Raw genomic sequence first — 56,838 nt, forward strand, 5'->3', positions numbered from 1 at the left:
TCATCAGACCCGTCGAAGACGCGGGCCTCGAAGAAGCGTTTGCCGTCCTTAGCGTTCTGGATCACATCGAGCATATGCTCGGTGGGAAAACGGCTTTCGGCCAGCTGCAGCTCGCGGCTCGCCGGCTGCTTGAGATCGACCTTGACGCCGTCAGGCCGATCCTCGGCCGCGCCGTTGACTTCCTTGTCGAGCTGGTCGTCAGTGAAGGACTTGGTGTCGAAGGTGAATTTGCCGTCCTTCAGGTTCTCGAAGGTCTTCGTCTGCTGATCGCTGACGCGCACGCTGTCGCCGGTATCGATCTGTGTCACGAAGCGGAAATTGGTGGTGAAACCCTGGCAATAGCTGCCGTCGAATTCATAGACCATGCGGCCGTACATGCCGGCGATACCCGAGCGGTCCGAGGCGTCCTTCAGCTCCAGATCGTATACGGCGCGATGAGCGACGAGGCCGGTCGCAATCGCCGCGCTCGCCGCAGGCGCGCCCGCCCATGCATTGGCGGAAACGCTGGCGAGAAGCAGAGCGGCAAGCGACGATCGGAACATTCATTCACTCCTGTTGGACTCGGCCGCGATGTTATATGAACTCTTTCGGCCAAATCGAGGCTCGAACCTGTCATATTAAAGATTCTAGTCTTGATGCATAATTTTTGAAACATTGACAACAAAAGCGGAGACGAAAATGTCCAATGAAATTGCTGCACGCCTGAGCGAGATGGGGATAACCCTGCCCGAAGCCGCGGCTCCCGCCGCAAACTACGTTCCCTACGTCATCAGCGGCAATCTTCTCTACATCTCCGGACAGCTGCCGCTCGAAGGCGGCAAAATTGCCGTATCGGGCCATCTCGGCAAGACCGTGGATGTTGCAGCGGGCCAGCGCGGCGCCGAACTCTGCGCCATCAACATTCTCGCCCAGGCCAAAGCTGCGCTCGGCGGCGATCTCGGCCGTATCCGGCGCGTCATCAAGCTGAACGGCTTCGTCGCCTCGGCGCCCGACTTCGTCGAGCAGCATCTCGTCATCAACGGCGCTTCGAACCTGATTGCCGGCGTGCTCGGCGAGGCCGGCAAACATGCGCGCGCCGCCGTCGGCATGGCAGCTCTGCCGCTGAACGCCGCCGTCGAGATCGACGCTATCATGGAAATCGCGGAATGACCAATGCAGACTGGATCAAGGACGTGCCGGTCGCCCATCGCGGCTATCACGACCTCAACAAGCATGTCTGGGAAAACACGCTTTCGGCCTTCTCGCGCGCCGTCGAAGCGGGCTTTGCGATCGAATGCGACCTGCATTACGCCTCCGACGGCGTGCCGATCATCTTTCACGACGAGGATCTCAAGCGCCTGTGCAATCTCAACGGCGACATCCGCGAGCGCACCTCCAGGGAGCTCGGGCTGATCGCCGTCGGGGGCACGAACGATAAGGTGCCGACGCTGCGTCAGCTCCTCGACCTCGTCAAGGGCAAGGTCCCGCTGGTGCTGGAGCTCAAGGGCCGCGAGGCCGACGACGAGGGTTTTGCCGAATCCGTACTCGAAGTGCTCGAAGGCTATGAAGGCAAAGTGGCGCTGATGAGCTTCGACCATTGGCTGCTGCGCGATCTGAAGGCGCTTGATGCACCCTACCCGCTCGGATTGACGGCCGACGGCAATACGCCGGAGCAGTTCAGGACGCATGCGCAGGCGATGGAGATCGGTTTGGATTTCATCTCCTATTATTATGGCGATCTGCCGAATGCCTTCATCACGGGCGAACGCGAAAAGGGCATTCCCGTAATCACCTGGACGGTGCGTGACGAAGAGGCGCGCCGGCGGACCTTCGCCAATGCAGACCAGATGACCTTCGAAGGCTTCGATCCGCGCGTGGCCGTTTGACGCTCGCTTTTTGGCCAAGATCATGCGCAGACTGAGGTAGAGCCGAACCGTCCCCTCCCCACAGGCTTCGCATTCGCCCCATGACCGATGAACTATCCATTCGCGTAGAACGCTCCTTCACCGCGATTTCCCCGGAGAGCTGGTCCAGGCTTTCCGGGGCGTCGAAGGCAGGCAGCACGCTTGCCTACAATCCCTTCGTCTCGCACGCTTTTTTATCGTCGCTGGAAGAATCCGGCTCGGCCGCCGCCGAAACCGGCTGGCTCGGCCACCACCTGCTGCTCGAGACCGACCGCGGCGAACTGATCGGCGCCCTGCCCGGCTATCTCAAGAACCACAGCCAGGGCGAATATGTCTTCGATCATGGCTGGGCCGACGCCTTCGAGCGGGCCGGCGGGCGTTATTATCCCAAGCTGCAGTGCTCGATCCCGTTCACGCCGGCGACAGGGCCGCGTCTTCTCGCCGCCGAAGGGCTGCAGCGATTGCCGATCCAGAGCGCGATCGCCGAAAGCCTGAAAGAGGTCGTGCGCCGGCTCGGTATTTCCTCGGCCCATATCACTTTCGTGCCTGACGAAGAGATCGGCGTCTTCGAGATGGACGGCTATCTGCACCGCACCGACCAGCAGTTCCATTTCATCAACGACGGATATGCCAATCACGAGGAGTTTCTCGATACGCTCGCCTCGCGCAAACGCAAGGCGTTGCGCAAGGAGCGCCGCGCAGCACTCGAAAACGGCATCAGCATCGACTGGCTGACCGGCCGAGACCTCACGGAACGCATCTGGGACCAGTTCTTCAAGTTCTATATGGATACCGGCGGCCGCAAATGGGGCCGGCCCTACCTCACCCGCAAGTTCTATTCGCTGATCGGCGAGCGCATGGCCGACGACATCCTGCTCGTCATGGCCAAGCGCGAGGGCCGCTATATCGCCGGCGCGATCAACTTCATCGGCGGCGACACGCTCTACGGCCGCCACTGGGGCTGCATCGAGGATCATCCCTTCCTGCATTTCGAGGTCTGCTATCATCAGGCGATCGACTTTGCCCTTTCGAAAGGGCTGAAACGGGTCGAGGCCGGAGCGCAGGGCGAACACAAGCTCGCCCGCGGCTACCTGCCGGTAACGACGCATTCCGCCCATTACGTCGCCCATGCCGGCCTTCGCCGTGCAATCGGCGACTATCTCGCCCACGAGCGGGCCGATGTCGAACATATGAGCGAGTTGCTGACCGAGCACAGCCCTTTCCGCAAAGGCGAGCGCCAGCAGGAGGATTGACGCCGGCCCGCCGACCAAGCTACTCGATCAACCAGCAAACGAGGAGATTTCGCGATGACCAGCCCGGCCGCCTATGACGACAACAACATCTTCGCCAAGATCCTGCGCGGCGAAATTCCCTCGCACCGCATCTACGAGGACCAGCATACGGTCGCCTTCATGGATGTGATGCCGCAGGCGCCGGGCCACGTGCTCGTCCTTCCGAAGGCGCCTTCCCGCAATATCCTCGATGCCGATCCCGCCACCCTCGCCCATGCCATCACCGCCGTCCAGAAGGTCGCCCAGGCGGTCCAGGAAGTTTTCGACGCCGATGGCGTGTTCATCGCCCAGTTCAACGAACCGGCGGCCGGTCAGACGGTGTTCCATCTGCATTTCCATGTCATCCCCCGTCACGAGGGCGTGGCGTTGAAGCCGCATTCCGGCAAAATGGAAGACGGCGCGGTGCTTGCCGCCAATGCACAAAAGATCAGGGCAGCGCTGGCTTAAGGAACTGTGCAGCGGCTCCAGGATAATGACATCCATAAGAACAAAGAGCTAAACGCCGAAAACGAAAAAGGCCGCGGATGACGCGGCCTTTTTCAATTCGGTGAAACGATCTCACTTCTTGCGCGGAACCTTCGGAACCGCGGAGCCCTTCTTCGGGGCATCGCGTACTTCCGGCTCCGGCTGCGGCACGGTCTTGGCCTTCGTCTTCTTGACCGGCTTCGTCTTCAGCTCGCCATCATCGTCATGGCCAGCTTCTGGATGAACCAGTTCGGCTTCCGGCTTCGGCTTGATCGGCGCCGTATCCGGAATGGCCTCGAGCAGAATGCCAGGCTTGCCGTCTTCCTTCGGACCGACGGTGACGTTGACGACGCCGCCCTTCTTCAGCTTGCCGAAGAGGATTTCGTTGGCAAGCGGCTTCTTGATCGTGTCCTGGATCACGCGGGCGAGCGGGCGGGCGCCCATCTTCTCGTCGTAACCTTTTTCGGAAAGCCAGGCGATCGCATCCTCATGCAGGTCGAAGGTGACGTTCCTTTCGGAAAGCTGGGCTTCCAGCTGCATGATGAACTTCTGCACGACCTTGTGGATGACGGCCGTCGGCAGCGCCGCGAAGGGAATAATCGCATCGAGGCGGTTGCGGAACTCCGGCGTGAAGAGCCGGGTCAGCGCCTCCTCATCCTCGCCGGTACGCTTGGACGAACCGAAGCCGATTGCGGCCTTGGCCATTTCGGACGCGCCCGCATTGGTCGTCATGATCAGGATGACGTTGCGGAAGTCGATCTTCTTGCCGTTATGGTCGGTCAGCGTGCCGTGGTCCATGACCTGCAGCAGGATATTGTAGATATCCGGATGCGCCTTCTCGATTTCGTCGAGCAGGACCACGCAATGCGGATGCTGATCGACGCCATCGGTCAAAAGACCGCCCTGGTCGAAGCCGACATAACCGGGAGGTGCGCCGAGCAGACGGGAAACCGTATGCCGCTCCATATATTCCGACATGTCGAAGCGCAGGAGCTCGACGCCGAGCGACGATGCCAGCTGCTTTGCCACCTCGGTCTTGCCGACGCCGGTCGGACCAGAGAAGACATAGGCGCCGATCGGCTTGTTCGGCTCGCGAAGGCCGGCGCGCGCCAGCTTGATCGAGGTCGAAAGGGCTTCGATCGCGATATCCTGGCCATAGACCACCGAGCGCAGCTCCTGCTCGAGATTGGCGAGCACCGCTTCGTCGTCCTTGGAGACGGTCTTCGGCGGAATGCGCGCCATCGTGGCGATCGTCGCCTCGATCTCCTTTTCGGTGATCAGCTTGCGGCGCTTCGAGGGCGGCAGCAGCATCTGGGCCGCACCCGTTTCGTCGATCACGTCGATCGCCTTGTCGGGCAGCTTGCGGTCGGAGATGTAGCGGGCCGACAGTTCGACGGCCGACTTGATGGCGTCGTTCGAGTAGCGCAGGTGGTGATATTCTTCGAAATAGGGCTTCAGGCCCTTCATGATTTCGATCGCATCATTGATCGAGGGTTCGCTGACGTCGATTTTCTGGAAGCGACGGACGAGCGCCCGGTCCTTTTCGAAGAACTGGCGGTATTCCTTATAGGTGGTCGAACCGATGCAGCGGATCGCGCCCGACGACAGGGCCGGCTTCAGCAGATTCGATGCATCCATCGCGCCGCCCGAGGTGGCGCCGGCGCCGATCACCGTATGGATCTCGTCGATGAAGAGCACGGCGCCCGGATATTCTTCCAGTTCCTTGACGACCTGCTTCAGGCGCTCTTCGAAATCGCCGCGATAGCGCGTGCCGGCGAGCAGCGTGCCCATATCGAGCGAAAAGATCGTCGCATCGGCGAGCGCCTCGGGAACCTTGCCTTCGACGATGCGCTTGGCAAGGCCTTCGGCGATCGCCGTCTTGCCGACGCCGGGATCGCCGACATAGAGCGGATTGTTCTTCGAACGGCGGCACAGGATCTGGATGGTGCGGCTCACCTCGGCGTGACGGCCGATCAGGGGATCGATCTTGCCGCCCTTGGCCTTCTCGTTGAGATTGACGCAATAGGCCTTGAGCGCATCCTGCTGCTTCTTGGGGCCGCCCTCTTCCTCGCCGCCGCGCGCGGTCGGCTTGCTTTCCGATTCGTCCTCGGCGCCGCGGGGAGGACGAGCCTCCGAAGCGCCCGGCCGCTTGCCGATGCCGTGGGAGATATAGTTGACGGCGTCGTAGCGCGTCATCTCCTGCTCCTGCAGGAAATAGGCGGCATGGCTCTCACGCTCGGCGAAGATGGCGACGAGCACGTTGGCGCCGGTCACCTCCTCGCGGCCGGAAGACTGCACGTGGATGACGGCGCGCTGGATGACACGCTGGAAACCGGAGGTCGGCTTGGAATCCTCGTCATATCCGGTGATCAGGTTGGAAAGTTCGTTATCGACATATTCGACGAGCGTCTTGCGCAGCGCGTCGAGATCGACGTTGCAGGCACCCATGACCGCGGCCGCATCGGCATCGTCGATCAGGGCAAGCAACAGATGCTCGAGCGTGGCATATTCATGATGCCGCTCGTTGGCAAAGGTCAGTGCCTGATGGAGCGCCTTCTCTAAGCTAGGCGAAAATGTTGGCACGTTCAGATCCTCACTTCTTTTCCATGACGCATTGCAGCGGATGCTGGTGCTGCCGGGCGAAGTCCATCACCTGGCTGACCTTCGTTTCCGCTACCTCGTATGTGAATATTCCGCATTCGCCGACGCCGTGGTTGTGGACATGGAGCATGATGCGGGTGGCACTTTCACGATCCTTCTGAAAAAAACGCTCCAGAATGTGAATGACGAATTCCATGGGAGTGTAGTCGTCATTCAGAAGCAGTACGCGATAGAGGTTGGGCTTCTTGGTCTTCGGCTTGGTGCGCGTGATGACCGAGGTTCCGCGATTTCCGTTATCCCCGTTCCTTTCGCTGTCGTTCTGCATCCGGATCGGCTTTGCGATCATTTTCATTCATTCCTCGATCAACCCGGCAGAGCATGGGAGGGTGCTTTTCCCGCCGAATATCTGAAACACTAACTTAGTTCATAATAGGCCGATTTTAAGCCCCCTGTCAGACACTGCAATCAAGAAATGCCGGCATGCACGGGAAAGACTAAAAAAGTCCCCGGACGATCCGCACACGGACGCAGCAATGAAAGTGGAAACAAAAAAGACCGGCTACAGATGCGTAGCCGGTCTTGGTTTTTCAATATGTAGCGCAGGTTGCGCTTTCGACGTTACTTCAGGCGGCAGCGGGTGTCGCCGGCTGCGGCGATTTCGGCGACTTGGCAACGGCGGCGGCAGCAGCGGCGATCGGCGCCTCATAGGGCTTGTAGGCCGACTTGGCGAGATCGGCATACATTTCGCCGAGCTTGGTCGTCTCGGAGACGAAGCTCTCATAGGCTGATTTGACGTAGCTGGTCTGCAGTTCGAAAGCGGCCTCGAAGCTCTTGGCGCCGGCCAGCGTTTCGAAATGCGTCACTGCGTCCTGAAAGGACTTCTTGGAATATTCGGCGGCTTCTGTGGCAATCGCCTGAAAGCCCCTGGCCGTTTCGGAATAGGTTCTCAGCGCCGTGTCGACGGCTTCCTTGCTCTTCTTGTTGGCATCGTCAAAGTTGAACATGACCGTCCTCCGTTGGGCTGTTGGATGGCGGCAGGGTAGCTGCAATGCACAAATAGTCAAGTAGTCTTGTGCGGCGCAAAACTCCCAATGGTTGTGTTGCAATTATAAAACAAAGCCTGCGCGCCGGGGCACGTACGTCTTTAATTGATTTTGCTAATATATATCACAAAGCTGCAACCTGAGGCTTCAAATAAATTTTAGCTCGACGGCAAAAAAACAAAAAAACCGGGCGGATCGCGCCGCCCGGTCCTCTTGAAGCGTTCGAGTATGATCAAAGATCGACGTCGAGGATCGCCATCGAAAAATTGTAGGAGCGGTCGCCGTCCTCGTCATCGACATAGACGACGCCCAGAAATTCTTCGCCGAGATAAACTTCCGCAGAGTCGTTCTTGCGCGGACGCGCCTTGACGACGATCTGCGGGTTGAGCGTACGTTTGAAATAGGCGTCGAGCTTCTTGATTTCTTCTGGCTTCACTCTGTCATCTCCGTAAGCGGTCTTGATTGACCGCTTCTTGCACAGGAAAAGCAGCGGTGTAAAGGCAAGGTTGCCACTTGGCATGGCCTGTCCCCGCCCCGTTCCTGCCGCCCGTCCTATCCTTTACCTAGCGCTCAGATATCGGCGCCGATTACCTGGTCCATGTTGCGCGACGGCTCGGAACAGCCGGCTTCGCCGACGACCTTGGCCGGGACGCCAGCGACCGTCTTCTTCGGCGGCACCGCCTTGAGGACCACGGAACCTGCGGCAACGCGCGAGCAGTAGCCGATCTCGATATTGCCGAGGATCTTCGCGCCGGCGCCGATCATGACGCCGCTGCCGATCTTCGGGTGGCGGTCGGCGCCTTCCTTGCCGGTGCCGCCAAGCGTTACGCCATGCAGGATCGACACGTTGTCGCCGATGACGGCGGTCTCGCCGACGACGAGGCCGGTCGCGTGGTCGAGGAAGATGCCCTTGCCGATACGGGCGGCCGGATTGATGTCGGTCTGGAAGACGCTGGAGGAGCGGCTCTGCAGATAAAGCGCGAAATCACGCCGGCCGCGGTTCAGCAGCCAATGAGCGAGACGATGCGTCTGCAACGCATGGAAACCCTTGAAATAGAGCACAGCCTCCATGAAGCGCAGGCAGGCCGGATCGCGGTCGTAGACGGCCTGGATATCGACGCGCAGGATGGAACTCCACTCCGGCCAGTCGAGCAGCATTTCCTCGAAGGTCTGACGCAGGAGGTTCGCCTGCATGTCGGGATGATCGAGGCGCTCGCAGATGCGATGGATGACGCATTCCTCGAGCGAATGGTAATTGATCACCGTCGAATAGAGGAAGGCGGCGAGAACCGGATCTTTTTCGGCCGCGATCCGTGCTTCTTCGCGCAGGCTGTCCCAGATGGGATCCATCACCTTCACGGGATGACCTGTCTCAAAGGCACGAATGTCTGTCTTTGCGACCATCGCCGCTCTCCTCGTTACCAACAGGAATGCCGTTTTCGGAATGCCAATATATAGAGGAAAACGGCAATAACATAAATGGGTGCCGCTGCCATGGTTTTTTAGCATGGCTTTTCGGCATCACGATTATGTGTCACCGGTCGGAGATATTTCCGTAGAAGGCCAGCACCGCCTGTTTGAAGACCTTGTCGCCGACCGCGAGCATATGGTCGCGACCCGGAATATCGAGGGCTTCGGCATTGGGCATCAGCGCCGCCAATTCCTGCGGCGAGCCGGCAATATCGTCCTTCGTGCCGACGCCGATCAGCGTCGGCATATCGAGCTTGCCCATATCCGCGCGTGCAACCAGATCGCGCGAGCCGCGAATGCAGACGGCAAGGGCGAGGCGGTCGCTCTTCGTCTGCTCGGCGAAGGCGCGGAACATCCGGCCGCGGTCATGCGTCACCTCGTCGAGCGAGGGAGCCAGCAGCGCATCGGCGATCGGGTCCCAGTCGCCGACACCGTCGGTCATGCCGATGCCGAGGCCGCCCAGCACCAGCGAACGGACCCGATGCGGATTGGCGAGCGCTGCAAACACCGAAATGCGCGCGCCCATCGAATAGCCCATGATATTGGCTTCCGGGATGCCGAGATGGTCGAGCAGCGCGATCGCATCGCCGGCCATGACCCATGGACGATAGGCTTCGGCATCGTGCGGCTTGTCGCTTGCACCGTGGCCGCGATTGTCGATGGCGATCACCCGGTAGCCGGCATCGCCCAGCGTTTTCAGCCAGCCGGGATGCACCCAGTTGACGTTTGCCGTCGAAGCAAAGCCGTGGATCAACAAGACGGGCTCGCCGGATGGATCGCCTTCGTCGAAAAAGGCGAGTTTCAATCCGTCGTGGGTGAAGCTTGAAAAAACTGGCGTATTCAGGTTCATCGGCCTTCCTTTTTGGCGCGACCATAATCGAGCCGCCCGCCAGCGTGAAGCCGGAAACTGGCTAAAAACTGTGCCGGGCGCGGCGCTTTGGCTCTACACATTTGCGGCGAAGACTTATAAGGTCCGCGCACATTTCAAAGCATTCGGAGAGCGACATGGCCGGCCACAACATCCCCCACTTCCAGAACGACGGCGGTCACCGGGTTATCGAAGTCGGCGTCAAGGAGTTCATGTGCACCGGCGCTTCGGCTCCCTTCGACCACCCGCATATCTTCATCGACATGGGCGACGACAACGAGAAGGTCTGTTCCTACTGCTCGACGCTCTATCGCTTCAATTCCTCGCTCAAGCCGAGCCAGACCAACCCGGCCGGCTGCGTCTTCCACGTGAAGGCGGCGTAGTCAGTCCAGGCCAGGATCGGACGGACAATGCCGGTCGAACACGCCGCCATCATCGGCGCCGGGATATCAGGGCTGACCGCTGCCCTTTCGCTTTCACGCCGCGGCATCAGCTCGGAGATTTTCGAGCAGGCAGGCGAACTCACCGAGGTGGGCGCCGGATTGCAGGTGTCACCGAACGCCTCCCGCGTCCTTGACGAACTCGGCGTCCTCGAAGAACTGTCGAAGGTCTGGCTCGAGCCGGATGCGATCCGGCTGATCTCGGGCGGTTCGCTGCGCCAGCTCGCGGCCGTGCCGGCAGGTAAATTCGCGCGGGAGCGCTGGGGCGCTCCCTATGGCGTCCTGCATCGCACCACCTTGCAGAAAACCCTTCTGGCTGCGGTCGAGGCAGATCCGCTCTGCCGGCTTCATTTTGGCGTACGGATGGAGGCGAGCCTCCCGCCCTGCGAGCGCGCGGCCGATCTCGTCATCGGCGCGGACGGCGTCTGGTCGAAGCTCCGGCAATCCATTCCCGCCAGCCCCTCGACGCGCTTTTCCGGCAATATCGCCTACCGCTTCACCATTCCCGAAGCGGAAGCGCCCGGCTTTCTCGATCGGACGTGCGTTTCCGCTTTCCTCGGCGGTTCGGCGCATCTCGTCTGCTATCCGCTGAAGGAAGCCGGCAGCTTCAACATGGTGGCGATTACCGCCGGCAACCTCGCGCCGCAGACCTGGCAAAGCGAGCCGGCGGCCGAGCAGCGCGCGCAGTTGCGGGCGCGCTTTTCCGGCTGGAACACCGCCATTCTGTCGCTTCTCGAAAGACAGGCGAAGCTGACGTTCTGGCCGCTGTTCGAAACCACGGCAGGCGCGTGGCAGGACGGAAGAAGGACGGTTTTGATCGGCGATGCCGCGCATGCGATGATGCCCTTTGCCGCACAGGGCGCGGCCATGGCGATCGAAGACGCCTACGAGCTTGCCGCTTTTCTTCCCGGCCGTCCGGTAGCGGAAGCGCTTTCGCTTTTCGAAAAACATCGCGCGCCACGCATAGCAAGGCTTCGCCAGCGCGGCGCCTTCAACCAATTCGCCTATCATGCCAAGGGGCCGATCCGGATCGGCCGGGATTTCGTGCTCGGCCTCAAGCCGCCGCAAAGCCTGGCGGCCGATCTCGACTGGATCTACGGCTACCGCGCCGTGCATCTGCCATAGGCGATGACGGCGCGCCGGCCATCCGCTCAGACGGCGCTTGCGGCGGCAAAGCCCCGTTCGATGTCGGCCTTGAGATCGGCCACGTCCTCGATACCGATCTGCAGGCGGATGACCGGGCCGTCGGTCGGGGCTTTGGCGACGGTGCGATCTTTAAGATTCGCTTGCAGGGCAAGGCTTTCAAAGCCGCCCCAGGAATAGCCGAGACCGAAAATCCTGAGCGCGTCGAGGAAGGCATGCGCCTTTGCCTTGAACTTTTCCGGGCTGTCTACGGCAAGCACGAAGGAAAAGATGCCGCTCGCACCCTTGAAATCGCGCTTCCAGATATTGTGGGAGGGAAAACTCGGCAGGGCTGGATGCAGCACGCGGGCGACATCCTCCCTGCCCTCCAGCCATTCCGCGATATCAAGCGCGCTTTCATAATGCCGCTCGAGGCGCAGGCCCATGGTGCGCAGTCCCCGCAGGATCTGGTAAGCATCGTCGGGCGCGCCGCAGATGCCGAGCGCGCCGTTCGTTTCCTTCAGCCGCGGCCAGTGCTCGGCATTGGCCGACACGGTTCCGAGCAGGATATCGGAATGACCCGACGGATACTTCGTCGAAGCGTGAATGGAAATGTCGACGCCGTGATCGAGCGGCCTGAAATAGAGCGGCGTCGCCCAGGTATTGTCCATCATGACGACGGCGCCGTGGCGGTGCGCAACGGCCGAGATCGCCGGAATATCCTGCATTTCGAAGGTATTGGAGCCGGGAGCCTCGGTATGGACGATCTTCGTGTTCGGCCGGAACAGCGCCTCGATTCCGGCACCGATTGACGGATCGTAATATTCCACCTCGACGCCGAGGCGCTTCAACATCGTATCGCAGAAATGGCGCGTGGGGCCGTAAACCGAATCGACGACGAGCGCATGATCGCCGGCGGCGGCGAAACCCAGGAACGGAATGGTCACGGCGGCAAGACCCGAGGGTACGAGGATCGTGCCGGCGGAACCCTCGAGCGCATCGATCGCCTCACAGAGCGCGTCCGTCGTCGGCGTGCCGCGCGTCCCGTAGGTGTATTTCTGCGCATGCGTCTCCATCGTGCGGGCATTCGGAAAAAGCACCGTCGAAGCATGCACGACCGGCGGATTGATGAAGCCGTGATAGTCGAAAGGATCGTTGCCGATATGGGTCAGGCGGGTGTTGATGCCGGCGTTCTCAAGCAGACTGTCTTTGTCGTTCATGTCGGAAATGGCCTTTGGCGAAGAAGCGCGAGAGCGAACCTTTGGACGCCTCGCCGTTTCCGGTCAACCCCTTGAAGATCGTTGCAGGCGGCGCTGCGGAATGAGCGAATTTTCGATTTTCGCGTTATTTTTCCGCAAGCGGACGCCTATTTCATAGTCAGCAGCCCAGGAATGCATCGCAATCTGCCAAAATCCTGAAATTTGCCGCAATTATTGATGGCGACACTTGACCATGGTGACATTTGCGACTGTGATAGAGTCACTCGCGCCGGGAGGGTGTCGAGACAATGGGGGCGGCAGGTTTTTCCGCCGGAACTCCCCACAAGAAAATATAAGACAACGGAAAAGGTTGGGAAAAAAATGAAGAACAAGCTTCTGTCGGCCGCGATCGGCGCAGCAGTTTTCGCTCTTGGCACCTCGGCTGCTTCAGCCACTACCCTTGGAGACGTAAAGGCAAAAGGTTTCGTTCAGTGCGGCGTCAATACCGGTCTCGCCGGCTTTTCCGCACCTGACGCATCCGGCAATTGGGCCGGCTTCGACGTCGACTTCTGCAAGGCCGTCGCCTCAGCCGTCTTCGGCGACCCCACCAAGGTGAAGTTCACCCCCCTCAGCGCTGCAAACCGCTTCCCGGCTCTTCAATCCGGGGAAGTCGACCTGCTCGCCCGCAATACGACATGGTCGATCAACCGCGACACCGCTCTCGGCCTGAACTTCCGTTTCGTCAATTACTATGACGGCCAGGGCTTCATGGTTCGCAAGAGCCTGAACGTGAAGTCGGCGCTCGAACTGTCCGGCGCATCCGTGTGCGTACAGTCGGGCACGACCACCGAGCTCAACCTCGCCGACTACTTCAAGGCCAACAACCTTCAGTACAATCCGGTCGTCTTCGAAAAGCTGGATGAGGTCAACGCCGCCTATGATGCCGGCCGCTGCGACGTCTACACGACCGACCAGTCCGGTCTCTATTCGCTGCGCCTGACGCTGAAGAACCCGGATGAACATGCGATCCTGCCGGAAATCATCTCCAAGGAGCCGCTCGCCCCGGCCGTTCGCCAGGGTGATGACCAGTGGTTCGATATCGTCAGCTGGGTTGGCTACGCCATGATCAATGCCGAGGAATTCGGCATCACGCAGGCGAATGTCGACGACATGAAGAACTCGCCGAACCCCGACATCAAGCGCTTCCTCGGTGTTGAAGCCGATACCAAGATCGGCACCGATCTCGGCCTGACCAACGACTGGGCCTACAACATCGTCAAGAACGTCGGCAATTACGGCGAATCCTTCGAACGCAATATCGGCCAGGGCAGCCCGCTGAAGATCGCACGCGGTCTCAACGCTCTCTGGAACAAGGGCGGCCTGCAGTACGCGCCGCCGGTTCGCTGATCGGCATTACGCATGAAAGCCGGAAGGGCGGGAAACCGCCTTTCCTCCTCCTATAAAAAAGCTCCGAAAAGGAGCGCATAACGTGGGGAATTGGCCAGGTATGACGCATCAGGTTGCGGGTTCAACACCTATAGCCAGGAGCGGCTGGAGCTTTCAGTCCGCCCTTTACGACCCGAGAGTTCGGGGCATTTTCTTTCAAGTCCTTACCATCGTATCGCTAGTCGCCTTCGTCTGGTTTGTTGCGCACAACACGGCAGTCAATCTGGCGCGCGCCAACATCGCATCGGGCTTCGGCTTTCTGAATGGCCGCGCCGGTTTCGAAGTCGGCCAATCGCTGATCGCCTATTCAGCCGATTCGACCTATGGCCGCGCCTTGGTCGTCGGTCTTCTGAATACGATTCTGATCGCCGTTACCGGCATCATTACAGCCACCATCATCGGCTTCCTCATCGGCATCGGCCGGCTGTCGCGGAATTGGCTGATCGCCAAGCTCTGCACGGTTTATGTGGAAGTCTTCCGCAATATTCCGCCGCTGCTGGTTATTTTCTTCTGGTATTCGGGCGTTCTGGCGGTTCTGCCGAATGCGCGCGAGTCGCTGCATCTGCCGTTCGGGTCGTATCTCAACAATCGCGGCCTTTCCTTTCCCAAGCCAATCTTCGGTGAGGGCTTCTGGATCGTCGGCATCGCTTTCGTCATCGCGATCGTCGCCGTTATCGCGACGGCCAGATGGGCGCACCGCCGGCAGGCGGCGACGGGGCAGCCGTTCCACACGATCTGGGTTTCGATCGGCCTGCTTATCGGCCTGCCACTCATTGCTTTCATGGTCGCGGGGACGCCGCTTTCCTTCGATTATCCGATCGCGGGCAAATTCAATCTCACCGGCGGCTCCGTCGTCGGGCCTGAGTTCATCTCGCTGTTCCTGGCGCTTTCCTTCTACACCGCCGCCTTCATCGCCGAAATCGTGCGTGCAGGCATCCGCGGTGTGCCGAAGGGACAGACGGAAGCTGCCGCAGCACTGGGCCTGCATCCCTCGTCGATCACCCGTTTGGTCGTCATTCCGCAGGCCTTCCGCATCATCATTCCGCCGCTCAGCAGCCAGTATCTCAATCTCACCAAGAACTCATCGCTGGCGATCGCCATCGGCTTTGCCGATCTCGTCGCCGTCGGCAGCACGACGCTGAACCAGACCGGGCAGGCTGTCGAGGTGATCCTGATCTGGATGGTCATTTACCTCGCCCTCAGTATCGTGACCTCGCTGTTCATGAACTGGTTCAATGCCAAGATGGCGCTGGTGGAGAGATAAGATGAGCAACAGTTTCGTCAGAACCGCCATGCTGGCGCCGGAGCCGGCCCCTTCAGGGGAAAAAGGCGCCGGAGCCTGGATCCGCCGCAACCTGCTTGCGACACCGAAGGACATAGTCCTTACCATCCTGGCTGCCGTCTTTATCGGCTGGGCCCTCCTCCACGCGATCGACTGGCTCTTCATACAGGCGGTCTGGACCGGTCCGGACCGCACCTTCTGCGCCACAACAGTCCAGGGCGGCATTCAGCCGGACGGCTGGAGCGGCGCGTGCTGGGCCTTCGTCAATGCCAAATTCGACCAGTTCGTTTTTGGACGTTATCCGCTCGACGAGCGCTGGCGGCCGACACTGGTCGGCATTCTCTTCGTCCTCCTGCTGGTGCCGATGCTCATCCCCTCGGCGCCGCGCAAGAGCCTGAACGCCATCCTCCTCTTCATCGCGCTGCCGATCGTCGCCTTCATTCTGCTTTACGGCGGATTTGGCCTGGAAATCGTCGAGACGCCACTCTGGGGCGGGCTGCTGGTGACGCTGGTGCTCTCCTTCGTCGGCATCGCCGTCTCCTTCCCGGTCGGCATTGTCCTGGCGCTAGGAAGACGCTCGCAGATGCCCGTCATCCGCACGGTCTGCATCATCTTCATCGAAGTCGTCCGCGGTGTGCCGCTGATTACCGTCCTCTTCATGGCGAGCGTCATGCTGCCGCTCTTCCTGCCCGCCGGCTGGACGGTGGATAAGCTCCTGCGCGCGATCGTAGGTGTATCGATCTTTGCCTCCGCCTATATGGCCGAGGTCATCCGCGGCGGCCTGCAGGCAATTCCTAAGGGCCAGTTCGAGGGCGCCGATTCACTCGGCCTCGGCTACTGGCAGAAGATGCGTTTGGTCATCATGCCGCAGGCGATCAAGCTGGTGATCCCAGGCATCGTCAACACCTTCATCGGCATGTTCAAGGATACGTCACTGGTGTCGATCATCAGCATGTTCGACCTTCTCGGCATCGTTCGTCTCAACTTCGTCGATCCGAGCTGGGCGACCGCAGTAACGCCGCTGACGGGGCTGATCTTCGCCGGCTTCGCCTTCTGGCTTTTCTGCTTCGGCATGTCGCGCTATTCAGCATTCATGGAACGTCACCTCGACACCGGCCACAAACGATAAGAATGAGGGAAAATAATCATGGCTGAAGCTCCAGCTAAAAAGCTCACCGTTTCCGCAACGGAAGTGGCGATCGAAATCATCAACATGAACAAGTGGTACGGTGATTTCCATGTGCTGCGCGACATCAACCTGAAGGTCATGCGTGGCGAGCGCATCGTCATCGCCGGGCCTTCGGGCTCGGGCAAGTCGACGATGATCCGCTGCATCAACCGCCTCGAAGAGCATCAGAAGGGCAAGATCATCGTCGATGGCACCGAGCTCACCAACGACCTGAAGAAGATCGACGAGGTGCGCCGCGAGGTCGGCATGGTGTTCCAGCACTTCAACCTCTTCCCGCACCTGACGATCCTCGAAAACTGCACGCTGGCGCCGATCTGGGTGCGCAAGATGCCGAAGGCGCAGGCGGAAGAAATCGCCATGCACTTCCTGAAGCGCGTCAAGATCCCGGAACAGGCCAACAAATATCCGGGCCAGCTTTCCGGCGGCCAGCAGCAGCGCGTGGCGATCGCCCGCTCGCTCTGCATGAACCCGAAGATCATGCTGTTCGACGAGCCGACCTCGGCGCTCGACCCGGAAATGATCAAGGAAGTGCTCGACACGATGGTGGGTCTCGCCGAGGAAGGCATGACCATGCTCTGCGTCACCCATGAAATGGGCTTTGCCCGCCAGGTCGCCAACCGCGTCATATTCATGGACCAGGGCCAGATCGTCGAGCAGAACTCGCCGGCCGAATTCTTCGACAATCCGCAGCACGAGCGCACCAAGCTGTTCCTCAGCCAGATCCTGCATTAAGCCGGACCTGCTGAAGCTTCCGAAAGACCCGCCCTCCCTTCCGGTCCGGCGGGTCTTTCACGTTCAGCGGGAGGCCGACGCCTGCCGTCAAGTGGATTGCCCTTGTCCCACCATCTCGGTTTTCCTTCCCGCGATTGAAGGGGCAAAAATAAACCCTCGCGCTTCTGGATATGGCCGCTGGGAACTCCATGTTCAGCATGTTCTAATTTACGAAGCCGGAGGTTCAGGAATGGGTATTTTCGATAAGATCAAACATGCCATCTTCGGAGAAGCGAAAGCAGCCGAACCCGTTGCCGCCAGCGCGCCAAAGGCTGCGCCAGCCCAGGCGCCTGTCTCACCGTCGGCTGCGCCCAGTCAGGCGCCTAAGGCCTCTCCCGCACAGAGCAAGCCACCCACGGCCCCTGCCCCGGCAACAGCCGCCGTCGATATCGTTCCCATCCTCGACGCGGCTGTGAAGAAGAGCGGCCAGAAACTCGACTGGCGCCGCTCGATCGTGGACCTGATGAAGGCTGTCGGGATGGATGCGAGCCTGACCGAGCGCAAGGAACTCGCCGCCGAACTCGGCTATACCGGCGACACCAGTGATTCCGCGAAAATGAATATGTGGCTGCACAAGGCGCTGATGAAGCGGCTTTCGGAAAATGGCGGCAAAGTCCCCGCCGATCTCCTGGATTAATGAATACTGGGTAATACTGCCGCTTCTGCGGCGCTGATGTAACACGTTTTGCGCAATGGCTTCTCCACCGACCCTGACGATGGAGATGCTTCCGCGCACGCCAACCCAACCCGGATCTCGGACGTCATGAGTCCGCTTGCCTGAAGACATGGGAATCAATAACTTCTCATTCGATTACTTCGGATAATCGATCATGGGAGGTCTGTATCCAATGAGATTGATGGCGGTAGTAGGTCTTGTACTGAGTGTAGGCTGTATTTCGGCTGCGGAAGCCCCTTCGAACTATCAATCCTATCATGGCGGCGTTCGGGTCGATACCGATCCGGTCCTCCTGGCCCGATACGATAAAGCGCTTCAGCGCTGCGTCCCGGAAGCAAGCTCATTGCGAAGAGGCTCGCCGGACCCGCAAAGCCTGCATTACAACGCAGCCCTCAGAAGCTGCCTCTCTAGGCACAGCTTCCTCGACAGAGGGGTCTATGCCTATCCGATCCCCAAGGTCTATTTCGATCACTTCCTGGATCGCTGAGAAGAGCAGCCGATCATGTCTGTCAGCGGGGAGTGCAAAGCATTCTCCGCGTCGCTTCGGCATGGCCATTGAGATGCTGCGGTGATGCGGGATGCTTTGCCCAGCAAAGCACTCCTACTTTCGGCTTGCCCCCCATTTTCATGGGCAGTTTTTCCGGCGTCACACGAATCGAAATGGGCGATGGGAAAGCGGCGGCGCGCAATTGGTTTGGTCGAATTTGCTACGACAACACCCCCAATAGCGCCAATTATCATGACCAAACCTCAAAAAAATGCAAAATTTAGAAAAAAATGCCGATTCTGTCTTTTTTGAGAGGAATCCTGTTACGCTCGTCACGTTTTCCTAATGTTTTCAATGGACGCATTTCGCTATAGTTGCAGAAAGAATAATTCGCGCCAAACGAGACATATATTGTGTCATAATTCGGGCGAATCGGAATTCACCAAGTATTTCAAACCGTAACTTCTGATCGGTTTCGATAATGTGGCAGCAATATGGCTATGTTTCTCAAGCACTTACTGTCGCGTTGCTGTTGCGCCCTCCAGAACCTCGTCCTATAACCCGCGCCGCAATGACTGATTAACTAAAATTAGCAATTGGTAAAGAACAACGCTAAGGTTGAGGACAAGACAATGACGACATACTACGTAGCGACGACCGGCAGCAGCGGTGGTAACGGCAGTGCCTCGTCTCCTTTTCGCACGATCAGCGAGGCAATGGCGTCGAACCTTAGGCCCGGTGACGAGGTCGTGGTGAAGGCGGGGACCTACAACGAGGCCATCAACATCGACAAGGACGGCTCGGCGGCAGGCAACATCACGCTGCGCTCTGAAGTACCCGGCGGGGCGCTGATCCGGCCGCCCGAGGGCTCGTGGAACGCGATCAGCGTCAACGGCAACTATGTGACGATAAACGGCTTTGACATCGGCGGCGCCAACGGCGACGGCATCGAAGCGAACAACGTCCATCACGTCTCCATTCTCAATAACAAGGTCCACGGCAGCGGGGAGTCGGGTATCCAGTTCAACCAGTCGGACTTCATCCGCATCGAAGGGAACGAGACCTACAATAACGCGTCGACGGGCTGGTTCTCGGGCATCTCGATCTACCAGAACCGGAACATCACCGGCGACACTTCGACGGACGGCTACCGGACGATCGTGCGCAACAACATCTCGCATGACAACGTCACGAAGTCGGGTGCACACACCGATGGTAACGGTATCATCATCGACGATTTCCAGAGCACCCAGACGAGCGGTCATCCGAACTACACGTTCAAGACCCTGGTCGAGAACAACCTCGTCTACGAGAACGGCGGCAAAGGCATCCAGGTTACCTGGAGCGACTCCGTCACGGTGAAAAACAACACCGCCTACCACAACAATCAGGACCCGCAGAACACCGGCACGTGGCGCGGCGAGCTCAGCAACTCCGCGTCGAGCAACAACACCTGGGTCAACAACATCGCCGTCGCGGACCCATCGATCAACAAGAACAACACTGCGATCGATAACACGTCGACTGACAGCTACAAGAACAGCAACGTCGTCTGGGCCAACAACATCACTTACAACGGCACGGCCGGCCAGGCCTCGGTCAAGACCGACGGCGGCAACGCGATGCCGAGCGCGGCGGACGGTAACAAGCTCGGCGTCGACCCGAAATTCGCCGGGGCAGCGAGCGACAACTTCCACCTCAGCTCCACCTCGTCTGCGATCGACGGCGGAACCGCCAAGTACGGCGTCAGCTCGGTCGACCTGGACGGCCACGCTCGCGTTGTCGGGACTGTCGATATGGGTGCCTACGAATCGGGCTCCGCCCCGGTAACGGGAACGCCGACGACACCGACAGCACCTACGACACCTACGACACCCACGACACCGACGACGCCAACCACACCGACGACGCCAACCGCGCCGACCACACCGACTCAACCGACAACGCCAACCGCACCGACGAAGGAATTCATCGGCACCAGCGGCAACGACATCATGCCGCACACCGGTCAGTCCAACGGCGGCAACGAAACCTTCAAGGGTCTCGGCGGTAATGACCTGTTGAAGGGCGGCGCCGGCGCTGATGTGCTCGATGGCGGTGATGGCAACGACACAGCCAGCTATGCGGGTTCCGGTGCGGTCAACGTCAACTTGGCAACCAAGGCCGCATCGGGCGGGCAGGCCAGCGGTGACAAACTCGCCAGCGTCGAAAACTTGACCGGCTCCAGCTACAACGACGTGCTGACCGGCGGCAATGGCGGTCGCAATGTTCTCGATGGTGGCGCTGGCGCAGACAAGCTGAGTGGCGGCGCTGGCGGGGACGTCATCAATGGCGGCACCGGACAGGACACGGCCGGCTACGCAGGCTCCGGCGCGGTCAACGTCAACTTGGCCACTGGGGCCGCATCGGGCGGGCATGCCACCGGTGACAAGTTCATCAGCATCGAAAACGTGACTGGCTCCAGCTACAACGACGTGCTGACCGGCAATAACGGCAGCAACGTTCTCAATGGCGGCGCCGGCGCGGACAAGCTGTACGGCGGCGGCGGCGCGGACGTCATCATTGGTGGTGCCGGAAAAGACATCATGGCCGGTGGCGCCAGCTCGGATGCGTTTATTTTCAAGACGGCGGCGGAAGCCGGGGCCGGCATGAACCGTGACGTCATCACCGACTTCCAGAAGGGAATCGATAAGATCGACTTCTCGGCGATAGATGCGAATGGCTCTGCGGCGGGCGATGGAACCTTCCATTTCCAGGCGCAGGAGAATGCCCTTTTCGACCACAAGGCCGGCGCGCTCGCTTGGCATTATGACGACAGGGCTGGAACCGCGAGCGACGCTACCGTTATCCAGGGCGACCTGAACGGCGACGGCGTTCATGACTTCGAAGTTCAGCTGAAGGGCCTCGTCCACCTGGGGGCGAGCGATTTTCTCCTGTAACTAAGTCAGCTGTGGCGGTCGTCCGATCGCCACAGCAATCGCTCTAAAAATATTGAATATGTCAGCGGCGGAGTAAAAACCCGCCGTGCGGCGCATAAAAGCCAGCTACTTCGGCGCGTGGATGAGATCACCGGGAGGGCATAGCCCGAGCGGTGGTTTCATCCGCGCGCCCCGACCTTTCGACGGGTGTCAGCCAGCCTCTCGGGGCGGCAGAGCGTCAGGCACTCGGATCGCAAAGTCTCCGTCGATTCGTCGAATGAAAGGTTGCTGGTGATCGTTGAGTTTGTGAAGTCCGACACATTGGCTCGGACTCGCACTCATTGATAATAGGCCGCCTTTTGATCTCGAATGCAATTCCCCTCGGATTCGACGACGCATCCTACCGGACTGGCAGCGCTCCGCGACGCATTTGCGCGGACTGAAGTTCGTAGCCGCAAAATCGCGGTGGGCTGAACCCGGTTTCTAGGTAAGATGGCGGAATTGCCCCAACCTGTTGACGCCGGAGGCATGACTGCGAAATGCCTTATTGTGATGAATGCGGTGAGGAGATTGTCATCCGGTACGTCAATGGGCGGCCGACGCCGATCCATTTGTCAGGTGGCTGCGGAATTCGTTATGACGTCCGCGACCACTATCGAAGCTATGCAAGCGAGAGCCGTTGCTGGCCGACTACCTGCCCTCGATGCCACAAGTCAGTGTATTTTATCCGTCACAACGGCGGTAGTGTTTGGATCGATCCCCCGTTGGGCTGGCCGTGGCCAAAGCATTGGTGTTTCGACGAGCAGCAGAGACCAAAGCCCATCGAAGCGATTGCCGACGAGTCATTTCTCAAGAGCGCTCCTGGCGAAGGGGTGCTGCTAGCGGTGGTGACTAAGATCGAGGTGCACCCGCAGCGGCGAGATACGATACTGCATCTTCAGTTGCTCGACGGAAGTGAACTACAAATGAAGGTCGCCGGAGAGGCCGACATTGCGGGCGAAATGGTGGTTGTTGATCACGCCAACAGCTGGGTTCGCTTCTGGAAGGGACACGAAAGCTATCAGGTCGTTCTGTGACAGGGCAGCATCGGATATCAGTATTGACGTGATGTGAGCGCGTCAGGAGATGACCGACGAAACTTCCCTGTGCGTCGAACGAGTTCTTCCGGTTGTGCTCTTACGTCCTGTGCCCCATATCTGTATCTGAATTGGTGGCGAAGGCTCTTCATTGCTAGCAATGAATGCACGCATCGGGGGCAGACAGGACGTGGAATGAGTGAGAGTGCTTTTGCAGATGAAATTGGCCGCAAGGGAGAGGCTCACTTTGACAACATAATGGCCGACACCGATTTGCTCGTCGGGAAAATCGATCCAGATCGCGTCGGCAAGGATCGAGTTATTGAGGCGAAGCTCGCCCCGCGCGACGAAACCAAGTCGTTCGACCAGAGGCCCGCTCCTCTAGCATGCTCAATTCAGATCAAGACCGTTGCGCACGACACCACGGCGGTGAAGTTGAGCCTTTCGGTGGCAGAGCGATTTGCGCAGAGCTTGCAGCCCTGCTTCATTTATATCATCCGAGTAAATGATAGCCGCAAGGTGATCGAGGCGAGAGCAATTCACATCCTTGGCGATAATTTGGCGAAAGTTCTCAAACGGCTGAGGAAGGAGTTCGTTGCGGGAACGAAAGACCTTCATAACAAGGAGATAACGTTCCAAATCAAGGCGGCCAAGAAGCTTGGGTTAGAGGGAGAAGACTTGAAGGCATTCCTGCAGGCCGAGATCGGCTCGGACATGGATGCTTATTGCGCTCAGAAGGGCAAGCAGAAGAAAGAGCTGGGCTACGAACCAGGACGGCCCATAACCATACATGGCAGCTTCGAAGGGGGGAAAATATCCGAGCTGGTAGACGGCTTGCTGGGATTGCGCCCATTATCGATGACCAACGTCGCGGCCAATGAGAAGCGATTTGGAATTCCGCTGCCCCTTCCAGATTTCCCGAAGTTCCAACCTGGCTCCTTAGCCTACATTACGCCCGAGCCTGTTTCGCAATGCACCTTGATCATTGGCTCTCCCGGCGAGGAGAACACGGTCGAGGTCGTTTGTGATGTCACGCTGCCGGTCTTGCCTTCCTACATCCCAATAAAGCATTTCAAGGCGCTCCTGAAGGCTCCATTCATCGAAGCGACATTGTCGTATGATGAGGTAATAGTCCGTATGCTTCCAGAGTGGGCGGCAGAAAAGCGCAAACCGGTTGCGGACTGGATCGCGTACTACCGCACACTTATGGCTTTCAGTCAGACGACCTGTCCACTTTCTTTGAAGGGGGCCGTCGGCCTTGAAAAGTTGGGCGTAGCAAACACTAATGACCCACCCGATGATCGAGAGCCTCGCATTCTGCTGAAATTGCTCAATGCGCTGGTGCAGGTTCGAGAAGCGGCCGGAGTAAAAGATCAACCTGTCGACATCCAGGATGTGTTCGATGCACGGACCGAGATATTCCGTGCATCTGACTACTTGTCGGGCAACTTTCCCTCAGACTTCAATTTCACAGTGCAAAACCCGCCACCTGAGGACATGGGAGACGAACACGAATTCCTGTTCCTCACCGCATTTCCAGTGGGCCAGGAGAATTATGCTTGTGGCATCACATGCAGGGTCAAGATTGAGCCGGAGGGACCGGATGTTCGGGTTCGCCAGTCCAGCCCGTTCAGTTTCGCAGACGTGGCCGCAATAGAAGATTTCGAGGAAGCGCTCCCACGCTATCGACAGCGGTTACACCGAATGTGCAAAGCAGAGCTATCTTTGACGAATTTTCCTTACGAGGAAAACTTGGAGCATATTGCAGAAGTCGATCAGCTAGCATCACCGTGAGCGACGCCCTGAGACAAATGCAGTGCCATCCTTCCTGTTGCGAACGGAGCAAGTAAACTCTTCATCAAACGTCATTGAACGTGTCGAGCAGTATCGACCAATGGCGCGTAGCTGGACCGCATTCATTGGCAAGTTCTCTTGCATCTAAATTCGCCAAAGCAAACAATAATTCATGGAGACCCGAGGGCCTAACATGAAGTCAGCAATTGCAACAATACTGCTATGTGCCTGTCCGATAGCTGCATATTCCGGGGAAGTGAGCTGTTTTCGTGATCTACACGGAAGAGTTTCTTGCCGAGATGTGGCACCGCGTAGCATGTTCAATGATTCAGACTACCTCATGCTGAACAACGGCCTGGCGCAGCAAATGCAGGCTAGTCAAGATGCGGCCCGAATGCGCAACGAGTTGATGCTGAAACTGATTGAGCTAAAGATGATGCAGATGAGGAACTCTCAGCAGAATTGATGATTGAAAGCTCAATTTGCGAACTGAGGTAGAAAGCGACTTAAGACTGAGAAGTAACCGGCCGATCTCCACGCCTCGCGATTGCCGATAACGTAGAGCGATATCTTCGCCCGGGTTACTGCGACATTTACAAGGTTGGGTCGACCTCCCGCCCAAGCCCTGGCACCATGTTGCGAACTTGACTGTGCACCGAGAACGAAGAAAACCATCTCGGCCTCCCGCCCCTGTACCGTATGTACCGTGCCGACGTGCTCGTAGACCCAGTCGTGCGGATGCTCGACCCAACCGTTGAGGATGCTGCTGCGCTCCAGTTCTTGGCGGAGATTGTCCTGGACAACGACGAATGGCGTGACCACATAGAAGTCCGGCTCGGCTCCGCTGTCGCGCAGATTTCTTAGCATCTCAATCAGCACGCGGCCTTCGTCCGGGAACCACTTGTCCTGACCTGAATGAGATTTAACGTCTATCCACGCGGATGGTCCAAGAACATGGTTGCCCGGGAATTTCTGTTTCGCCTGAACCATCAGGTTCGAATAGGCGATCTCGTTCGAAATCTCGAACATAGGGCTGTCGCAGCGCCGATGAACCAGGAGTGGTGCACCAACATCTCTGTGCCCACTGCCACTTGGGAACCGGGCGCAATAGATGCTCGCGGCATCCGCTAGCGTTTGAACGGATGCCTCTGGGGCATTAAAACGCAGTGCATCAATGCCGAAATGGCCGCAAATTTCCTCTGTCAGACTGTTCGGCAGTGTCACCACCGGCTCGATCTGCAGCGGATCGCCGACAGCGACTGTCCGCTTGGCCCTCATCATAGCGCCCACGGCAGCTTGAGGCAGTGCCTGTCCCGCTTCATCTACCAGGAGCCAGCCAAGCGTTTCTGGCGGGACTCTAGAGAACATCCGGTTCACAGAGGCGAACGTCGTCGACACTACTGGGACGACAAGGAAGAAGGACGCCCAAAGGTCCGGGATCATTGCGTCCTTCTGGGGGGTGCCGAGCGACCGGGTACCGAAGCTTTCAACAAAGATCGAAAGATTCTGCCGGAGGGGATCGGCAGCACAATCGATAAACGCATGATGCACCTGTACTGCCGCTTCAAACACATCGTCCCGGTGTTTGCTTGAAGCCGCGTCAAACCAAACGCTGGCGGTCTGCACCTCTTCGTGTCTCCCGGCGAAGAACGCGGCATCAGGAACGACAGCCCCCAGTTCGGACCGCTCTCGGCGTGTCGTGGATTCCAACTGGGATTTTTCAGATTGAAGCTCGTTCAGCCTGCCTCGCATGCCTTCCAGCCTGGTCTCCCCGTCTGCAATCTGCGTCCTGAGGTCATCGAAACTGGGCTTGAGTGACAAGACGAAGCTCTCATCGTTGCCGATAGCGTTCACGATCTGATCGTGGGCCGCCTGCCAGCTGCGAAAACGAGCTGTCTTGAATAGCCGCGAGAAGAAGCTCGGTCGCTCCGACCACAGTGCCAGCTTGGCCGAGTTATTGGCAGTAATCCTTTCCAGCGGCACTTTCAGTTGTGCGGACAGACTTGTCACTTTCGCACGCAAAGAGGCCAGACTGGCATCCGCCTGATCAATCCCGGCAGTCAAACGGGCGATGCCTGTGTTTAGCTCAGCGAGCCGCGTTAGTTGGGTGTGCAAACCCTGTAGTCGAGTCTGCCTTTCCTGAAAGGACCGGTATGCTGCGACAAAACCCGCACGAGCCCCAGCCCAACTCCTGAGTGCATCACGCTTGTTTTCAGGCGGACGCTCGCGGTCGATGATGGCGCGTCGCCGTTTCAGCGGAGGACCGTTTTCCTGCGGCTCCACTACGATCTGCGGAATGCCACTCGCGTGATTGAGGTAGGTCGAGAGCCCGTTTTCCTCGTCGCGCCAGAACGCCTGTGAAAACTGGTATCGGTTGGAGGCGTTGCCCAGGACGGCCGCGATCAATCCCCATGTCTCGCGCTCAAGCACGTTATCGGAGATCGATTTGAAGTATCGCAGACCGATGGCATCCGACGCGATTGCTCCAGCCGCCGGTAGTTCGGCACTGACGTTCTCGACCGCCTTATTGTTGGATGATGCGACGACCATCTCGTAGCCCTTCAACTGCTCGTCGACACGATGCAGTGTGATGCGGGCGTTACTCCGTTGAAGGCTTTCGTTGGTCGGACGGAACGCATCAGATGGATCATCGTAACGGCACATAACCGCCGCGCGACTTACAAGACGAGCCGCCACAACGTCTCGCAGCAGCGTTGTCTTGCCGGTCCCAGGTGGGCCATTCACAGCGAGTATGCCGGTCGGCAGCCTGTTCAATCCAGTGGCGTTCACTGCCGCTTGCTGGAGGAGCGCCAATGGGAAACGCCCCCTGCCCGGCCACCGGCCCGGTGGCGTCTGCGAGGGCTGCAGCAAATTCTGAAGGCCTGTGATGTCCTGTAGAAGATCAATGCGGGTCTCTGGTGTACTCGCGCCGAGATAATGCCTGAGTGCGAGAGGCATTGTCCTGTTGTTGGCGAGGGTTCGAGCGGTGGTCAGATCATCGAGATAGAATGAGTTCAGAACGCTGGGCTCCGGCGGATTCTTGCTCGTGAAATATTCAAAGCGCCTGACCGCAAAATAGGGTGCTTTTGTCTCGAAGTCCTGCAGCTTCAGTGCCGCTACGAGGTGCTGATAGAGATCATCGATGCGAGCCTTCGTTAGAGGCAGAATTTCGTCGTTCACGTCTTTCAGGATCAGCTTTGTCCTGAATTCCTGCAGCAGCGCATTCTGCTGCCGCGACCAGTCGGCGAGTTTTCGGAGGTCACCTTCCAGCGCGACCGGAACACCCCAAGCAAAGCTCGAAATCACCGCGCTGGTTTCATCCTCCAGTGGTCGACCCTCCTTGTCCAGGATGACGCTGGCGATTGGACTGTACCCTTTAACACTCGGCTTCTCGGGACGCTTATCGGCATACACCCTGAGCAGAGACTCAACAGCCGGAGCAAGCGCGATGGTGCCGATGTACAGTTCGTAGTACAGGCGTTTCTTTGGGCGGGACTTCTCTTCCATTTCCCAGGGCAGCCGGGCCTGTTCGAAGCGAGCGATCAGGCTCTTGTCACCGCCAACAAGGTCAGTTTCGCGCCGAAAGCCCTGCGGAGATAACACCTCCAAAGCAGTCCATGCGGAAAGGACGTCTGTCGGGTGGTTGTTGACTGGCGGTTTCAGCACGGTCTTCCTATGGAGCACCGGTCGAGCTGAGCCACCCTGATCGGAATTGGGGCGTGCTTTCACCACGACGCTTGCAATCTCGGAGGCAACGTTGCCTTCTGTATCTCGGGAGACCCGGCGCGACGGGCTCGCACTCGCAATGCCAGTTCCGTCGACGCGATCCTTGAGAGCTTGCGCACGTTGAGTATTCCGGAATTCCAGCTCTTTCTTGAGAGAAGCCATCACGGCTGCGTCGTCTCGGCCTCTCTCGAAGATTGCCTCCAACTCAGCGATAGACTTGCTGAGATATGGTCTTGTTGCCATTCGCTTCCCCCGCCGGAGGCCCGTCTCCGACGATGGGCCATGCAATCTTGTCTTGTAAAAATATCGAACAGATTGGCATCGGTGTCTACCACTCCATCACGATGGGCCAGTTGCTCTGATCCATCTAACGGACCCCAGTTGCATGTCACCTATGCGGGTGGTGATGACGCCTCCGATTTATCAGCCTCTACGCGGCTTTGATTGGATCGTGATCCATCTGGCTCACTTCTAGTTCGGCCAATCCCTCTGGGCCCAGTTTGCCATCATTGCACAAGACCTCGACGATGGCCGAGTGAAGTCTTCTCTCGTCCGATAGGATTTCCTTCGCTCGCTCGAATTGCTCCCGTAGAACTTTGTCGACACGGGCCGCCAGCTTGACATCCACCCGTCGAAGCCGTTCCCAGTCATCGGCGTCCGAAACCGCCGAATAGCGGAGCCGTTCGCCCAGACCGAGTTGAGCTTCAAGTGCGGTTGCCAAGGTCGTGGCGATTCCGAGATCGGAAGCGTCATCGCCACCCGCGCCGTCAGAGAATTCACCGAGCACCAATTCCTCGGCAGCGATGCCACCTAACAGGCAAGCGATCCGGTCAAGATGATGCTGACGCATGCGGGCTCCGGTTCCCGGCAGTCGAAAGATGGCCATGCCGACACGCTGATTGCCAACGGCCGGATTGATCCAGTCGAAAACAGTTGTTCCTAAGAATTCTCCCGCATCGAGACGCCATCCGACCAGGGTGTGTCCAGCTTCGTGGATTGCGACATGGCGACGGAACTCTCCTTCGACCCTCATAAGCTTGGGAAGTCCAATGATGAGGTCGTTTTCGTCGACCGGCCGCTTGTCCCGCCGCGCAAGTCGACGCGCTTCACGGCACATCTTGGCGAGATCAGCGCCTGACGAGCCGATGGTCATCTGCTTGATCCTGGGGGCCTCGTCATCCGAGATCGCGATCCCCGAAATCTGTTTGATGATGGCGAGCCGCGTGTCTCCATCCGGCAATTCCAGCGCGATGTGCCTGTCGATGCGTCCTGCTCTCAATACCGCCGGATCGATGTCATTCGGGTTATTCGTTGCGGCGACAACAACGACACCCTCTCGACCATCGAGACTGTCGAGGCATTCAAGCAGGGCATTGACCACCTGCGTGCTGTAATCCTTGTTGCGATCAGTGAATGTCGACCTGTCGCCGAATGAGTCCATTTCATCGATTAGCATGATGCACGGAGCCATGTTCTTTGCCCGGGCAAAATCGGTTCTCATGGCCGAGAGCAGATCGCCCAAGTGACCTTTCGCTTGCCACTGCCCGAGTGAGGTGACGATCAGCTTGACACCGCATTGAAGCGCCAGTGCCCTGGCGAACACGGATTTGCCGATGCCTGGCGGGCCGCTGAGCAGCAGACCTTTGTCGACATCGTCCCATGAAATCCGTCCATCGCGCCAATCGCCGAGGTCGTCGGCAAGCTGCAGACCCCATTCTTTGGCGGGTCCATAACCGTGCATCTCCTCCAGCTTCATGCTGTTGGCAGCCCTGGATTTCGGCGCATGCGTTTCCGAAACGACTGGGATGTTCTTCAGGCGCGACAGAACATCATCGATGGGCCGACCGGGGCGCAAGGTCCGGAGTAGCAAATGCCAAGGAGCCTTCAACGCCTCCTTCGCCTGGGCGGCAGTGATGTCAATTTCGAGGACCGTCTTGCATGCTGCCTTGAGGTCGCGCGGGGACACAGGCGGGACATCGATGATGGTATCGGCCGAGAACCTGATCTCCGATGGGATGCATTCGCGGTCGCTCGCGATCACAACGATCCGATGACGTAGGCGGCAATCGGCATCGAATTTCCCGAGAATGGCAGGCTGCTTCTCGCCGGTCTTGATGACCATCACGCCACAGTTGGAACGTTCGGGATAGTCGTCACCGAAAAGATCGGCTGCGATTGCTGGATAATAGTCTGCCGGATTAACTCCCGGCTGCGCGATCAGGATCACAAATCCGGGCTTTCCATCGAGAAAGCCTTCGACGCGCCGGAGCAGCCGACGCGTGACGCACTGATATGCATAGTCTTCGAGCGACCGCGAAAGGTCCTTCTTCTTCGTCATCTTGATCATGGGAATGCCTCTGTCGCTGCGGCTCAATCACGCTTGCGACGTACTTGGGTTTCGGGGCCGATGAGCGCTGTGTCGAGATCGATTTCGACAAAGCGCGAAAGCACGAGCTGCGCGAGCCCGGCTATCGGCCGTGTGTCCATGAAGATTGAGAGGCATTCAGCGACGGAGAGGCTGCCCTGGTCGTCCAAGGCCGCAAGCAAACGTACCCGGTCGGAAAGCGTGACCCGGTAGCTGGCGTAGCGCAGCAAATCCCGCGCGTTTCGAAGTCTGATCGCCGGGATGTCGGCAGCGACGACAAGCTCGTGTCGATATCCAACGGGAATCCTTGTCCACGGAGGGGGATTGCCATCGGCCGTCACGACATCGACGACGACGCTGCCGTCGGTCCGAGTGACATGAAAGTCAGCCTCCCGGACCTTATCAGTATAGTGAATCTGGGGCAGGCAATGCCATTCAACCACGTCGTCGTCGACGTCGAGCAGACAAGCGTAGTCGCGGGCTACCTGATTACGAAAAACAACGGGACCGACTGATCGAACCGTCTGCAGCGGGTAATACGGGCGGGCCACCACTGTGGTGGGAATCGCGGGGACGTTCATGTCCTTCACTCACAAATAGCAAATATTGTTCCGTCGCCGCAGGCTGCGGCGGGCGATCACTTTACTATTCGGAGTATGGTGACATGATTGGGCATGCGTGAACGTTTAGTGAACAAATCGTACGCTGTCAAGCGATGTCATTGCGGCTTGATCCCTTATCATCCCAGAACCTTGCGCTGAAGTTGTTCAGGCCACCACGAGTATCCGTCTTCGCGGTGAAATCCTCGGGGATTTTGCCGCCGTCGCCTCCTTCCCGGAAAAACTCCCTGACAGAATAGAGCGCCAATCCAGCAAGGTGCTCCCACTCCCTCGCCAGTTGGTCCTCAAGTTCCCGCGCCTGTTTTGCCGCGCTCGGCTTCCTTTTCGGACGGGGCTCCGCAAGATTCAGACGGGGAGCATACTCGTGGGCGAACGTTATCCTGCCATGTGACCAATTATCATCGACAGACTGCCGCCACCTGTATGAAATGCTCACCCGTAGATGTCTGCTGAAGTGAGTGGGCCAATGAAGATTGTCGTCGACATAAAACAGTTCCCCTTCCCGCTCTTCAGTATCCATCCGGTCCTGCATCTGATGAATTGCATGCGTCAGGTCGTACCCAGCACGAACGGCCCGATCATGCGTCTCACCACGCTTCTTTGCCGACTTCGCCACGCTGTAATCATGCACAGCTTGCTGGAAGGATCGATACTTTGAGGACACGTAGGGACCGCAGCTGGACAGGGGCAGTCCGTATAATGCTCCGGTTCGTTCAACGGCTATCGCCTGGTCAATCAATGTTCTCAGCTCGCGGGGGTCGATGGACTTCAACGCCATCTTCTCACTAGGGTCGAGATTGATGGCAAGCATCTGGCAAAACTCCTGGTCGACTCCATCCTCAGCAAGACAAAGCCTTGGTGCACGTTAAAGCAGTGATCTTATCTGCCAACGGATTACGGACAGCACAGCTTCGTCAAGGTAGCTGCGTCGAATTCTGCACGGGCTCCTTGTAGTCAGGGTCAAGCGCCAGGTTGATCAAGTGGGCCAACCTGAATCCTGCCAGCCGGACACGCTGTTCGGCAATTGGGCCGTATTCGTCGAGATATGCTTTGGCGATTTCGACCTTCTTTTGCTTGCCGTCCTTGACCAGCACAGGTTCATCCTTCGTGTATTGGCAGCTGTCGCCGACCTGAACGCAATATTGAGCATTCGGCTGCAAGGTGATCTGGAAGGACTCGTCAGCCCAGAGGACCGGATCGGTGCCAACCATAGACTTTTCCTCTGTCAAAGTCGTATTGGCCTGCAGGGTATCGACCGCGCGATATGTGATCGTTCGATAACCCCAACCTGGTTTGTAGGTATCCTTTTTGCGGACCTTTTCGAATATGCTGGCTTCGAGCAGGCAATTGTCCCAGAGAGCGTGAAGATAGCTGGGCTTATAAGTCGATGTTCCGCAGGTGGTCTTCATTTTTACCTTGATATCGTTTCCGCCAGTATCGTCCTCGAACGAGATATGGAGCGGTTGATGGATGTCACCAATCCAATGGCCAACCGCCATCAATGCGGCGACGCGATCCTCGTCTGACTTCGAGGTGTCTCTTAGAATAGCGAGATCGCGCTTGATTCCAACAAAGATGCACGTTCCGGCAACGGGGCATGCTTCCGATGTCAGGTTCTTCGTTTTGCGGTCAACGTTGATGAAATGATCATCAGGATGCCTGCGCGGCCTCGCGTCCTCTTCGAGACAGCCTACATTGAAGGACGTGTAATGCCGAGTGTCGACACCGTTCTTGCTTAGAACTGTGATGCCCTGTTTTCCGTGGAAGAGCTTGATGAGCGCTTCCTTTGATGGATCAGTGAGATTTCTGTAGGCCAGATCGCAGACCGTCATATGCCCGTACTCACCCCAGGCGAAGGCTCCCGATGGCGCTGCCAAGCAAATGAACAGCGCCAGAAATGAATAAGCCATCGCCGAAAGATACCGCATCCCGTCTCCCTCGATAAGTGTAAGTCGCGATAATAACACTAAATGGAGGAAGGGAAAGCGGAAGGTTATAGCGATGTCGCACGGATTGGTAACGGCGATATTGCCTCCACTACAAGTCAGCCGTGGCCCACATGGGCTGGTTGTGTAGCAGATGCTACAAAGTTCTAGTTACTGGACTTGTTTATCTTATCACGCACAGCCTTCCGAAAAATCTCATGGCGTTCGTCCAGCGTGAGATCGGAAGGAAAATAAAAGTCGTGTTCGACATGCAGGATGCCCCCGAGTGCTCGCCGCATCTCAGGAATTATCCGCCGCTTAATCGCCCGATAATATTGGCTGCTAAAACCCATGGTCTCAACAAAGAAATCATTGTCGGATCGGACTCTCTCTTTAAAACGGACGACGAAATCGGGAATCAGGATCGGCGGCGCTCCGTGCGCATCGATCTCTTGGTTATCAACCTCCGCGTCGGTCGCAGTGCTCTCTTGGAAGCGCTGGCCGATATCCGAAAGGGGCTTTTCGATCTTGAAGTCTACGCGTCCGGCATATTCCGATTGAAGGTCACGCAAATAATCAAAGGTTTCGCGTTCATAGTTGCTATCCACCAGCATCAGATTTTCATGTGAGTAGCAGGGATGAATATAAGCCCGGATTACTTCTGCGGGCGATGTTGCGCTCTGCTTTGCGATGAGTCCGATACCAATATATGGGCGATCCTTAAGCCTGGGTGCATCTGAGCGCCCGAATATGGCGATAGGGCCCGAGACCGGAACCTTTACCTCTTTGCTAAATACAAGATTGCGGTTTTCCACACAGATCAGCTTCATGATGACTATGCCGTGGGCGCGGGAGCCTCTCGGCCAATTGAATCTAGCGGCTCGCCTGTTGAAGTCCCCGAGGAACTCGCCGAGTTTTGGCGGGTATGTGCAGAGCATACTCGCGAGCGGGATTTCGCCAACCAGCTTGAAATTCTTCGCCTGCGAAATGAGATCGTTGAATTGAAGGTTGATGGACCTGGTGCCGACATCCTGAGTTTGAAGCCCAGAGGCTTCGGCGAGAGCGATAAGAACTCTGGCAAGTTTCGAGCGGCGCACTGTATTGAATTGCGCGGTCCGATCTTCGTCCAACGGCCCCCTGTCTGATGCGAAATCGGACAGTAGGTTAAACGCCTTCTCTGGCGGATGCGGGCGCATACTGCGAACAATCGCCAACTGCTGGACGGGATCAACAGCAAACGGGCATCTATCGCTGTGCGCGTTGGACGACGCGACCCGACGGTGCACATACGTGCGCTCGTATGGAACGAGAACTGTGTTTTGGTCAGCGTTGCAAGCGCAGAAAAACCATTGCCCGCCATTCTGAGCCGCAGCAACGACAGACTTGGCTTCTTCACGCGCCACAGCCGCTCCGCCGTCGCGGCCGAACGCAAGAATTAGCCTCCGTTTTTCTGACGGCGACAACTCTCGCAGCTTCTCTCTGCGCTTCCCAACCCACAACATTCCTAGACCTTGTCGCATGCATCGCCCTCTCCAAGCGTGATCGGAGAGGTGCCAATGTTGATCGAACACGCTGAACAAACCCTTTCCCTACTCTCAGACGGTGAACGCGGGGTAAAACTCGAATTCGAACCCAGCAATAACCATTTTGTCCTCGTAAAAATAAGCGACGACGAAGAGTCTCCTTCTGGAATAAGTATCCGCCTTGTGGCACAGGTACAGTTAGAGAAGGCGACCCGGCGGACGAGCCAACGTGGGTTTCTCTCCCCAACTGCGGCAGTTAAGGCAGCGATTTCCTTCCTATCTGGTCACACCGGGCGGCGATATGAGCCATCACGGTCGTCCATGGACAAGCTTGCTGAGGTCCACGCCGCATTCTGCCGTAGGGAGAGAGAAGAGGCGTTCCTAAAACTCTTGGAAATGAGCCACGAGCATCTACAGTATCCGCAACTTGGTCCGTCGAGGTGATGACGGCTGTGGTTCCTCGCTTAGCCGTCATTGCTCGGAAGAGCGTACGAAAAAATGCTATCGGAAATCGACCGCGACTGACCACAGCGGCGTGGCCTTGGCCGAATTCGCAGCCAGTTCACGCAGCTTTTCGAAGATCAGTGAGCTTCTGGAACTCTGCCAAAATATCAGGGTGGAACTGCGCCAAATGGCGCACAACTCTCGCGTTGCTCAGGAGCTTCGAGAGATAGCCGACTGCAAGCACGAGATCGAGGTGATCCACGCCGTAGTCCTGCTCGATGGTCTTAACCTCCCGGTCGAGGGTGGCCGCCTCCTGCTCCATCAGCGATATCTGATCTTCGCTGAGGCCAGCAATCTTCTTCTTCGGCGACACCAACATGGAATCGGGTGTGGCGGCTACGAGGGACGTCGCGTAGCTCACACTGAACTTGTTCATGACGACCATCAGCTCGGTCGCCTCGATCTGCCGCATTGGCTTCATTTTCTTCAACTGGCCGATAGTATTTATGGGGACATGCTTCTCCTTGAGTATTTCGACGACCTCAGGGCAAATCCCTTCGAGGAGGGATTTCTTATGCCGCAGGCTGGCGACATTAATGTTGAGAGCCCTGGCTAACCGCTCCTCCGGCACGCCCTTCTCAATCGCCTTGAGGATCATCTTGTGTTCCTGGATGATTGCCAGGCGGCTGACACGGCGATTGTATGTGTAGGCCTCGTCCTCCGTGGCAACCAGGCAGACAACCTCAGTCTCGCCTCTTTTTGCAAGAACATCTAACCGGACATGGCCATCGAGGAGATGAAACTTTTCACGCTCCTGTCGGTCCCGGATCACTACCGGCGGCTCTATGATTCCGACCTCAGCAATCGAGGCGGCGATCTGGGCGTACTTCACAGACTTCAGGACGGTTGGTGGGAGCTGCTTCAAGGGCAAGATTTCGGCAATCGGTATCCGAAGACTGGTGCTCTCAAAAGAGAGCGACACGGGCAATCGGGTGGCACCGGTCTTCATTGCAGGGAGCCTCCCTGTCCATGTAATCTGCCAGCCAACGCCTCCGGCAGGGAGGCAAAGCCTTCGTCTGTCAATATTGATGTGAAATGTTCGTCGGTCAGCAGCCTACGCATCGCCTGTGTGATAAAGGTAAGGCGAGCCTTTGCGGCCTCCGCTCGCCGTATCAACAGACGCTTTCGGTCAACGTCCTCCTGGAATGCCTGAAGCAGGGATTCCGACGACAATGATGTTGTCCTGGGTTTAAGGTTGTATTTCAGACTTTTACCCCTCTGCCTCCGCAGCTCGACAATGCGCTTGGCGATCATCAGCTTTTTGCCGCGAAGCAGCTTCTTCTCATATGCGGCCTGCAGGGCTGCCTGGATGTCATGATCATCAGCCTCCGCAATTTCCAAAGCCACGCTGAATGGAATCTGGCCGGTCTCGACTGCCCTCAGCAATCTTTCTTCGCCCTTCTCCAGCAATCGGACGACGGCGTAGATGTATTCGGGCGTCAGCCCGGTCATACGGGCAATTTCCGGGACAGAATGGCCGCGCTGCTTCATCGCGCCAATGTCCTGTAAAAGATCGATGGCTCGATGCTGGCGTCGGGCGCAGTTCTCGACGAGACTGGCCACCAAGCAATCTTCCTTGTTGGCGTTTACGACGAGCGCCGGTACCTCCTCCTGCCCCAACGCCTTAAACGCCTCCAGACGGCCTTGACCGCAAACCAAGTCGTAAAATGGTCCGCTGGCCTCCATCCGACGGGTCACGGTGATTGGACGCTTAAGTCCGATTTCTCCGATATTCGCGACGATTTCCTTGAAGTTCTTCTTGTTGCGGACACGCGGGTTGACCACCGTGATCTTGCTGATCGGAATCATTTCCACCCGTTGGGCTGGAACGGCAACCATCATGCCACCTCCTTGAACGATCTCCGAGCGGCCATCGCGTAGAACCGCGATAGCGTTTCGCAGCGATAGGCATCGAGGGACAGGCCGTTAAACTCGCACAGTCGGAGAATGGCTTCGTGCATGTCTAGCAACGGCAAGAGATAATAATCGTAAGGGTCGGCATTGCCCGGGCCCATGCGAACGACGACCGTAATGTCTGGTCTCAGAACCGTATCCAGACGCACCTTCCATCGCAAAGCACCAGCCAATGTCTGCAGGCAACGAACGATTACAATCGACGCGGTGAACTCTCCGTTGATTGTGAGCAGGTCTGTATCCGGGTCCTGGGTCACCATGCCTCCTGCCGAGTGGAGGCCTTCGACCACCTGCCCCAGCAGCTTGGGATACATCCGGCGGAGCGCCCGATTGATTTCGAGGTAGCGATAGTCATGGTCGGGCACGAAACCCACCAGGGCGTAAGCACGCAACAGGCTGCCGAACCGATGGGCATATGATGTGCTGGAGGGGCAATCTTCGGTCTCGTCTATGATCAGACCGGTCAGGTAGCCTTGCCGTTCCAGGACTTTGGCCAGCTTCTCCAACATGATCTCGTCGGAGAGCCGCTCGGCTCGGGCCGCGATGATTGCGCCCGCTTGCTGGAACAGCTCGACCGGTACGATGCCGGTGAACACGCCGTCCGCTCGGACCCAGTTCTCTTCTGGATTCTTGACATGTGACTGCTTGAGCTTGAATGAGGTACGCCCCCAGACATTATTGCCGACGTATTTCTCGTTGATCAGGACCTGGTGCACGGTTCCACGCGACCAAGGTCGGCCTAAGTCAGTCCGAATTCCTTCCGCGTTCAGGATCGCAGCGATCTCGGCTTCGACTCGCCCCGTCGTCACGAACAGATCATAAATCCTTTTGACGACCGCGACCTCATCCGGCGGTCCAGGAACCAGGATGACTCTGTCGGTCGCAATGCTTTTGTGCTCACCCCGAGTGAGCCCGCCCTTTGGATTGCCGTTCTGATCAATGAGCTGGCGGCGAAGGCCGAAGCCCGGAGCACCGCCTTGACGATATCCCAGGCGAATGAGATGAGCCTGCCCATTGAATACCTTGACCGATAGTTCGCGGCTGTATTCGCCAGCCATGGCACGCTTGACCGTCTTGATGATCGACGAGCCCATGCTGCCGTCATTCTCAAATTGCTCGGCACAATAGTGCACAAGAATTCCGTGGCGTTTGCAGCGCAATTCCACTTCTGCGGCTTCATCCGGGTCTTGAAAGCGCCCCCATCGGCTCACGTCGTAGACGAGTATCGCCTTGTAGTCGGCCCGGCCACTTTCAACGTCAGAGAGGAGGTTTTGCAGAGCGTCACGGCCGATCAACCGCAATCCGCTTTTGCCCTCATCGGCATAGGCGCGAACGATCTCGAAACCGTTCTTTTCAGCATACCGTCGGATGATCGCAATCTGGTTGTCGGTCGAATACTTTTGGTGCTCGGTGGACATTCGGACATATGTCGCGGCCGGGACTCTCGGCGGGACTGGCGAGTCATTACTAACCTTCTGGTTCCAATCGATGACCATGACATGTCAACAATTATCGTTGCACTGACTGTTGAGGGCCGAAGTATACCTTGGGGAGGATCGAAACATGGTTCCGATTACGGGCACAATTGTTCCGGCTGTGAGCACGGAAAGTCGCGGCGATTATGCGCAAGCAATCTCCCGTGCTCTGCGAGGGGAGTTGGGTCACAGCGCCCGGTCCGCAAAGACGATTATGCGATGGACCGGGGTGAGTGAGCGGGCGGCGAAATATTGGCTCCAGGGCAACCGGGGGCCAAGCGGATGGCAGTTGGTTCAGCTCGCCAGGAACTCGGATGCTGTCCTGCACGAATTCCTTCGAATGTCTGGTCGTGACCTGTTCAAGGTCTCCATCGAACTGGAGGCTGCGGAGGCTTCGCTCGCGAGAGCAACTGCGATCATGCGGGCACTGCGAACAGACATGTTGTGACTGCGAATTCCCGCGTCCCGGCGAAACCGCTTCGATTACGCGCTTCATGTTAGGTGTGCCTCTGTCCGACAGCGTAGCATGCCAACCAAGGCACTGGCCACACAGGCAGGGCTGCGTTGGACCGCATCGACACTACGTTTCTTTCTGGCGATTCTTGCCCGTGTACGACCGAAGAACGCGATTGAGCCGATCACCTGGCAGCCGCAATTCCTGCTGCATGAGGTTCTCGATAGGGAACAGCAGTTGCCGGAACCCAGTTGCCTGTGAGTCCAACGCAACTGGTGTCACTTCCCCGCACAACACTGCACAGACGATCTCGCCCTGCCGTCGCCCCGACCACTTGGCAAGCGAGAATAGGCTCATCGTCCGGGTTCCAGGACGTGGAGAAACCTTGTTGATCGCATCTCGGATCAGCTCGTCGATCCGAGACCTGGGAAATTTCGGACTTCCACTGCCATTGATCGGCAAACCAAAATGGCCTGTGATGAAGCCTGCTTTCTCAAGCTCTCGAAATTCATGCGCTGGGATGCCGGTGATATCGAATGTCTGGTCCAACTGGATCAAGTCCTCGACCGCATGCCTCAGCTTTTCGAATGCGTTCTGGTCAAATGACAGTGCATCTCCATTCCACTTTGCGTCGGGAAGCAAGCCGAGGAAGCGGGTGAACTTGCTGACACCCTTGGGCGGCAAGCCAAGTTCGCGGGAGACTTCCAGAAGCGTCCGTTCGAAGCGTTGGGTTACGACGGCCTTGGATCGCTTCCGACCCAGTTTCCCGACCGCCGCAAAAGCCTCCATGAGTGCGGCGTACAATTTTGACATGAGGCGGTTCTCTGAGGGCAGGCCCCAAGAACTAGCAAGCTTCGGAACGCTCGCATAAAGGCCCTTTCGTCGCCTATCCTCGGGCACAACCTGCAGCAGCCATTGCCGAAGGTGATCGACAATCCCCGCATGGCCCCGGGATAGCACATCGAACCCGAACTCAATGTCGGCATCATCGGTGGGTTCGCTCCTAACCTCGCTCGGAAGCCACATGCCAAGCTCAATGGATGCCTCAATAATCTCGCCCAAATCGTATCCTGTTAACTCGCCATCTTTCTCTCTGCCAACGGTCAGACGGCCGACGACGAACTCGTGGAATGGATGCTCGCCCGCTAGTATGACCGGCGCGTCTCGTTGACCCAGGATCGGAGTTCCGCGTGGGGACTGGTCAAAATGAGCCCACCACCATCCTAGCCGCCGACCGTCGACCTTCTCCTCGATCTCGCAACCGTGAATCGGACACGTCTTAAACGCCTGCACGTCCCACCAGACGCGATGAAACGGTCCTTCTGCAAGGCAATGCGGACAGAAGCGCCGGTAGCGGTAAGAGAACTGGCGATGATGAATCCTGTCGCCGTTCACTCGGAAATAGTTGCCGTCGCGAACGGGAGTAGATTGCCGCAAGGTCTTCTGATGTTCATCGGAGAGAGGCAACGTCAAGAGGGTCGACAGAATCTCCGCTGGCACGAGGTTGCGCCAATTCAACCCGATCCCATTCGCGTAAAGGGTAACACTCGAATGCTGCTCATCAGCCGCCAACCTAGCGAAATATGAGTAGGAAGGCTCCCCTACCCCCGGCTTCAGCTCCCATTTGGAAAATGGACGCGAGGTTCGGAACTCGATATTCATTTCACCACCTGAAAATACCTGTAATCATCGTCCAACCCCACCAGTGCTTTCGCAGCCCGTCGGAGGTGCTCTGGCATGATTTTGGCGGTGCTTTCGTTGATCGCCTCGTAAGCTGCATATTGGATCAAGTTCATCACCGCCCCGATGAGGCCTCCGCTGAAGCGATGGACATCGAACGCAATGCCGGGGTCAGACAGCCCTGACTTTGATGCAAACGGAAGTCGGTTATCGATCCCGTCCAGCAAGATACGAAACCGCTCAAACTCATCGTTCGAGTCCTCCAGGGGATGGAGAACTTGGTGCGGAAAAAGTCCTCGGCGATGCAGAAAGTCTGTCGCCGTGATGAATGACTTCAGCGAAACCTCGCCAACCACCAGGATGTTGAAGGCGCTGGTGTCGCAAGCTGTTTTCAGGAACGTCCTGAAGTGGCGGGCGTCATCGGTTCGGCGGCCCTCGATCATGAAGTGGGCATCGTCGATGATCAACAGCTCAGTCTTGGCCTGGACAAGACGGTCGACAGCTCTTTGGAGCAGAGCGTCTGCGTTCATCGCTCCGAGTGTCCTGGCCCCCGTCGCGAGACAAACCTGGTTGGCGAAATTTTTGGGCTTCATGTCGCTCGTCGCCTGGATGACGACCAGCGGATAGACCTCTCGATCATCATCGAGCCGCATTGGGTGACCAGCTGCGTAGAATTTGCAAATTTGCGATTTGCCGACACGAGAAACACCCATCAGGCCCCCCAGCTTTCCGGTACCGTGCCGCCCCCCATTCACAGGTCGATGGAATTTCTCCAAGAACGCCACGCCCTCCTTAAACAACGGGTATGGGTAAAGCAGCGTCTCGATCATGTGCTGTCGGTCACGAGGTGGAAGCGCCGACGCCGCCAGTCGCGCGTCGCCCTTGAGCGGGTCCATATTGTAGTCTGCAGGCATGTTTAGTCGTCCCATCCTTGGTGGCGGTCACGCAGATCGTCCACCGAACTATCGTTCTGAATGTCAGGCTTAGCCGCAGCCGGTGACACGGGTTCCGGTGGCGGGTTGCTAACCGGGGGTGCCTCGCTATCGCGGTTGGCAGTGGACGCTACCGGAGACGACGCGCTCGCCCGTGAGGACTTCTTCTCCAGCGGCTCTGCGGCAACGGGGTTGGTGTAGTCGATATAGTCTGCCGCGCCTTGGTCTGCCGCCAGCTCGACTACCTCCGACCTGCGCATCTTCTGATCGGCCCGTGACAGGAACCGCGCGAGCTTTCGAGCAGTATCATGGCGCTTTCGCCTTTGATGGGCTTCGTTCAGCTTTACCTCAAGGGCCGCGCGAGCCTGGACAAGGTCCTCCACCTTGCCGATCTTACCGATCTCCTCGTTGTGATAGGCGACGATCTTTGTGTGCTGGAACAGTGTCAGCCCTGTCGCATAACGTTTCTCGATGTCGATAATCGGAACCTCGATTACGACATTGCGGTAAGGGTCGCGCACGAAGAGCCGCTTGAGATCATTCGGGTCACGGCTAGCTTCATACTTGGTCGCCGAGTGCTCCCGTGTACCCCGCTTATGGTTGGGATGCAGAGTAAGCGCGAGCAGTTCAGCCGACTGGTAGTGCAGATAATCAAGCCGGATGCCGTCACGCTGGATCGTCACCTGCTCCGTGTACGACGCCTGGCGCACGAAGATGTTGGGATCGAGCGGCGGAAGAACTGGAGCGGCTTCGATGCCCACTTCCCAAAGTCGTGCCGGAACATCCTTCAACGTAATCAGCGGACCAATACCGGCCTTGAGGGAGCGATTGTACACCTCAGCGAAATAGTAGGTGAGAAAACCGCGCAGTTCCCGAAGCGTGATCGTCGGTACCGCCTTGTTCCGATCCTTGTCGAACTTCTTCCGCTCCTCAGGCGAACCTGCAGTCGCCCCTTCGAGGCGGTCGATGAGCTGCATGTTCATGACAGCGAATAGGTGCTCCAGGGCCCCTTTTTCATATGGGCGGCCGGGGCGATACTCTACGAGCTGGAAGCCCATCTCCCGAGCAGCCGCCTCCATATCACCGCCAATGAACATCGAAGCGTTATCAACGCCAAGTCGCGCCATCAGACCGTACCATGGCCACGACACACCGTCCGGTAGCGTATGCGGGTCCTTTGGATAGATAGCGTGGCGGAGCCCCCTGATGAAACCGGCAAAAGAGGGCGACTCGAAACTGAGATCGAAACCGACCACGGTTCCGCTATGGCGGTCACGGAAGACGAGAAGCTCAGGGCGACCATAGGCCACAGAGACCTCGTCATCCAAAACCACCACGTTCAGCGAGACATAATCGATGTCAACGACTTCAAGCGGACGAAGCGGCCGCAGGATGCGTAGCTTTGGGGCAGTAATCCTCTCGGCTTCCTCTTCCCCATGTCGTAGGAACGTTCGGGTGTAGCCGTCGATCTTGCGGTGCCGTTGAAATGTGCGCATCGAGACCTTTGCGGCCGCTTCAGCCCACGGCGAATAGTCCGCACCAACTGCGGTAAGTTCGGCAACTCGATCCCTGACGGTGATTGCCGTCCCCTCGGGATCGCTCCAAGAGTCCTTCACGGCGATCTGGATCGCCTCCAGCAGCGGCTCTGGAAGACGCCTGGTCTGATTTCCCGGATTGAGCTTCGGGGCCAACGCGACCAAGGGGTCGATGTTGGGGTTTTGAGCGAGTTTCCGCTTTGCCTCGTAAAAGGTGCTTCTGGAAATCGGGGTCTCCATGCGACGCTGCGCGACCTCTCGCCTCGCCTGGGCACCGATTCTGTCGCTATCCCGACCGCCGTTCAACTCCTCGCAGAGCTTGCGGTAATGACGAACATATTCGAGATATCGGCGTGCAGTCGCCTTCTGCGCCTCGGTTAGCGACAGCGCCATTCCCTCGATATAGGGGATTCCCTCTGGGCCTGGCATGCCGCTGAGACGCCCCTCACGCGACAACCAGGCAATCTGCCATGCTGATAAAATGAGCGGCGCACCGAGTTGGGCATGCTCTAGGTAGAGGCACTTGGGCATGTTCGGTGCCGAATTCGTCCAATGACGAGCAGCGTAGAATGACCGCTCACCATTCAAGCCATGGACGACGAACAGGTGCCCCGGTCGGATATCGGGAGCTTGACATTTGAACTGATCCGGAGGGGTAGCCGGAATCGCCAAATCCTCCGCTGATAGGATTGGTGAAGCTTTCGACCGGAGAAAGTCAAAATGGGCGGAAGCCATTGTCATCGTGCTCAATCCTTCTGACGACGCTAGACATAGAGAGGGGTTGACCGAGATCGAGGCGCAGTTCTCCGCGCATCGCCAATTGCATGACGGCGGTAAAAATCGGATTTGCCTGGCGCAGCTCGATGGCCGACGCCTCGCCTTCCCACCGGAAACCCAATCGCGGTGAGCCTGCATTTCGCCAAATCTGATCAATGGTCGCCGGTAGACGCGCAGCTCGGACCGCCGCTCTCGCAGTGATCAAACTGGGCGGCTCACCTACCCGGGACTTGTGCTGCCACATCAGCTTGACATTCGAGAACCGAGGCTCCACCCAAAGGTGACGCTCATCGAGCACGATATAGTCGCGCTCGAACTGCTCTCGGAAATGAGCTTTCAGGTCGCGTGTTCGTCTCGCAATCCACGGCTCAAGCTTTTGCCTGGTGAGCGGAATGTAATCGATGAACACAACAGTCTGATCGCGCATTTCAATCGCGACATGAGGCACATGTTCCCGTTTTTCCGGCTTCTCTGGATCGCCCGTGGCCCAATAGTGAGCCGCAAGCGGATACGGCGAGATCGCCACCACTCTCGGATCGGTATCGAGATGAGTGAGGCCGTCCGCCATTAGTGGCAGACGGGCTCTGATCAAACCCTTCGGAGCCTTGGTGGTCGGGAACGGGACCGGCAGGGTTGGATGGTAACGCTTCTTGCCAACCACCATCGCCGGTTCGTGATTCTCGGAGAACATCTTCCGAAGACGAGCGGCATTGGCCTTAGAGATCATGATCGACCTCCAAGTCGTGCCCTGCCCTGTCCTCGGGAATCCTCCAGAAGTCATGGATATCGCCAAGGTCCAGCGACCTCACCGAATCCACGGTCTCCTGCGAAACGCCCAAGCGAATGAGTTCCTCGAAGGAGACCCGACGCGGATATCCTCCGAGGCTTGAAAATGCTTCACGCATTGCAGCCTCCAGCGTGCACGCAAGCCGTCACGGCCGCGCGTTATGAACGGTGAAATTCGGGCGTGCGGATACCGAGCAGGAAACGCTCAGCGTCCGCCCGTCGGCGCTAGAGGATGGGGGATATTCGGATTGGAGGGGGCACGGGTACGCGAACCGACTGAGGAGCCGGGCGGAGATGTCCAGTGCTATGTTTTAGATTGTCCTTGAAAGTCATGTCACCACCTGCTCGAAACTTTGGTGGGAGCGCTCAGCCAAGGATAGCTGAGCAAGCAGTGCTTCAGCTACCGATGCCTGAACGGGCATCCCGTGGGGTTAGGGTTAGCGTTGCTATCACTGCGTTGGACCTTACGGTTTTGGTTGCGAGCGGCGTTCTATGCGCAAAGTGTTGACAAGACCTTGCGCCAGAGCGGGACATTTTCACGATCCGTCAAAATTCCTTGAAGACTTCCTTTTGCGATTGAATTCGCAAGGAATTCTTCGCCTCATCTGGGATGAGCGACAGAACTATTCGGACTGCAAAGGCATATGTTCATGGTATGTTCACTTTGTCAAGAACGAATCGGTTTGGGAGCGCTTATGTATGTCAGACCGCCCGCTGTGAGCCGCCGCACCCCGTGGTGGTGACCTACCAGAGGTCCTGCTTATAGATTTCTGGATTGGGGGTCCGCATGAAAAATGCCATAGGAACGTTGTCCAGGTGGTGCTCAACCCCAGAGGTGATCAGCATTCTGCTGACATTGTTATGCGTGAGTCCCCCATCAGGAACGATACCCTGTATATGGCCTAACGATTGCGGCGCGTCTACTTTGCGAAGTGTGTTCTGGGAGGAGACATATACTGAAGTGAACCGCCGGGCGAGTTGAGATGCGAGTTTCGGCCGACGCCCTCGCTTTCCAGAGGATATCGCAAACGAATAAAGGTCCGAGATCAACATACGATAAGTTTCAAGGACACCTTCGAGTTTCAGGAGCCTGGCGGCAGCGGGATCGACGATAAACGCGTGCGGTTCCTTCTTTAATTGCTCACAGAATTCGGGCGCATGAGATAGCACAAAGCCACGGCTACGACTTTGTGACGCCAACAGCTCATCCCACCGTTGTTCGCTGTCCGTAATGATGAAAGAACCCGTCGCTCGGGCTAGATACACCGCCATCTCAAAGTTCGGTGCCATCTTCGCTAGATTGAAGAAACCGCCGTCATTGCCGAGTTCGAACTTGTCGTCCCCGAACGCCGTGAACGGATCGTCTTCCCGTTTGCTATTTTGAAATGCCAACAACTCTCCCAGCTCGACATCAGTCAGGTCCGGGAGGGCCTGCTTGATCTGCCGTCGGCGGACGTCCTCTGGCAGCACCAACATACTCTTCCTGAAATCATCAGCCATTAGCCATTTGATCCGAGCATCCGGCTTCGGAGCAGCACCACTCAGGCTGCTGCGTTGTTGTGCCAACGTCATCATTTGATCTCTGAGATGATGATCGAAGTTGCTTGGATCGGGAATGAGATTCAGCACGCCATCTTCAATGAGAGGCATTAGGCTAATGAACAGGAACGCGCATTTCAGGAATTCATGGTGAAAGCTCTTCGGGTTGTAGATCGGGCTGAACTCCTTTTTTACCGTGCCCGGATGGACGAAGGGATTCTCCATGATGACTTCATTGAAGTAGAGGCAGCTCCCCGGCACGAATTCCAGGGTCAAGCGTGGATCGATCAACCCCGTATACAGAGCACGGGCGGTGCCATCCGGCTTGGGAAGCAGACCAATCATATCAGTCTCAAGGGGCCAGAGGTCACCGTAGATGGTATAGATTTCGACCACCTGACTGTCGGTAAGCTCGCGGCGAACGTCGACCCAATCTTTCCCGCGATTCAAGCCAAGAATATCGACCATGGCACGGTAGAAGATGAGATTGCGCTCTCGAATGCTAAGTTCAGACCATGATGGTCTCAAACCTGGCCGCTTCCCTTTGCAGCATTTTTTGTATTTTCTACCTGAGCCGCAGCCGCACTCATCATGGGGTCGCAGCTTGGCTTCGTCGACGTTCTTTTGAAGGTAATCGCGCGGCTTCTCGGTTCGGCCGAATTGATCCTGATAATAGACTTCGCCGGTTTCCATCTTTGCATACATTTCGCCGCCAAATCGCCAGTGCTCCCTTTCCGGAGGCAACATGGTATGTCGCAGGTCTGCCCAACTGTCGGTGACAACCCGCTCTGGATAAAGCCAGTCCTCGCGACCTGCTGCTATGAACCGCCGTGCACGCGCCTTCACGATGTAGTTGACGCGGGCAACCTCGATATCGTTAAGCTTTCGGGATCGGACAAACGCATCAGTGCGAACCATGGACTGCCGAAAGTTCCGCGCGAAGGTGCGCTTTTCCATGGGCGAAGCTGCTGTCGGGTCCTTCGCATATTCCAGGTTCGTCAAAATCAAACAAAAGTTCTTGTTCAATGGGAAGATCGTTTGTGACGCCTTCAGCGTAATTGCGGGGTCGTTAGGGTATGAGCAAAGCTCATGCTCAGGAGGAACCGCATAATTATACACTGTGACCGGATGGTCCGACGTTATGAACTTTGTATCTGCACCTTCCGCCGAAACGATCTCCCGAATTCCCTCCGTCCAGGTCGTGCAGTTCATCCGCTGAATGCCCTGCATTTCAAACATCAGCTGGTTTTGACTAAGAGACGGGTAGTGCCTCTTCAGCCAGTCCAGGCCCTTAGGTGTACGAATTCTCTGGGAGTCGATGTATTCGAAAAAGCGTTGAAAATGGCGATGCCATTCTCCGACGTCATCACCGATAAATGCTCTGACGGCCTTCGACCCCCAATCGTCGATGGGGCCGAATAGACGCCTTTCGATCTCATCGTTGATTTGGGTGCCGAAGAAGGTCGTATACAGGTCGGTCTCGTAGAAGCATTGGGATGTGACCGACTTGAACCTGCTATTGGCGCTGAAGCTTCGTCCATCAGGAAGGACTGTAACCAGCGGGTTCAGGTCCAGGTATCGATACTTAGTCTGACCGGCTTCGAAGAAACCGTCCTGGTACCATTGTGGGACGTAATGATTGTCACGGGTCTTAGACATTCAGGTCGCCACTATGGTTTTGATCATTGATAAACAGTCGCGTTCTCCTGACAGTGGGCGCGGACGCGTTGTAGCCAGCTTTCGTACCAAACCCACATACCCTGATATTCGCCTGCGCGGCCGAAACTCAAAGCCGGATTCTTTGCATCGAGCTGGTGCCACAGTGCCGTATGTGCGCCGGTCGTAAACTTGGGGTATCCTTCGTCCTTCATCATCTGGACGATCTGCTTGGCCAAATATCGCTTCTTCTCCACCTCCTTCAGGAGGACGCGATTAATCGCTGCTGCTTCGTCCGAACCAGGCTTGACGAACTCGATTGCTAGGTCGGCGGCGGAGGGACGATTGGCCGCCTTCGGGACGAAAACAACGCGATAGGCAAAATCGGGATCGGCCAGCTCTTCATCCGTGAGCCCATTATGAAACTCATTCATCACGGTTTCGATGTGCGGCGGCAACGTGCTTGCCTTCTTCAAAATCGACCGCTGATCGGAACTGAACGTGACGAACTGTAAGGCTATCGGAAGCCTTCGTTCAAGGCCGTACTGTGCTCCGAAAAGCTTCCTGATCGCTTCATTGAAATTGATGCAGCAGGCCTGGAGCTTCGCGCTGACCGCGTCATCAATGCGATGGGTCATTCGGTGTTCAATCTCGTGACGGATCGCAAGAAGGAACTCTAGGTTCTTAACCACCCCGGCTGGGATAGGGCATTTCGCGTGTTTGAGACACATCCCAAGTTCCCAGTAGCATTCCTCTCCTTGCTTGGTCTTCTTGATGCTGCCGTCGGCCTCCTTGTAGCGATAGTCGATGCCTTGGCGCTTGTAAAACGCGTGCATCAAATAGGTCCAGGCAATGATGCTCGACACGATGAACAGTTCGGCACGAAACGTCAGCCCTGCTCCGTTGAATATGTGAACAGCTGCAATCATCGCCTCTCTTGCCTTAATCAGCAGCTCATCCCCACGAATGCTTAGGCCCGTGGCGGGATCAACATCAGGCCAAGTGGCAAGGAAATCGTCTAAGGCATCCGCAGGCGCAGACTTAACGGTCTTATGCTTGGTTTCCGTTCGAATTTCTGCGATCACCCGGTGGTTCACTGATCGTGTCGGGCGGGTGAAGTAGGCTAATATTACTTGGTCGCTATAGCCGCCACGCGCCAGCATCGCCTTGACCAGCGCAATCTCCCAACGTTCGAGCGGTGTCTTTTCCCGTTTGGCCAAATAATCCTCCAGCTCGCATAACGAGCAGTTCCCCGATGATTCCCGCACCTAGCATAGATTGTCGAGAAGGGAATTTGGAGCGTACCAAGCAGTTTGTAGCGCTAAAGCGATACAAATCCGTTCGATCTGTGAAGCTACAGACAGACACCCGTCAGCTCAAGAAAATGCCTTTAGCGCGAGCCGCACGATTTCCGAGAGTAATGTCAACATATTGTTGGGATACAAGGCGGCGAGTATGCACGGGAATCCGAGCAGTTGAGTCGGCGAGTCCGAGAGGATTGTCGTTCGTCCGCACGGATGTGTCGGGTGATAGTTTGTGGCGACCCCTGCAGGAATCGAACCTGCGACAACCTGCTTAGAAGGCAGGTGCTCTATCCAGCTGAGCTAAGGGGCCGTCTGCTCATCGCACTTGGCAGTGCGATAGATGCGGCATATGTGGACGAGAAATCTCAGTGCGTCCAGGGCTGCGTGCGGGTATAGCGGAAATTATCCGGATAGGCGACGACCTGACGGGCCGGGTCCTTCGGCGCGATGACGCGGTATTCGATGCCGTTGCGCTGGGCATAGGCTTCTGCGAGCGCCTGCGTTTCGAAAGTGAGCTTCACCTGCTGGCGCGTGTCGCCGGAGGAGGTGTAACCCATCATCGGATCGATCTTGCGCGGCGACTCCTGATCGAACTCGAGCACCCAGAGATGGGTCTTGGCCTTGCCGGACTGCATGGCGGTCTTGGCTGGACGATAGATCTTGGCAGACATGACTGCGGCGTCTCCGAATGTTTTGGTCTCAATCCCATTGCCGGGCTTTTGCTTCATCGCCAAGGATAATGCGAAGAGATGAATTTGCTTATCCGCGAATCCCCGGCTTTTCAAGAAAAAAGGCGGCGCATGACACTGCCGCCGGCTCCATCTCGTGACGGTCGGCGTGGCGAAGAAACAAGTATCGGCTGCCGAAGCGCCTGTGGATACATCCTTCGGGAAGGCGGCTGCCGCGCCTTGAAATTCAAGGGAATTTGCCAGGCCGGATTGCGCTATGTTACCGATTGTCTCATGTTGTGATTGCAACCAGATTGCCGCATAGGCTCCTCGGCACTAGTTTACGGCCAGTCGGGTTCCAGGGATTGCAGTCATGATGAGACGTTCGGCAGAGTTCAATGCCATTATGATCGGGGCTGGCATTACGGCTTTCTTCTACGTTGCCATCAGCTATGCCCAATATATCGGCCTGCTCGGCCGGGGCTGAGGCCGGCCCTTCGTCTTGACGTTCAGTTGTGCCCGTAAGGCAAACCGGCGCTCCATAAGTTCTTTGCTGTTCGTATCCACACATCAGGCGAGGAATCTCCTGCAAGCGCCGGATTATGGGTTGCGACGGAGAAGTGAACCGTGTATTCCCCCTGCCATTCACGGTACGGAGTGTAGCGCAGTCTGGTAGCGCATCTGGTTTGGGACCAGAGGGTCGGGAGTTCGAATCTCTCCACTCCGACCATTCAATGTCCTGATATTGTTGATTTCTTGCGCCCGCACGAGCAGTCACGTGCGCGGGCCAGGCGTCGCCGTCACTTGGCCTTGTTTGTCGTCGTGGCGCTGACGATCCTGTCGCCCGGCTTGATTCCGAGTTTGGCGACGACGCCGGCGTTGAGTTCGACGACGTATTTCACCTCGCCCATCGAATCGATGATGTCGCGGGAATAGGGCGTGGCATTTTCCTTGATGTGGCGAATCGTGCCGGTGTCGTCGGCAAAGAGCATGTCGAGCGACAGGATGGTATTTTCCATCCACATGGCGACGCGCCGCGATTGGCCGAAATCGAAGATCATGCCGGCGTCAGCGGCCATCGTCTTGCGGAACATCAGCCCGCGGGCACGCTGATCGGCTGATGAGGCGACCTCGACGGTGAAATGCAGCGTCTTGCCCGCAGCGGTCTGGATGAGCAGCGGTTCCTTGTCGAACCTGATCTCGTCCTCGGCCAAAGCCGGCAGAGCGGCCATGAAAAAAAGCGCCAGAATGGCGCTTATTATCGCATGAAACAGAATGGGGCCGCGCATATCAGTGCGACCGGCTTGCCGGGCTCGGTACGTCGGGATGGATTTCCGCAGCCATCAGGCCCTTTTCGCCGTCGCCGAAGCGGACGAGGACGACCTGGCCCGGGCGCAGTTCCGTCAGGCCGAAGCGGCGGAGCGTTTCCATGTGCACGAAAATGTCTTCCGTGCCCTCGCCGCGCGTCAGGAAGCCGAAGCCCTTGGTGCGGTTGAACCACTTGACGAGGGCGCGCTCGAGCCCGCTCGTCGCGGTGACCTGCACATGCGTGCGCACCGGCGGAAGCTGCGAGGGATGGACCGCCGTCGACTGGTCCATCGAGAGGATCTTGAAAGCCTGGTAGCCGCGCTCGCGGCGCTGGATGAGGGCGACGATGCGCGTTCCCTCGAGGATCGTCTGATAACCGTCGCGGCGAAGGCAGGTCACGTGCAGGAGAACGTCCTGCATGCCATTGTCAGGCACGATGAAGCCGAAACCCTTGGCGACGTCGAACCACTTGACGACCCCGGTGATTTCGACAAGATCGACCGCCTCACCCGACAGCTCGTCGAGATCGGAGTATTGGTTCGCTGAAATCCTGTCTGCCATTGTCGCCAGCCCCTCGAATACGCGTCACACTGTTACGGTTAACTGATTCTTGAAATCAAGATTAACATCTTGGTAACGGATAAGCGCAAGTCCTAGTTTTCGGTTATTCCCAGCTGCACATTTTATAAAGATGACTTGCCCGAAGCTGACCACGGCTGGCCGAAAAGGGCTAGCCCCAATAAAGGAGTAAATAGAATGCGTTATCTCCACACTATGGTTCGCGTCAAAAACCTGGACGCTTCGCTCGCCTTTTATACCACCCTGTTCGGGCTGGAGGAGATCCGCCGCCACGAAAACGAGAAGGGCCGCTACACCCTGGTTTTCCTGGCCGCTCGCGATGATGTCGACCGTGCGCGCAGCGAAAAGGCCCCCTGCCTCGAGCTCACCTACAACTGGGATACGGAAGATTATAGCGGAGGACGCAATTTCGGCCACCTCGCCTATGAGGTCGACGATATTTATGCGACCTGCCAGAAGCTGATGGACAACGGCATCACCATCAACCGCCCGCCGCGCGACGGGAACATGGCCTTCGTGCGCTCGCCGGACGGTATCTCGATCGAAATCCTGCAGAAGGGCAGCCCTCTTCCGGCCGCCGAACCCTGGGCCTCGATGGGCAATACCGGCGCCTGGTAAGGCTTTTCGCCGCCAGGCTTTTGCGAAGCTTGCGGCTTTTGCGATTTCGGGTCCGGCCGGCGCCTTGGCGCTTGCCGCGATCCGGCCCCGCAGGCAATCTCCGGCTGACTCGAAGCGGTAAAAGGCGTTTTTGCCCGTTTTCCGCATCAACTGGAGACCGGTCGCTTGCGTAATACTGAGCTGCGGATGCCCCTGACGGGCGCTTTGCTGATCGCCACTTCGGTGCTGGCGCTGGCTGGTTGCGTGTCGGACAAGAAGGCGCTCGATTCCGCCGCGGCCATTCCAGCGGCGCCGGCAGTGCAGGCTGCGGCACCTCAGGCTGCCGCTGCAGCGCCTGCAACATCCGGCCGACGCTCGATGTACACCGATCCTCACCTTGTAAACGTCTCCGGCGCTCAAGCCGCTCCTCAGGTCGTTACGCAGGATCCGAATGCTGCCGCCCCGCCCGCAGATCCCTCAACGGCGGCGCCCGCCAATATCGGCGGGCTCGTCATGCAGTCGACCCGGATCAATGCGCAGGCGATGAGCATTTTCTCCGATCATCAACCGGCGCCGCAGAACAACAGCACGTCCACCATCATTCAGCCGCAGGGCGTCAATTCCTATGCGCCGGCCGAAGGCGTCTCACCCGCGAGAAGCAGCGTCTACAGCCAGCAGCCCGTGTCCGGACAACAGGCGGAGCCGGTGCTGCCGCAGCAGTCCTCGCAAAATACCAGCACGCAGGTGGCCCCCGTTCAAACCGCATCGCTGGCGACCGGCAGCATTCCAGCCTCGACGATGAATGCGCTTTACAGCGCCCCGAAACAGAACCTGCTCGGCAGCCTCTCGGGCCTCCTGCACAAGACGGCCCTCCCCGGCATGACGCGTATCGCGCCGAACGGGCTGCATCTTCAGAACGACAATGTCGAAGTCGGCTGCTTCAAGCCGGATCTCTTGAAAATCATCAAGGCGGCCGAGACCCATTTCGGCCGGCCCGTGATGGTCACGTCAGGCTATCGCGACGAAGAGCATAACCGTCTGGTCGGCGGCGCCGACGAATCGATGCATAAAAGCTGCGAGGCCGCCGACATCCAGATCGACGGCGTATCGAAATGGGATATCGCCGCCTATATCCGCTCGCTGCCGAGCCGCGGCGGCGTCGGCACCTATTGCCACACGGATTCGATCCATGTCGATACCGGCAAAACCCGTGACTGGAACTGGGGTTGCGGCGGTAAACGCGCGCCAATAACGACCGCAAGAGCGATCTGATCCCGCAAGGGCGGATGGGCATAACGCAACGTCAGATCACACCCACCGGCTTGCAGCAACGCTCACAAACCATTGATTCGGCTAACCTAATCCACAATAATATGCCAGCCGAAATATCTGTCATTTTTTTGAAAAAAATCGAATTTGCCGCTTGCCGGATTGAAAGTGCCTGACTATAAGGGCGCCACCACGAAGGAAGCGCCCTTCGTCTATCGGTTAGGACACCAGATTTTCATTCTGGGAAGAGGGGTTCGACTCCCCTAGGGCGTGCCACTTTCCCTCAATTATCGCAGTATTTCGTGATCTGCTTGCAGATGTCACTGCGCTTTCCTATTTTAACGAAGTTGGCCTGCGCCCTTCGTCTATCGGTTAGGACGACAGATTCTCATTCTGTAAAGAGGGGTTCGACTCCCCTAGGGCGTACCAGCTTGGTCGTGTAATCCGGCCGAAACCCTCCCCAACGCCGATCTTTCTCCGGCTTCGCCTTCCCGCGGCGGCGCGGTTTTCCACAGCCGAAAAAAATCGACGAAAACGATGATTTTTTCGCGTCTTGGCGCTTGCGGCTTTCGAAGGTGCTGACTATAAGGGCGCCACCACGAAGGAAGCGCCCTTCGTCTATCGGTTAGGACACCAGATTTTCATTCTGGGAAGAGGGGTTCGACTCCCCTAGGGCGTGCCACTTCTTCTCTCCAAATCCCATGTCTTTCAAGCGCTTGCGCGTCAGTCCTATTTCGCCGGCGCTGCGTCGCAGACGCGTAGCTGGATGCGGCGCGCGCCCTGGTAATGATCCGCGCCGAGCGAGCCCGCGACATGCAGGCTGGCGCCGCGTGAGTTGAGCAGCAGGTTGCCGAGGGCCGTGTCGGCGGCGCGGAAAGCGATGCCGTCGAGCCTCGATCCGTCCATTGCCTCCAGCGTCACCTTCACATGTTTCTCGCCGACGAGCCGCGCATCGCGCACACGATGCGCAGGCACCGCAAAGAGCGGTTGCGAATGGCCGGAGCCGTAAGGACCGGCGGCCTCCAGCCGGTCGATGAGTTCCAGGGTGGCGCCGCTCGCGCCGATCGCACCATCGATCTTCAACGTCTCGTTGGCGACGAGGCCGGCAACCGTCCTTGCGGCCTTCTCCGTGAAGAAGGTCCTCAGCCTGCCGAGATCGGCGCGCTCGACCGTTAATCCTGCGGCCATGGCATGGCCGCCGCCCTTGACGAGAATCCCCTCATCGACCGCAGCCCGCACCATCTTGCCCATGTCGAAGCCGTTGATGGAGCGGCCGGAACCGGTGCCGCGGCCGGAGGGATCGAAAGCGATCGCGAAGGCGGGCCGCTTGAACTTCTCCTTCAGCCGCGCCGCGATTAGGCCGACGATGCCGGGATGCCATTTCTCGTGGGCCGTGACGATGACGGAGGCCCCCTCGCCGTCGCCATATTCGGCGAGCGCCTCGGCTTCCGCTTCCTGCAGCATGATCGCCTCCATCGCCTGACGCTCCCGGTTGAGCTCGTCGAGGCGCTGCGCGATCAATTCCGCCTCCCCGGCATCGTCGAGCGTCAACAGGCGGCTTCCAAGCGCCGCATCGCCGATCCGCCCTCCGGCATTGATGCGCGGGCCGATCAGAAAGCCGAAATGATAGGGCGTGACCGGGCCTGCGAGCCCCGCCTTGCGAAAGAGTGCGGCAAGCCCGGCATTGCTCTGGTGGCGGGCAGCAACCAGCCCCTTCACCACATAGGCGCGGTTGAGGCCCTTCAGCGGCACGACATCGCAGACCGTCGCAAGCGCCACGATGTCAAGCCATTGCAGCAGGTCGATCGCCAGGATGCGCTTGTTGCCGGCGGCGCGCAGCAATCTCAGCGTCGCGACCAGCACCATGAAAACCACGCCGGCGGCGCAAAGATGCCCCTGCCCCGAGAGATCGTCCTCGCGGTTCGGATTGACGAGCGCATGGCAGGGCGGCAGCGCGTGTGTCACCTGATGGTGATCGATGACGACGACATCGATGTTGCGCGCGGCAGCGGCAGCTAGCGCCTCGTGGCTGGTGGAGCCGCAATCGACGGTGACGATCAGTTGAGCGCCGTTGTCGATCAATTGGTTGATCGCAGTCGGATTAGGCCCGTAACCTTCGAAGATGCGGTCGGGAATATAAATGTTCGCCTTGACGCCGAAATGGCTGAGAAAGCGGAACATCAGCGCCGAAGAAGCCGCTCCGTCGACGTCGTAGTCGCCGAAGATCGCGACGTTCTCGCCGCGCTCGATCGCACTCACAAGGCGGGTGGCGGCCTTTTCGCAGTCGGTCAGCTTATGGGGATCGGGCATCAGGCTGCGGATCGTCGGATCGAGGAATTCGATCGCCTCGTCCACCGTCACGCCGCGCCCGGCCAGCACGCGGGCGATCAGATCCGGCAGTCCGTGGATCTGCGACATCGCCAAGGCCCGGTTCTGCCCGGCCTGATCGAGCCGCGCGACCCAGCGATTGTCGAGCGCGGATTTCTCCACGCCGAGAAACGCGCGCTGTACCGGATCGACGAGATCTGCCATGCCAAACTCCGCTGACTTCATCTGCTCTTTTTACAGGAGCAGCGGAGATAACATAGCGACGGGTTTGCAGACACGGCTTTTTACCAGAATATCGCCCAGATGATCAGGGCGATGCCGGCCAGCTGCACCAGCAGGAACGAAAACAACGTCAGTAGAATGGCCCAGTTTCGGCCTTCCCTGTCCTTGCCGCCGTCAATCCACTCCCGAGCCTCTCGGCGAGTTTCATGGCGGATCGGTTTGAGGGCTTCCTCGAGCATATCAGGACGCTCCGGCGGCACCTCACTCGGTAAGCCATGCCCCTTCCCGGCATGGCTGTCCTTATTCATGAAAATCTCCCGGCCGACGACTCACCACTTCCGGTTTAATTCTATCAATATTTCGGTATCTGTTAATATAGGCTTCCGTTAGGGGATGTTACACAAGTCACAAAAAGTTTTGCGGCTGAACCGGCGTACAATAGGGCGGTTGTGAAAAACTCGAAACCGGCAAAAAGAAGCCTGCGTCTCAATACTGCCGAAAAGAAATATTCAAAGCGATCATAGCGGTCGGGCGGTTCGATCGCCGAGCGGATGGCGGCCCGGAATGGACCCCGAAGAGACGTCTGCCGCTGCTTTGAGACCACGCTTCTCGATGAACGGCTTCATGACCTCGCGCAATTGACCATCGTCACAGCGCCTTCGCGTGCATTAATGTTAATAATATCAATAGCGCAGGGGTAGATTGACTTCGTTATATCACGAGAGACTAATTAAGGCATAACAGCCATGTAGGAGTTGGCGAAATGAAAAGAGTTCTAGTAGCAGGCGGGGCTGGTTTCATTGGTTCGCACATGTGCGACAAGCTTTTGCTTCGCAACGATGTCGAAAAGCTCGTCGTCGTCGACAATCTCTGGACCGGCCGGGCGGAGAATCTAGCGCACATCAAGGATTCGCGGTTCCATTTCGTCCGCTCCGACGCCGAAACTCTTCAGACATCGGAGAAATTCGACGAGATCTACCATTTCGCTTCTCCGGCCTCGCCGCCCTGGTACATGAAAGAACCGAAGCGGACGATTGCCGCAAACCTGCTCGGCGCCTTCCGCCTGCTCGACCTCCTGAAGAAGGGCGGCCGCTTCTGCTTCACCTCATCCTCGGAAGTCTATGGCGATC

General features: G+C 57.9%; 48 protein-coding genes and 5 tRNA genes (1 of these 53 cut by a window edge). 24 read left to right on the forward strand and 29 right to left on the reverse strand.

Annotated elements, in window-relative coordinates:
• Positions 1-542, reverse strand: partial view of a cell envelope integrity EipB family protein gene (locus QD408_RS20115; RefSeq protein ID WP_088680859.1) — the 5' portion only. 295 nt of this gene lie to the left of the window's left edge; 542 of the gene's 837 nt are visible here — the first part of the coding sequence; it begins with the start codon at positions 540-542; its stop codon lies beyond the left edge, outside the window.
• A gap of 136 nt (positions 543-678) precedes the next feature.
• Here QD408_RS20115 and QD408_RS20120 point away from each other — a divergent pair, with 136 nt between their 5' ends.
• The 4 genes from QD408_RS20120 to QD408_RS20135 all read left to right on the forward strand — a co-directional run bounded on the left by QD408_RS20120 (position 679) and on the right by QD408_RS20135 (position 3,622).
• Positions 679-1,149, forward strand: coding sequence for a RidA family protein (locus QD408_RS20120; RefSeq protein WP_414140509.1), 471 nt, complete (start codon positions 679-681; stop codon positions 1,147-1,149).
• A complete protein-coding gene (locus QD408_RS20125; protein ID WP_414140510.1) occupies positions 1,146-1,865 on the forward strand; it encodes a glycerophosphodiester phosphodiesterase in 720 nt (239 codons plus the stop codon). Before QD408_RS20120 ends, QD408_RS20125 begins: the two co-directional genes overlap by 4 nt.
• Before the next feature lie 80 nt (positions 1,866-1,945).
• The gene (locus QD408_RS20130; RefSeq protein WP_414140511.1) at positions 1,946-3,136 is read left to right on the forward strand and encodes a GNAT family N-acetyltransferase; all 1,191 of its coding nucleotides are present in this window, start codon (positions 1,946-1,948) and stop codon (positions 3,134-3,136) included.
• Between the two features lie 54 nt (positions 3,137-3,190).
• Positions 3,191-3,622 carry an HIT family protein gene (locus tag QD408_RS20135; RefSeq protein ID WP_088680863.1) on the forward strand — a complete coding sequence of 144 codons (432 nt, stop codon included), beginning with the start codon at positions 3,191-3,193 and terminating at the stop codon, positions 3,620-3,622.
• A gap of 111 nt (positions 3,623-3,733) precedes the next feature.
• Here the strand turns inward: QD408_RS20135 and clpA are convergent, their stop codons facing one another.
• From clpA to QD408_RS20165, 6 genes are all read right to left on the reverse strand, one after another.
• Entirely contained in the window at positions 3,734-6,223 is a 2,490-nt protein-coding gene (clpA, locus tag QD408_RS20140; protein WP_088680864.1) for an ATP-dependent Clp protease ATP-binding subunit ClpA, read from the reverse strand.
• A gap of 10 nt (positions 6,224-6,233) precedes the next feature.
• A complete protein-coding gene (gene clpS / locus QD408_RS20145; protein ID WP_008526939.1) occupies positions 6,234-6,587 on the reverse strand; it encodes an ATP-dependent Clp protease adapter ClpS in 354 nt (117 codons plus the stop codon).
• Positions 6,588-6,864: 277 nt separating this feature from the next.
• Positions 6,865-7,245 (reverse strand): phasin family protein, encoded by a 381-nt coding sequence (locus tag QD408_RS20150; protein ID WP_088680865.1) that lies wholly within the window; start codon positions 7,243-7,245, stop codon positions 6,865-6,867.
• 271 nt (positions 7,246-7,516) lie between these two features.
• Positions 7,517-7,720 carry a DUF3126 family protein gene (locus QD408_RS20155; RefSeq protein WP_008526943.1) on the reverse strand — a complete coding sequence of 68 codons (204 nt, stop codon included), beginning with the start codon at positions 7,718-7,720 and terminating at the stop codon, positions 7,517-7,519.
• Between the two features lie 134 nt (positions 7,721-7,854).
• The gene (cysE, locus tag QD408_RS20160; RefSeq protein ID WP_088680866.1) at positions 7,855-8,688 is read right to left on the reverse strand and encodes a serine O-acetyltransferase; all 834 of its coding nucleotides are present in this window, start codon (positions 8,686-8,688) and stop codon (positions 7,855-7,857) included.
• A 130-nt stretch (positions 8,689-8,818) separates the two neighbouring features.
• Positions 8,819-9,604: an alpha/beta fold hydrolase gene (locus QD408_RS20165; RefSeq protein ID WP_088680867.1), complete on the reverse strand. Its 786-nt coding sequence runs from the start codon at positions 9,602-9,604 to the stop codon at positions 8,819-8,821.
• Positions 9,605-9,759: 155 nt separating this feature from the next.
• On the opposite strand from QD408_RS20165, the gene QD408_RS20170 reads away from it, so the two are divergent.
• Positions 9,760-10,005: a zinc-finger domain-containing protein gene (locus tag QD408_RS20170; protein ID WP_008526950.1), complete on the forward strand. Its 246-nt coding sequence runs from the start codon at positions 9,760-9,762 to the stop codon at positions 10,003-10,005.
• 27 nt (positions 10,006-10,032) lie between these two features.
• Positions 10,033-11,187, forward strand: coding sequence for an FAD-dependent monooxygenase (locus QD408_RS20175; RefSeq protein WP_414140512.1), 1,155 nt, complete (start codon positions 10,033-10,035; stop codon positions 11,185-11,187).
• Between the two features lie 26 nt (positions 11,188-11,213).
• Here the strand turns inward: QD408_RS20175 and QD408_RS20180 are convergent, their stop codons facing one another.
• A complete protein-coding gene (locus tag QD408_RS20180; protein WP_088680869.1) occupies positions 11,214-12,404 on the reverse strand; it encodes a cystathionine beta-lyase in 1,191 nt (396 codons plus the stop codon).
• A 360-nt stretch (positions 12,405-12,764) separates the two neighbouring features.
• On the opposite strand from QD408_RS20180, the gene QD408_RS20185 reads away from it, so the two are divergent.
• From QD408_RS20185 to QD408_RS20230, 10 genes are all read left to right on the forward strand, one after another.
• Complete coding sequence (locus QD408_RS20185; protein WP_088680870.1) at positions 12,765-13,790, forward strand: amino acid ABC transporter substrate-binding protein; 1,026 nt, start codon at positions 12,765-12,767, stop codon at positions 13,788-13,790.
• Between the two features lie 100 nt (positions 13,791-13,890).
• Positions 13,891-15,093: an amino acid ABC transporter permease gene (locus tag QD408_RS20190; RefSeq protein WP_414140513.1), complete on the forward strand. Its 1,203-nt coding sequence runs from the start codon at positions 13,891-13,893 to the stop codon at positions 15,091-15,093.
• A 1-nt stretch (position 15,094) separates the two neighbouring features.
• A complete protein-coding gene (locus QD408_RS20195; RefSeq protein ID WP_414140514.1) occupies positions 15,095-16,240 on the forward strand; it encodes an amino acid ABC transporter permease in 1,146 nt (381 codons plus the stop codon).
• Positions 16,241-16,258: 18 nt separating this feature from the next.
• Positions 16,259-17,032, forward strand: coding sequence for an amino acid ABC transporter ATP-binding protein (locus QD408_RS20200; RefSeq protein ID WP_088680873.1), 774 nt, complete (start codon positions 16,259-16,261; stop codon positions 17,030-17,032).
• Positions 17,033-17,261: 229 nt separating this feature from the next.
• Positions 17,262-17,708: a DUF3597 domain-containing protein gene (locus QD408_RS20205; protein WP_414140515.1), complete on the forward strand. Its 447-nt coding sequence runs from the start codon at positions 17,262-17,264 to the stop codon at positions 17,706-17,708.
• A 211-nt stretch (positions 17,709-17,919) separates the two neighbouring features.
• Positions 17,920-18,234 carry a hypothetical protein gene (locus QD408_RS20210; RefSeq protein ID WP_088681032.1) on the forward strand — a complete coding sequence of 105 codons (315 nt, stop codon included), beginning with the start codon at positions 17,920-17,922 and terminating at the stop codon, positions 18,232-18,234.
• 632 nt (positions 18,235-18,866) lie between these two features.
• Positions 18,867-21,173, forward strand: a complete 2,307-nt coding sequence (locus QD408_RS20215) for a choice-of-anchor Q domain-containing protein (RefSeq protein WP_414140516.1) — start codon at positions 18,867-18,869, stop codon at positions 21,171-21,173.
• A gap of 743 nt (positions 21,174-21,916) precedes the next feature.
• On the forward strand, positions 21,917-22,228 hold the full coding sequence (locus QD408_RS20220) for a hypothetical protein (protein ID WP_414140517.1): 312 nt from the start codon (positions 21,917-21,919) through the stop codon (positions 22,226-22,228).
• Between the two features lie 195 nt (positions 22,229-22,423).
• A complete protein-coding gene (locus tag QD408_RS20225) occupies positions 22,424-24,022 on the forward strand; it encodes a hypothetical protein (RefSeq protein WP_414140518.1) in 1,599 nt (532 codons plus the stop codon).
• A gap of 316 nt (positions 24,023-24,338) precedes the next feature.
• Positions 24,339-24,488 (forward strand): hypothetical protein, encoded by a 150-nt coding sequence (locus QD408_RS20230; protein WP_414140519.1) that lies wholly within the window; start codon positions 24,339-24,341, stop codon positions 24,486-24,488.
• Positions 24,489-24,499: 11 nt separating this feature from the next.
• Here the strand turns inward: QD408_RS20230 and QD408_RS20235 are convergent, their stop codons facing one another.
• From QD408_RS20235 to QD408_RS20260, 6 genes are all read right to left on the reverse strand, one after another.
• Complete coding sequence (locus QD408_RS20235) at positions 24,500-27,991, reverse strand: DEAD/DEAH box helicase (protein WP_414140520.1); 3,492 nt, start codon at positions 27,989-27,991, stop codon at positions 24,500-24,502.
• A 187-nt stretch (positions 27,992-28,178) separates the two neighbouring features.
• Positions 28,179-30,095, reverse strand: coding sequence for an AAA family ATPase (locus QD408_RS20240; RefSeq protein ID WP_414140521.1), 1,917 nt, complete (start codon positions 30,093-30,095; stop codon positions 28,179-28,181).
• A 23-nt stretch (positions 30,096-30,118) separates the two neighbouring features.
• The gene (locus tag QD408_RS20245) at positions 30,119-30,694 is read right to left on the reverse strand and encodes a hypothetical protein (RefSeq protein ID WP_414140522.1); all 576 of its coding nucleotides are present in this window, start codon (positions 30,692-30,694) and stop codon (positions 30,119-30,121) included.
• A 127-nt stretch (positions 30,695-30,821) separates the two neighbouring features.
• Positions 30,822-31,544, reverse strand: coding sequence for a hypothetical protein (locus QD408_RS20250; RefSeq protein WP_414140523.1), 723 nt, complete (start codon positions 31,542-31,544; stop codon positions 30,822-30,824).
• Positions 31,545-31,647: 103 nt separating this feature from the next.
• The gene (locus tag QD408_RS20255) at positions 31,648-32,661 is read right to left on the reverse strand and encodes a S1/P1 nuclease (RefSeq protein WP_414140524.1); all 1,014 of its coding nucleotides are present in this window, start codon (positions 32,659-32,661) and stop codon (positions 31,648-31,650) included.
• Between the two features lie 164 nt (positions 32,662-32,825).
• Positions 32,826-34,178: a hypothetical protein gene (locus tag QD408_RS20260; RefSeq protein ID WP_414140526.1), complete on the reverse strand. Its 1,353-nt coding sequence runs from the start codon at positions 34,176-34,178 to the stop codon at positions 32,826-32,828.
• Between the two features lie 36 nt (positions 34,179-34,214).
• Between QD408_RS20260 and QD408_RS20265 the strand changes: the two genes are divergently transcribed.
• Positions 34,215-34,625 (forward strand): hypothetical protein, encoded by a 411-nt coding sequence (locus QD408_RS20265; protein ID WP_414140527.1) that lies wholly within the window; start codon positions 34,215-34,217, stop codon positions 34,623-34,625.
• 118 nt (positions 34,626-34,743) lie between these two features.
• Here the strand turns inward: QD408_RS20265 and QD408_RS20270 are convergent, their stop codons facing one another.
• The 11 genes from QD408_RS20270 to QD408_RS20320 all read right to left on the reverse strand — a co-directional run bounded on the left by QD408_RS20270 (position 34,744) and on the right by QD408_RS20320 (position 49,408).
• A complete protein-coding gene (locus tag QD408_RS20270) occupies positions 34,744-35,634 on the reverse strand; it encodes a plasmid partitioning protein RepB C-terminal domain-containing protein (RefSeq protein WP_414140528.1) in 891 nt (296 codons plus the stop codon).
• The gene (locus tag QD408_RS20275) at positions 35,631-36,527 is read right to left on the reverse strand and encodes a plasmid partitioning protein RepB C-terminal domain-containing protein (RefSeq protein ID WP_414140529.1); all 897 of its coding nucleotides are present in this window, start codon (positions 36,525-36,527) and stop codon (positions 35,631-35,633) included. Before QD408_RS20275 ends, QD408_RS20270 begins: the two co-directional genes overlap by 4 nt.
• A complete protein-coding gene (locus QD408_RS20280; protein WP_414140530.1) occupies positions 36,524-38,095 on the reverse strand; it encodes a recombinase family protein in 1,572 nt (523 codons plus the stop codon). Before QD408_RS20280 ends, QD408_RS20275 begins: the two co-directional genes overlap by 4 nt.
• A gap of 559 nt (positions 38,096-38,654) precedes the next feature.
• On the reverse strand, positions 38,655-40,190 hold the full coding sequence (locus QD408_RS20285; RefSeq protein WP_414140531.1) for a TniQ family protein: 1,536 nt from the start codon (positions 40,188-40,190) through the stop codon (positions 38,655-38,657).
• Entirely contained in the window at positions 40,187-41,122 is a 936-nt protein-coding gene (locus QD408_RS20290; protein WP_414140532.1) for a TniB family NTP-binding protein, read from the reverse strand. The genes QD408_RS20285 and QD408_RS20290 overlap by 4 nt, the downstream gene beginning before the upstream one ends.
• Positions 41,123-41,124: 2 nt before the next feature.
• Positions 41,125-43,416 carry a Mu transposase C-terminal domain-containing protein gene (locus QD408_RS20295; protein WP_414140534.1) on the reverse strand — a complete coding sequence of 764 codons (2,292 nt, stop codon included), beginning with the start codon at positions 43,414-43,416 and terminating at the stop codon, positions 41,125-41,127.
• Complete coding sequence (locus tag QD408_RS20300; RefSeq protein ID WP_414140535.1) at positions 43,391-44,179, reverse strand: hypothetical protein; 789 nt, start codon at positions 44,177-44,179, stop codon at positions 43,391-43,393. The genes QD408_RS20295 and QD408_RS20300 overlap by 26 nt, the downstream gene beginning before the upstream one ends.
• Before the next feature lie 803 nt (positions 44,180-44,982).
• The gene (locus QD408_RS20305) at positions 44,983-47,436 is read right to left on the reverse strand and encodes a DUF4238 domain-containing protein (RefSeq protein WP_414140536.1); all 2,454 of its coding nucleotides are present in this window, start codon (positions 47,434-47,436) and stop codon (positions 44,983-44,985) included.
• A 23-nt stretch (positions 47,437-47,459) separates the two neighbouring features.
• Complete coding sequence (locus QD408_RS20310) at positions 47,460-48,653, reverse strand: DUF3644 domain-containing protein (protein ID WP_414140537.1); 1,194 nt, start codon at positions 48,651-48,653, stop codon at positions 47,460-47,462.
• A gap of 317 nt (positions 48,654-48,970) precedes the next feature.
• Positions 48,971-49,047: transfer RNA gene (locus QD408_RS20315), tRNA-Arg, on the reverse strand.
• A gap of 55 nt (positions 49,048-49,102) precedes the next feature.
• On the reverse strand, positions 49,103-49,408 hold the full coding sequence (locus QD408_RS20320; RefSeq protein WP_088681033.1) for an ETC complex I subunit: 306 nt from the start codon (positions 49,406-49,408) through the stop codon (positions 49,103-49,105).
• 650 nt (positions 49,409-50,058) lie between these two features.
• On the opposite strand from QD408_RS20320, the gene QD408_RS20325 reads away from it, so the two are divergent.
• A tRNA-Pro gene (locus tag QD408_RS20325) sits at positions 50,059-50,135 on the forward strand.
• 70 nt (positions 50,136-50,205) lie between these two features.
• Here QD408_RS20325 and QD408_RS20330 read toward each other — a convergent pair.
• Together QD408_RS20330 and QD408_RS20335 are read right to left on the reverse strand one after the other, a co-directional pair.
• The gene (locus tag QD408_RS20330) at positions 50,206-50,694 is read right to left on the reverse strand and encodes a DUF192 domain-containing protein (protein WP_414140538.1); all 489 of its coding nucleotides are present in this window, start codon (positions 50,692-50,694) and stop codon (positions 50,206-50,208) included.
• Between the two features lies 1 nt (position 50,695).
• Positions 50,696-51,274 carry a cold-shock protein gene (locus tag QD408_RS20335; RefSeq protein WP_088680880.1) on the reverse strand — a complete coding sequence of 193 codons (579 nt, stop codon included), beginning with the start codon at positions 51,272-51,274 and terminating at the stop codon, positions 50,696-50,698.
• A gap of 195 nt (positions 51,275-51,469) precedes the next feature.
• On the opposite strand from QD408_RS20335, the gene gloA reads away from it, so the two are divergent.
• From gloA to QD408_RS20360, 5 genes are all read left to right on the forward strand, one after another.
• Entirely contained in the window at positions 51,470-51,910 is a 441-nt protein-coding gene (gloA, locus tag QD408_RS20340) for a lactoylglutathione lyase (protein ID WP_088680881.1), read from the forward strand.
• Positions 51,911-52,096: 186 nt separating this feature from the next.
• Entirely contained in the window at positions 52,097-53,161 is a 1,065-nt protein-coding gene (locus QD408_RS20345) for a D-Ala-D-Ala carboxypeptidase family metallohydrolase (RefSeq protein WP_414140541.1), read from the forward strand.
• A gap of 198 nt (positions 53,162-53,359) precedes the next feature.
• Positions 53,360-53,434 (forward strand) — tRNA-Glu (locus QD408_RS20350).
• Between the two features lie 78 nt (positions 53,435-53,512).
• Positions 53,513-53,587, forward strand: a tRNA-Glu gene (locus QD408_RS20355).
• Positions 53,588-53,765: 178 nt separating this feature from the next.
• Positions 53,766-53,840: transfer RNA gene (locus QD408_RS20360), tRNA-Glu, on the forward strand.
• A 47-nt stretch (positions 53,841-53,887) separates the two neighbouring features.
• Here QD408_RS20360 and recJ read toward each other — a convergent pair.
• Both recJ and QD408_RS20370 read right to left on the reverse strand, forming a co-directional pair.
• On the reverse strand, positions 53,888-55,690 hold the full coding sequence (gene recJ, locus QD408_RS20365) for a single-stranded-DNA-specific exonuclease RecJ (RefSeq protein WP_414140539.1): 1,803 nt from the start codon (positions 55,688-55,690) through the stop codon (positions 53,888-53,890).
• Positions 55,691-55,770: 80 nt separating this feature from the next.
• Complete coding sequence (locus QD408_RS20370; RefSeq protein ID WP_088680884.1) at positions 55,771-56,016, reverse strand: hypothetical protein; 246 nt, start codon at positions 56,014-56,016, stop codon at positions 55,771-55,773.
• A 455-nt stretch (positions 56,017-56,471) separates the two neighbouring features.
• On the opposite strand from QD408_RS20370, the gene QD408_RS20375 reads away from it, so the two are divergent.
• The coding region (locus QD408_RS20375) for an NAD-dependent epimerase/dehydratase family protein (RefSeq protein ID WP_414140540.1) at positions 56,472-56,838 on the forward strand (367 nt) is incomplete at its 3' end.

Source organism: Rhizobium sp. BR 249, from assembly GCF_047445895.1.
Taxonomy (GTDB): Bacteria; Pseudomonadota; Alphaproteobacteria; order Rhizobiales; family Rhizobiaceae; genus Rhizobium.

Bases quoted from the DNA above. Each gene is read 5' to 3' on its own strand.
- QD408_RS20205 (WP_414140515.1), top strand. From the start codon at position 17,262: ATGGGTATTTTCGATAAGATCAAACATGCCATCTTCGGAGAAGCGAAA.
- QD408_RS20120 (WP_414140509.1), top strand. From the start codon at position 679: ATGTCCAATGAAATTGCTGCACGCCTGAGCGAGATGGGGATAACCCTG.
- QD408_RS20270 (WP_414140528.1), bottom strand. From the start codon at position 35,634: ATGAAGACCGGTGCCACCCGATTGCCCGTGTCGCTCTCTTTTGAGAGC.
- QD408_RS20320 (WP_088681033.1), bottom strand. From the start codon at position 49,408: ATGTCTGCCAAGATCTATCGTCCAGCCAAGACCGCCATGCAGTCCGGC.
- gloA (WP_088680881.1), top strand. From the start codon at position 51,470: ATGCGTTATCTCCACACTATGGTTCGCGTCAAAAACCTGGACGCTTCG.
- QD408_RS20240 (WP_414140521.1), bottom strand. From the start codon at position 30,095: ATGATCAAGATGACGAAGAAGAAGGACCTTTCGCGGTCGCTCGAAGAC.
- QD408_RS20215 (WP_414140516.1), top strand. From the start codon at position 18,867: ATGACGACATACTACGTAGCGACGACCGGCAGCAGCGGTGGTAACGGC.
- QD408_RS20280 (WP_414140530.1), bottom strand. From the start codon at position 38,095: ATGGTCATCGATTGGAACCAGAAGGTTAGTAATGACTCGCCAGTCCCG.
- QD408_RS20150 (WP_088680865.1), bottom strand. From the start codon at position 7,245: ATGTTCAACTTTGACGATGCCAACAAGAAGAGCAAGGAAGCCGTCGAC.
- QD408_RS20195 (WP_414140514.1), top strand. From the start codon at position 15,095: ATGAGCAACAGTTTCGTCAGAACCGCCATGCTGGCGCCGGAGCCGGCC.
- QD408_RS20200 (WP_088680873.1), top strand. From the start codon at position 16,259: ATGGCTGAAGCTCCAGCTAAAAAGCTCACCGTTTCCGCAACGGAAGTG.
- QD408_RS20275 (WP_414140529.1), bottom strand. From the start codon at position 36,527: ATGATGGTTGCCGTTCCAGCCCAACGGGTGGAAATGATTCCGATCAGC.
- QD408_RS20180 (WP_088680869.1), bottom strand. From the start codon at position 12,404: ATGAACGACAAAGACAGTCTGCTTGAGAACGCCGGCATCAACACCCGC.
- QD408_RS20230 (WP_414140519.1), top strand. From the start codon at position 24,339: ATGTTCAATGATTCAGACTACCTCATGCTGAACAACGGCCTGGCGCAG.
- QD408_RS20305 (WP_414140536.1), bottom strand. From the start codon at position 47,436: ATGTCTAAGACCCGTGACAATCATTACGTCCCACAATGGTACCAGGAC.
- QD408_RS20245 (WP_414140522.1), bottom strand. From the start codon at position 30,694: ATGAACGTCCCCGCGATTCCCACCACAGTGGTGGCCCGCCCGTATTAC.
- QD408_RS20265 (WP_414140527.1), top strand. From the start codon at position 34,215: ATGTTGATCGAACACGCTGAACAAACCCTTTCCCTACTCTCAGACGGT.
- QD408_RS20175 (WP_414140512.1), top strand. From the start codon at position 10,033: ATGCCGGTCGAACACGCCGCCATCATCGGCGCCGGGATATCAGGGCTG.
- QD408_RS20370 (WP_088680884.1), bottom strand. From the start codon at position 56,016: ATGAATAAGGACAGCCATGCCGGGAAGGGGCATGGCTTACCGAGTGAG.
- QD408_RS20290 (WP_414140532.1), bottom strand. From the start codon at position 41,122: ATGCCTGCAGACTACAATATGGACCCGCTCAAGGGCGACGCGCGACTG.
- QD408_RS20135 (WP_088680863.1), top strand. From the start codon at position 3,191: ATGACCAGCCCGGCCGCCTATGACGACAACAACATCTTCGCCAAGATC.
- QD408_RS20185 (WP_088680870.1), top strand. From the start codon at position 12,765: ATGAAGAACAAGCTTCTGTCGGCCGCGATCGGCGCAGCAGTTTTCGCT.
- QD408_RS20295 (WP_414140534.1), bottom strand. From the start codon at position 43,416: ATGACAATGGCTTCCGCCCATTTTGACTTTCTCCGGTCGAAAGCTTCA.
- QD408_RS20345 (WP_414140541.1), top strand. From the start codon at position 52,097: ATGCCCCTGACGGGCGCTTTGCTGATCGCCACTTCGGTGCTGGCGCTG.
- QD408_RS20165 (WP_088680867.1), bottom strand. From the start codon at position 9,604: ATGAACCTGAATACGCCAGTTTTTTCAAGCTTCACCCACGACGGATTG.
- QD408_RS20170 (WP_008526950.1), top strand. From the start codon at position 9,760: ATGGCCGGCCACAACATCCCCCACTTCCAGAACGACGGCGGTCACCGG.
- QD408_RS20300 (WP_414140535.1), bottom strand. From the start codon at position 44,179: ATGATCTCTAAGGCCAATGCCGCTCGTCTTCGGAAGATGTTCTCCGAG.
- QD408_RS20210 (WP_088681032.1), top strand. From the start codon at position 17,920: ATGAGATTGATGGCGGTAGTAGGTCTTGTACTGAGTGTAGGCTGTATT.
- QD408_RS20250 (WP_414140523.1), bottom strand. From the start codon at position 31,544: ATGCTTGCCATCAATCTCGACCCTAGTGAGAAGATGGCGTTGAAGTCC.
- recJ (WP_414140539.1), bottom strand. From the start codon at position 55,690: ATGGCAGATCTCGTCGATCCGGTACAGCGCGCGTTTCTCGGCGTGGAG.
- QD408_RS20190 (WP_414140513.1), top strand. From the start codon at position 13,891: ATGACGCATCAGGTTGCGGGTTCAACACCTATAGCCAGGAGCGGCTGG.
- QD408_RS20260 (WP_414140526.1), bottom strand. From the start codon at position 34,178: ATGCGACAAGGTCTAGGAATGTTGTGGGTTGGGAAGCGCAGAGAGAAG.
- QD408_RS20330 (WP_414140538.1), bottom strand. From the start codon at position 50,694: ATGCGCGGCCCCATTCTGTTTCATGCGATAATAAGCGCCATTCTGGCG.
- cysE (WP_088680866.1), bottom strand. From the start codon at position 8,688: ATGGTCGCAAAGACAGACATTCGTGCCTTTGAGACAGGTCATCCCGTG.
- QD408_RS20285 (WP_414140531.1), bottom strand. From the start codon at position 40,190: ATGAATATCGAGTTCCGAACCTCGCGTCCATTTTCCAAATGGGAGCTG.
- QD408_RS20235 (WP_414140520.1), bottom strand. From the start codon at position 27,991: ATGGCAACAAGACCATATCTCAGCAAGTCTATCGCTGAGTTGGAGGCA.
- QD408_RS20255 (WP_414140524.1), bottom strand. From the start codon at position 32,661: ATGCGGTATCTTTCGGCGATGGCTTATTCATTTCTGGCGCTGTTCATT.
- QD408_RS20335 (WP_088680880.1), bottom strand. From the start codon at position 51,274: ATGGCAGACAGGATTTCAGCGAACCAATACTCCGATCTCGACGAGCTG.
- QD408_RS20125 (WP_414140510.1), top strand. From the start codon at position 1,146: ATGACCAATGCAGACTGGATCAAGGACGTGCCGGTCGCCCATCGCGGC.
- QD408_RS20225 (WP_414140518.1), top strand. From the start codon at position 22,424: ATGAGTGAGAGTGCTTTTGCAGATGAAATTGGCCGCAAGGGAGAGGCT.
- QD408_RS20130 (WP_414140511.1), top strand. From the start codon at position 1,946: ATGACCGATGAACTATCCATTCGCGTAGAACGCTCCTTCACCGCGATT.
- clpS (WP_008526939.1), bottom strand. From the start codon at position 6,587: ATGATCGCAAAGCCGATCCGGATGCAGAACGACAGCGAAAGGAACGGG.